The organism is Chitinophaga sp. ARDCPP14 (assembly GCF_051362515.1).
GTDB lineage: Bacteria > Bacteroidota > Bacteroidia > Chitinophagales > Chitinophagaceae > Chitinophaga.
In genome coordinates, this window is record NZ_JBKIXB010000006.1 from 57,672 (window position 1) to 115,342 (window position 57,671).

The window sequence follows — 57,671 nt, forward strand, 5'->3', positions numbered from 1 at the left end:
AGGTAGCGGCTTTCAGGCGCCCGTTTAATAATTTCTGTACGGCCAATGCCGCCGCGTTTTACTACTTTATAGCCCATCCCTTCCAGCGCCTGGATGGTGGTGTCGGGAAAATCGTTCTCCACGGCAATTTCATCCGGCAGCCATTGGTGATGGAATTTAGGTTTGTTGATAGCTTCTGATGGGGTAAGCCCGAATTCCAGTGTATTCATCAGCGTTTGAAAAACGGAGGTGATGATAGTCGCGCCGCCGGGTGTACCCAATGAATATAGCACTTCGTTCTTTTGTAAAACGAGGGTAGGCGTCATGGAGCTGAGCATGCGTTTGGCCGGTGCAATGGCGTTGGCTTCGGTGCCTACCAGTCCGTACATATTGGGCACGCCGGGTTTTACGCTGAAGTCGTCCATTTCATTGTTGAGTAGAAAGCCTGCTTTACCTACCACTGTTCTGCTGCCGAAGTGGCCGTTGAGCGTGGTGGTTACCGCTACTGCATTGCCATCGGCATCGATGATGCTGAGGTGCGTGGTTTCCTCGCTTTCCGGCAGCACGCCCGCTTTGGTTTGTTCACTGGAACCTGCTTTACCGGGTGTAAAGTCCTGCATGCGGGCGGCCAGGTATTTTTTATCAGTAAGTTGTGAGATGGGTACTTTCACAAAATCGGGGTCGCCGAGAAACTGGGCGCGGTCGGCATACGCGCGCCTTTCCGCTTCCACCATCAGTTGAACCGCCTGCGGCGACTGGAATCCCCATTGCGAGATGGGATAGTTTTCCACCATGCCCATCAGCTGTTGCAGGCAAATGCCGCCGCTGGAAGGCAGGGGCATGGTTACAATCGTATAGCCTTTATAGTTAAAAGCTACCGCTGTCCTTTCCTTTGCTTTATAGCTTTTAAGATCCTGCAGCGTCATGATACCATTGCCGCGTTTCATTTCTGCCACGATGCTGGCGGCGGTTTCTCCCTGGTAAAATCCTGCGGCTCCTTTATTTCGTATAAGCGTGAGCGTATGTGCCAGTTCTTTTTGTATCAATGTGTCGCCGGCCTTCCAGGGTTGTTCTTTTACAAAGGCGGTTTTGCTGGTATTCAGTCTTTCGAAATCAGCCCTGGCGTTGTTCAGGCCACTGGCTTCTGCTTCAGTGATCACAAACCCTTTCTCTGCCAGGCGGATAGCCGGATCTATGAGTTTTGCAAAAGGCAGCCTGGCGTACTTCATCGCGGCAAATAACCCGGCAACGGTGCCAGGCACGCCTGCGGCCAGCTGGCCATCAAGACTCAGCTGGGTAACCGGGTTGCCAAGAGAATCGAGGTACATATCCCGGTGCGCTTTTGCCGGGGCTGTTTCCCTGTAATCAATGGCGATATTCCGGCCACTTTTGAGGTGACCTACCAGGAACCCTCCTCCGCCAAGATTGCCGGCGCCCGGGTATACCACGGCCAGCGCCAGCTGCGTGGCTATGGCCGCATCCACCGCGTTGCCGCCCTGTTGCAGTACGATGGCGCCTACACGGCTGGCCAGCGGATGCGCAGATACTACTGCTCCATGCAGCACTTTGATATCTTTTTCTACACTATAATCGTAAGGATGTAGTTCATCTGTTGTTTGCTGGGCACAGGCGGTATGTAAAGTGCATACCGTCATCCCCAGCATGATAAGGAAACGCATGGGTATCTGTTTGGATCGAAATTAAGGATATGCGGGGAATTATAGGAAATTTAATAATTTAAGCAGTGTTAATAATTATCACCCGAAAACAATTCCTAACTTACAGTATCCAATAATAGCAGGCTTTCTATGCGCAGATTTATACTAATGACCGTTGTTATGCTGGGCGTTCTTTTTGCAAATGCCCAGGTGCCAACCCCTGATCAGTTTCTCGGTTATCCCCTGGGAACACAGTTTACGCCACATTATAAAGTGGTAGACTATTTCAAACAGGTAGCCGCTACAGCGAAGAATGTAAAGCTGGAACAGTATGGCACTACCTATGAAGGCAGGCCGCTGGTGCTGGCAATTGTTGCTTCTCCTGAAAATGCCGGCCGGCTTGAGGAGATCCGGCAGCACAGCCTGGACATGTCCAACGCGAAAGGCAACAGCGCCGGCAATCAGCCGGTGATTGTCTGGTTAAGCTATAACGTGCACGGTAATGAGGCGGTTTCCACGGAAGCATCGATGAAGGCCCTGTACGAACTGGTGAATAACGCGAATGCACAAACGCAGCAGTGGCTGAAGAATACCGTGGTGGTAATTGACCCCTGCCTGAACCCCGACGGACGCGAAAGATATGTGAACTTCTATAACAACACCCGCGGCGCTACACCCAATGTAAACCGTTGGTCGAGGGAGCACAATGAACCCTGGCCAGGCGGAAGGGCCAATCATTATTACTTTGATCTGAACCGCGACTGGGCCTGGCAAACACAAAAGGAATCGCAGCAGCGGGTGGCGAAGTACAACCAGTGGATGCCACAGCTGCACGTGGATTTTCATGAGCAGGAAATAGAAGCGCCTTATTATTTTGCGCCTGCAGCAGAACCTTTTCATGACGCTATAACGCCCTGGCAGCGCCAGTTGCAGGTGCTCATTGGTAAAAACAATGCGAAGTACTTTGATCAGCAGGGCTGGTTGTATTTCACAAAGGAACGTTTCGATCTGTTCTATCCCAGCTATGGCGATACCTATCCCATGTACAACGGCGCCATTGGCATGACGTACGAGCAGGGGGGCAGCGGAAGGGCAGGCGTGGCAGTACTGAAAAAAGACGGCGATACGCTTACACTGACCGACCGTATTGCACATCATTTCACCACCAGCATGTCTACCATAGAAGTGGCGTCCCAACAGGCAGACAAGATTATCCAGGAGTATACCCAATACTTTGAAGCGGCGCAGAAAGCGCCACAGGGCGGGTATAAATCATATGTGGTGAAGGCCGGCGGCAACACCGAAAAGCTTAATACGCTGGCAGAACTGCTGCGTAAAAATAATATCGCATTCGGCTTTGGCGCCAACACCGGCAGCGCCAGCGGCTTCAATTACTTTATCGGCAAAACAGAAACGTTTACCATCGATAAAGAAGACCTGGTGATCAATGCCTATCAGCCACATTCCAATATGCTGCGGGTATTGTTTGAACCGGTCTCTCATTTAACAGATTCCATTACCTACGATATTACTGCATGGGCGTTGCCGTATGCTTACGGGTTAACTTCCTATGCGGTGAAGCTGCCGTTAACACCAGCGGCAGACGCGCCGGCGGCACGTAACAACACGCCGTTGTCGATACAGCAACCCTATGCTTACCTGGCTAAATGGAACAGCGTGCGCGATGTGAAATTCCTGTCGGCGTTATTGCAAAACGATATTAAAGTACGGTTTACAGAAACACCGTTTACTGCCGGCGGTAAGGATTTCCCCGCAGGTACGCTTATTATTACCCGTTCGGGCAATACTGCCAAAGGAGATCAGTTCGACCGGTTCATCACCATGCAGGCCAATCATTTTAAGATTTCACTGGAAGCAGTGGCTACTGGGTTCGTAGATAAAGGAATGGACTTTGGCTCAGACAAGATCCGGTTTATCCGCAAGCCGGAAGTAACCCTGCTGGCAGGAAGAGGCATCTCTTCACTGGGCATGGGAGAGATATGGCATTTCTTTGAGCAGCAGCTGGATTTCCCTGTAACGGTAGTGGATGAACGAAATGTGGATGATATTAACTGGGACCGGACAGATGTGCTGATTTTAGCAGATGGGGATTATAAGATGTTTGAAGATAAAGCGGCTACCGACAAACTGAAAGAATGGGTGAATAACGGGGGAAAACTGATTGCACTGGAAAGTGCGGCGGTACAGGTAGCGGGCGCCGACTGGGGCATTAAACTGAAAAAGGAAGAAGAGAAAGATAAAGACGCCAAAGAAAAAGCCGCAGCAGCGCATCCGTATGATGCCGTGAAACCTTATGCCAACAGGGAGCGGGAAAGCATTAAACAGTTTATACCCGGCGCCATTTATAAAGTGCAGCTGGATACCACGCATCCGCTGGCCTTTGGCTACCCTGCTTTGTATTATACATTGAAGCAGGATGCGCATTTGTATGAGTTTATTGAAAGCAGCGGCTGGAATGTGGGCGTGTTAAAGAAAGACAGCTACCTCACCGGCTTTGTGGGCGCATCTACCCGGCAGCAGTTGAAAGACGGGCTGCTGTTTGGTGTGAAAGAAATAGGTAACGGATCAGTGATTATTCTTGCAGATAATCCCTTGTTCAGAAGTTTCTGGGAAAATGGCAAGCTGTTGTTTAGCAATGCAGTTTTCCTGGTAGGACAATAGTTTTACAGGTTCCTTTTTATATTACATCCCAGGGTATGGGAAGTGTTTACGCTGACAGGTTTGCCAGCCAGCATTTCGTTGATGGCATTTTGTAAGAGGCGTGTTTTTACAGCGTCTGCATTACCCGGACTGTCGTCAATTCCGCCCTTATAAGCGAGCAGGCTGTTTTTGTCAAACAGGAAGCATTCGGGTGTATGATTGGCGTCGAAGGCATTGGCCAGTATCGCATTTTTATCTATCACATAATACCAGGTGAAATGCTGCGAGGTGGCATACTGCTTCATGGCGGCAAAGGATTCATTGCCGGTACGCGCAGCTTCGTTGGAGTTCACCATAATGATGCCGATCCGGTTTTTTGAAGCATACACGCAGATGTTACGCAGCCGTTCCTGGTTGCGCAGCATGTACGGGCATTGATTACTTCCAAAGATGACCAGCAATCCGTTGGCGCCTTTTGCTGCGCCCAATGAAATCTCTTTTCCGGAAATATCGGTACAGGCAATTTCTGACTTTGGTAAAGGAGATCCCGGTTCCAGGGGAACTTCCCGGTTTGGTTGAAAGGAAGAAAGTAAAATAGTACAGCAGGATAAATAAAAGGTGGCCTTTATCATAGCGTATGGTTTTCAGGTCCTGATTAAATATAGTAAAATGCTACAGGATATTCCTGTCTTTTTTCAAAGACAAATAATCGTTTAAGATATAATAAAAAAGAATAAGATAAAAATATTTGTCAGGGAATAAAAGAAGAAGTTGACGAGGTTTGTTATGCGGGCAGGGAAGTTTTTTTTGTTTCTTTTCTTGCGTCGCTGATGGTTCTGATGCTGGCATTCAGTTCAAACCCCACGAGGAGGATAAAGGAGTTGAAGAACACCCACAGCATGAGTACGAGAATGGTGCCGATAGATCCGTAAATCTTATTATAGTTGCCAAAATTATTCACAAACCAGGAGAACCCTATGGTCACCAGGATCATGCATATAGTGGCTACGGCGGCGCCGGCGGTAATGAATTTCCAGCGGGTGGTGGTAGCGGCGCCAATGCGGTACAGCACCGCATTCACCGAATAAAAAAGCATAATGATCAGTACCCACCGGGCGATATCGATCACGTTCCGTAATAAGGTGCTGTGGATGCCGATGATGTTAAACAGCCAGCGGAGCGTAGCGCCTTGAGCAATGATGAGGGCAACGGTAATGAGCAGCAGGAAAACCAGTATGGCGGTGAGTTGCAGTGCTATCAGCCTGTTTTGCCACCATTTTCTTTTCCGGAAGCCGGCGCCCTGTATTTTACTGAAGGAACGAAGAATACCCATTACGCCGTTGGAGGAATAGAAGAATCCCATCAGGAAGGCGATAGAGAGCAATCCGTTGCGGTGTGTGTAGAGGAAGTCGTGGATCATTCCCCGCACAATCATATAGGTGTTGTAGTTGGGTGTCAGGTCTTCCGCCAGGTCGTAGAGGGTGGGCTCTATGTTTTGCACCGGGATGTATGGTACCAGTGTGAACAGGAAGATGAAAAATGGTGGAATGGCCAGGAGGAAGTTAAAGGAAATGGCCCTGGCGCGGTCCCCCAGTCCCCGGCTTTTGGTTTCCTGTCCGAAGTGTTTCAGTACGTCGTATAGTGGGATGCCTTCAAACCCGGGAAGGATCAGTGTTTTAGTCCTTGCCACCAGCCGGCGGTAGGGTTTTGAACGGAAGATGATGTTTTCGGGTCTGAAGGCCAAATTTGTTATTTATTTAGAATCCTCTTTTATTCAGTTCTGCCTGGTATTTTCTTGCGTTTATCAGGTGCTCGGCATAGGTGGCTGCGAAAGCATGATAGCCGGAGAAGTCGGCTCTGGCACAAAAATAAAGGTAATCTGTTTCAGGAGTATTCAATACGGCATTTAAAGTTTTTTCCGAGGGCGTGCAAATGGGTCCCGGGGGCAGGCCGGCATAACGGTAAGTGTTATACGGCGAATCGAAGAGGGTATGATTTTCCCGGATCCTTTTCAGCCCGAAGTCCTGCAGTGCGAACTTCACGGTAGGATCTGCCTGGAGGCGCATGCCTTTCCGGTAGCGGTTGAGGTATACGCTGGCAACCATTGGCTTTTCATCGTTTTTATTGGTTTCTTCTTCCACGATGGAACCAAGAATGGTTACTTCATTGGCGGTGAGGCCCAGTTTAGCGGCTTTTTCTTTTCTTTCCGCCGTCCAGAATTCTTCCCTTTCTTTTTCCAGTTTTTTAAATACGGCTTCTGCGCCGGTATTCCAGTAGAATTCGAATGTATTGGGGATGATGGCGCACATGACGGTGTTGGTATCCAGGCCAAACTGGCGGAGGTATACCGGGTCATTTATCAGGGAGCGCATTACATTGGAATCTGCTTCCAGGTTGTTGGAGATCTTCCTGACGAAATCGTTTTTGGTGCGTAGTTTATTGATCACGAGTACCACCGGTGTTTGTTTTCCGGAGCGGAGCATGCGGGCAATGTCGAAGTTGCTCATGCCGCGGGTAATTTTATAGCGTCCTGCTTTTACGCGGTTGGGATAGTCGAGTTTTTCCGCCACCCAGTTAAAACTGTTGCGGTTGCGGATAATGCCCTGTTCTTCCAGTCCGTCGAGTACCGCTGAGTAGGTGCTGTTGGTGCGCACATAAAAGTATTTGCTGTCGCCAAATGGTTTGGTATTGGGGCCAAATACGCGGTAGGAGGTATATACCAGTGCACCGGCCGCCAAACAGCCGGCAATGACCAGTATCCGTCTTATCCAGACTGATTTTGCGCTGGATTGTTTGCTTTTCTTCGCCATAGATCGTGTTGGAAGTTACAAGTGGGCAAAGGCGTGATCAGCCAGGTTTTTCAATATACGCCGCCGGTTGCCATTAAAAAAAACCTCGCTTTTAACGGCGAGGTTTCAAATATTATTATGCTGATAGTGTTAATTACTTGTTGGGAGCAGGAGCCGGTGCCGGAGCAGGGGTGCCTTGTAACGGAGTTGATGGTGCCGGAGGCGCAATTGGCTGGCCAGCGGATGCTTTTTCTACTGCACTTGGTGCAACCTGCTGCACTTTGCTGCCTTTACCAATAAAGAAAGGAGCAGTGAGGCACAAGATGGCAATCAGTGCCGCCAGTATCCAGGTACCTTTTTCCAATACGTCAGTTGTCTGACGCACCCCAATCACCTGATTACCAACACCACCGAGGCTGCCGGAGAGTCCGCCACCTTTTGGGTTCTGGATCAGCACGAAGAAGCCCAACAACACACAGGCTAATATGATCAGGATACCAAAAATTATCAACATAGAAATTACTGTTTATTTTTATCTGTTTTTGACTTTAAGTCTAATATCTTTTGCGCAAAATAAGCGTTTTTGTCGGGATTAAGCAAACTTAATTTTTGATATATCTTAATCGCGTTGCCATACTGCTGCTGGCGTACCCAGATTTCGGCCAGGGTTTCTGAAACGATATCATTGTTGAATACAATGGAGTCCATCGCCATTTTTTCCACGGTTTCAGAAACTTCCGGTTCTTCCTCTTCTTCGTACATCCGGTGTAACTGCTGGTGATACCAGTCTTTGCTGGTTTTCCCGGCAAAATTGTCTTTCATTTGCCGTAACCAGGAAGTAAAACTCTTCATTTCTGCCGCTCCTTGTTCGTTTAAATCATCTGCTTCATCGGGATTTTTAAGTCTCTTGTAAGCAAAATAATCATCTGTGTATAAAGGTTGAAAGATCAGTTCCGTTTCTTCTTCGGCCGCTGCCATCGGGAATATCTTAATAGGGCCGGAGGAAGTTGATTCTTCTTCATCCGCGGCCTCTGCATGATCCTGCCCGTTGGTAGCCGCCGGCATTACTACCGGTGGTGGGAGTATTTCCGCGGTGGCGGTATGACTGGCGTTACCCGGTTCAAAATCCGCGACGGCGATGGGCGCCTCCGGTTCTTCCATTACCTCCGGGAGTGCATCTTCCGGAATAATGGCAGCTACGCGGTTTTCTACAACCTGTAACACCTCTTCTGCTGTAATCAGCTGATAAGCATAGTGATGCTGATCTGAATACAGGAGCGCTTTTTTTAGGGCGGGGTGATGAAGGTTGCCGGTTTCCTGGTATACTTTTTTTGCCAGCAGGAGGCGGGCTGCGGAAAAATACGGGTGATCCGCTACCAGTTGCTCCATTGCCGCTTCATTCACCAACTCCAGGGAGGGTTGTAGAAACACATGTGCTATAATCCTGTTTGCCGTCATAGGTTGCTAATGTAATAAATTAATGATTACACACTACCAGTTTGCAAAAGCCCTGTTAAAGATATCATCTGTGATACCGGGAATAATATTGCTTTCCAGCAGATTGTTTTCCACGGAGCTGGGCAATTGCGTGGCCGGGAACTCTGCTGAACGGGAAAAGGATTGGGTGAAGCCTTTTTTATCGCCTATCCTTTTAATGAAAGTAACGTTTACAGTAACATTGAGCCTGGAAGTAGCCGCCTGGTCCACATTGGTTACCGCCGCATTGGAAAAGGAGTAGCCGGTAATAGTGGCTTTGAACTCGTAATCGGCGCGGGGTTCTGTTTCATTCACCTGTGTAAGACGGGTTTGTGAAGTAATCTTATCACGCAGTTTCATTGTCAGCTTCTGGCTCAGGGTCGGGTTATTGATGGGCGCCCTGTTTTCGATGAAGCGTACATTCACGGTGGTGGCTCCCTGTTCGATACTGGCGCCGGTGGTAGAGTACTTCACGCTACAACCTGCCAATATTGCCATTACGCCGATGGCTATAAATACTTTGATATTGCTGATCATTGTGGTGCTAGGATTAAGATTCGTTTATTCGGCGATATTATATTCTTTGAGTTTGCGGTAAAGCGTTCTTTCGGAAATACCGAGGTCCAGCGCGGCATCCTTACGTTTGCCTTTGTGTTTTTTCAGCGCTTTCACAATGAGTTCCTTCTCTTTGTCGGCAATAGATAGTGTTTCTTCTACTTCTTCGTGATGATCAATTTTATTATCCGACAGGATAATGGGCTGTTGCGCTGGTCCCAGGCCGGCGCCTGGAGGCGTATTCATTTCTGCAGCGCCGGGATAAGTGTGCAGCACATGATTATCAGGATGATATTCAGCTGCATGTGGCATATTCGGATTTTGCAGGATGTCGAAGAACATTTTCTTTACTTCTGTTACATCTTTCTTCATATCGAAGAAAAGTTTGTACAGGATATCCCTCTCACTGTTAAAATCGCTGTTCTGCTGTGGCGCCGCCAACATGGGCAGGCGGTTCACTTCCGGCTGATCGGGGAGGAATCTTTTCAGATCATTGGCAGTTACCAGTTTATCTGAAGACAGAACGGAAATTTGTTCTGCAATATTTTTCAGCTCGCGGATATTACCTCTCCACGGGTAGTTTACCAGGATATTACGGGCTTCTTCATCCAGTTGTATCGAAGGTGTTTTATATTTTTCGGAGAAGTCGACCGAGAATTTTCTGAACAGCAAAGGAATATCTTCTTTACGGTCGCGGAGCGCAGGCACCCGGATGGGGACTGTGTTGAGCCTGTAGTAAAGATCCTCGCGGAATTTGCCCTGTTGGGTACGTTCCAGCAAATCGCGGTTGGTAGCGGCTACTACCCGTACATCTGTTTTCTGTACTTTGGAGGAACCTACGCGGATATATTCACCGGTTTCCAGTACACGGAGCAGCCTTGCCTGTGTTCCCATGGGCATTTCGCCAATTTCATCGAGGAAAATAGTACCGCCGTTAACGGTTTCAAAGTAACCTTTACGGCTGTCGACCGCGCCGGTAAACGATCCTTTCTCGTGGCCGAAAAGCTCGGAGTCGATCGTACCTTCGGGGATAGCGCCGCAGTTAACGGCAATAAACGGATTATGTTTACGTGCGCTCAGGGCATGAATGATCTGTGAAAAAACCTCTTTACCAACACCACTTTCACCGTTAATGAGTACCGTGAGATCGGTATTGGCTACCTGAACAGCCACCTGCAATGCGTAATTGAGCGCAGGACTACTACCAATAATGCCAAACCTGTTTTTTATAGCCTGTATGTCCATAAGCGGTTATTCGTATGTTTGATGGTTTAAAATAGCTTCAGCTTCCGTTTTTAAAATGGGAAGATGATTATTGACGATATCCCACAGAATCCTGTAATTGATCCCATCATAGTCATGAACAATAATGTTCCTTGTTGCTTTTATTTTTTGCACCTCACTGATATTCAGATCGGGCTTTATTTTTAGCGCACAAATAACGGCTTCACCTATTATTTGTAATTCCCTTTCAATAGCGCTGGTCAATAGCCTGGAAGACACGAACGAGTCGAAATCTGTTGCATCTTTAGTAAATATCTGTATGGCATTGATAGAATCAATCACATCATACATATATTTTTCTATTGATTTATCCTTCATAAACCAGGGTCTTATCTTTATTAATTGCTTTAATGAAGTATGGGTTCCGAAGATAATCCTGCGCAACAAGATCCACCTTAATCTTCAGGATGCTTTCAAGTGAGCTTTTCAGGTCAAAAAAATTGTCAGCGTACTGATCGCCGGGAATTTCTTTTTCCTTGAAAGAGTATAATAAATCCACATCACTTCCAGAGTGCATGGTATTCCTGGCTGCAGAGCCTATCAGAAAGAGATATTTTACATGATGTTTATTACAAGTATCTTTTATCTCTTCCAGGTGACGGGAAATAATCGGATTTATCATACTATCAATTATTTATTGCTAAACTACAGCTTTCCCGATCAAAGTACCTGATGTGCAGCTTTCCACTTTAACCATCACGTAATCGCCTTTTTTAAAGTTTTCCTTTGGAAACACGATTACCTTGTTCTGATCGTTGCGGCCAAACAGCTGCTCATCGGAGCGTTTGGAAGTGCCTTCTACCAATACTTTGAACGTTTTGCCTACTTCTTTCAGCATGTTTTCCTGCGAAATATCGCGGTGCAGCGCCACCACTTCGGCCAGTCTCCTTTTCTTTACTTCTTCCGGAATATCATCTGTATACCGGCGTTCTGCCAGTGTACCCGGACGTTCGGAGTAGAAGTACATATAAGACAGGTCGTAGCGGGCATAGCGCATCAGGCTGAGCGTATCCTGGTGATCTTCTTCAGTTTCCGTGCAGAAGCCGGTGATCACGTCGGTAGACAGGCCGCAGTCGGGGATCAGTTCACGGATGCGGTCTACCTTTTTGATATACCATTCGCGGGTATACGTACGGTTCATGAGCTGTAAGATGCGTGAACTGCCGCTTTGTACGGGCAGGTGAATATAATTGCAGATGTTATCGTACTTCAGCATGGTGAATAGTACTTCATCTGTAATGTCTTTCGGATGGGAAGTGCTGAAACGTACGCGCAGCAAAGGATTGATGAGCGCTACTCTTTCCAGCAGCATGGCGAAGGTAATGGTTTCGCTGCCGTCGTTGCTGGTCCAGTAGTAGGAGTCAACATTCTGGCCCAGGAGCGTTACTTCGCGGTAGCCATTGGCGAAAAGCTCTTCAGCTTCCTTCACAATGGAATAGGCGTCGCGGCTGCGTTCACGGCCACGGGTAAACGGCACCACGCAGAAGGAACACATATTATTACAGCCCCGCATAATGGACACAAAAGAAGTAACCCCGTTGTTATCCAGTCGTACCGGGCTGATATCCCCATAGGTTTCCTCGCGGCTCAGCAACACATTCACCGACTTCTGACCGGTTCCTGCTTCTGCAATCAGCGCCGGGAGACTGCGGTAAGCATCCGGGCCTACTACCAGGTCTACCAGTTTCTCTTCTTCCAGCAGTTTACCTTTGATGCGTTCGGCCATGCAGCCTAAAACACCCACCAGCATGCCGGGAGTTTGCTGTTTTATTTTTTTGAATTCAGTAAGACGTTTACGTACGGTTTGTTCCGCTTTTTCACGGATAGAGCAGGTATTGAGCAATATGAGGCTGGCTTCTTCCGCGTTGCGGGTAGGGCCATAGCCTTCCTCGCCCAGGATGGAGGCAACAATTTCACTGTCGTTGAAATTCATTGCACAACCATAACTTTCAATGTAAAATTTTTTAGTATATGTTTGGGTGCCAGTCGTTGCAGGAGCAAAAGCTTCTCCCTGGCGACTTTCATCATGCACTTTGGTATCCAGATCAAGCATCCTGACAAAAATTTTGGAAGGCAAAAATAGGTAATAAAAATAACAAAATGACAGAATGGCAGAAAATAGTATTTCCGGATGATTAATGTGCTTTTGCAGATGTGTTTTCAGCTACACCTGGTATATAAAAGGACATTAATGATCCGGAAACAGATAATATGGTTTAGAAGCGCTAACGCCCTGCCGGCTTGAAGTTACGCGGTTTTTAACTTCAGCTTTGTGGCTATCCAGCTGTTTTTCAGCGGCTGCAGCCAGCTGGTATCCAGTTCCTGCCTGGTAAGTACGGTATTGTTCAGGTAGATGGTATTTTCATCGATATAACCTTTCTCCAGTGCATAGCCAACCTGGGCCATAGGCAATAACTCCACTTTATCTTTTACGATGAAGCCGAGCAGGAGGCGGTCGAACATATTAACGCTGTACTGTTGCTCTATACTTTTGATAATGCGAACGGAACTATCTGTGCTGCAGCCACTTACGGCGGTCTGCGATTCATCTGCCATCAATACGATCACCTGGTTCAGCACCACCTGTCCCCAGCCTTTTACGGGAGCGCCGTGGGCGTTCCACTGGGCGGTGAACTGATGCAGCTGCTCGTTAATTTCCAGTATCTCCTGTTCATTGAATGGTCTGTTGCTCTGGTATATCCAAACCCTGGAGGCGGGAGAAAAGCCTGAAGGGAAGATGTTGCTGGTATTCATAACACAAATTTAGGTAAATGGATTCATTTCATGCTCTCTGCGATCAGTTCTGCTATATCCAGCACCTTTACGGATTCTTCCTTGCCGGCGTCTTTTACGCCATCGGTAAGCATGGTCATACAAAAAGGACAATTGGAGGCGATCACGGCCGCCCCGGTAGCTACGGCCTCACGTCCGCGTTCAAAGTTAATGCGGGTGGCGCCTTTTTCCTCTTCCTTGAACATTTGTGCGCCGCCGGCGCCGCAGCAAAGGCCATTGCTTTTGCAGCGTTTCATTTCCACGAGTTCGGCGTCCAGGGTTTCCAATACCTTGCGGGGCGCTTCATATATATTATTGGCGCGGCCCAGGTAGCAGGAATCATGATAAGTTATTTTTTTGCCTTTGAAGGTGCCGCCTTCCTGCATCTTTATTTTTCCTACGTCGATCAGCGACTGGAGGAAGGTGGTATGATGTATTACTTCGTAGTTACCTCCCAGTGCGGGATATTCATTTTTCAGCGTATTAAAACAATGCGGGCAGGCAGTAACGATCTTCTTTACTTCATACATATTCAGCAACTGGATATTATTCTGCGCCATCATCTGGAAAATAAACTCGTTACCTGCTCTTCTTGCCGGATCCCCGGTGCAGCTTTCTTCTTTTCCCAAAATGGCAAAACGGACGCCCACTTTTTCAAGGATGGTAGCAAATGCCCGGGTTATTTTCTGGGCACGCTGATCAAAACTCCCTGCACATCCCACCCAGAACAGTACTTCCGGGGTTTCTCCGTTTGCGGCATATTCTGCCATTGTCTTAATATGCATTCTTGTTATTTTAAATTAATACCGAAAATGATTGCATGCAATCAAATGAAAAGCCGAAAAGTCATGCAACTGTCTAAAATTTGGGTGTATCCTTTAAATTCCGACACTTGCTTACTATTATTACTGTTTATATCTTTAAGACGAATTGAATATAAAGATAAAAAACAGAACCGCACAAATTTTAAATCTAACTGAATTGTACGCCAGCCTGAATGATAAGGAGCTATGGATCAAGGTAGTGGAAGGCGATAAGGATGCATTGTCTTTTATTTATACACAGCATTTCCCCGCACTGTTCAACTATGGAATGAAGATTCATCCCGATGAAACCATCGTGAAGGATTGTATACACGATCTTTTTGTGACACTCTGGTTCAGCCGGGAGCGTTTATCCATTACTGATACCATTCGTTTTTACCTGCTGGCCAGTCTTAAAAGGAATATCATCCGCAGCCTGAAGCCCCTGTATGTTCCCAGTATGTTTGATCATTCGATGGATAAAGCTGATTTCAGCACCAACCCGGAACAGATCATCATGGGGCGGGAGTCGGAGAGGGAGCAGCAGCAGAAACTGGTAAAAGTGATCAACCAGTTGCCACGCCGGCAGCAGGAGGTATTGCACCTGCGTTATTTCCAGGGCCTGGATACAAAGGAAGCCGCCGCGCTGATGTCGCTCAGCGTGAATGCCACGTATGTGCTGCTGTCGCAGGCATTGCGCTTTCTCAAAAAGCACAGCGACAAACTGGTTACCCTCTTTTTATTATGGCCATTTTAATGAGTGTTTAACAGACAATTGAAAGGCGGCAAAAAAAAATAAAAAAAAGTGGCGCCGGAACGCTAAGATTTTAACACCGGTTTACTTTACACTATAAGTATTGAAGATGAGATTCAGGGAATTCACTATTTCAGATTTTTTGCAGGAACCTTCTTTCCGGAGCTGGGTGCTGGATAACAATGCCACCGCCACCGCTTTCTGGGAGGAATGGATGGGCAATAATCCGGATAAGCGTGAAACCGTAATGCAGGCCAGGCAATGGCTGCAGGTAATAGGTTCCCCTTCCTGGGTACCTGATGCTGCCGCAGAAGCGGATACCTGGAACCGTATTGAACAAACCATCGACAAAACAGAAAAATCAGGCAAACCGGGCATTTTTGCCCTGCAGCCGGTAATGAATACCATTAAAAACAGGAGATGGCTGCCTTATGCAGCTGTATTGGCCGGTATTGCAGTTTTATATGCCGCTGCTTTTTTCCTGTTCTCCGGCGGGGAAGTACATCAGGCTACCCAAATGGGAGAACTGAAAACCATCCTGCTGCCCGACAGCTCCGAGATCCGGCTGAACGTGAATTCTTCCGTGAGATATGCGGAGAAATGGAATGCAAAGGATGCCCGCGAAGTATGGATTGAGGGAGAAGCATTTTTTACGGTAACGCATAAACACAATAACCAGCGTTTTGTAGTGCATACGCGCGACATGGACGTACAGGTAACAGGCACCGCTTTTAATGTTAACACCCGGCGGGTGCAAACACAGGTAGTACTGAACAACGGCGTGGTGAAACTGGCGCTGCGTCCCCGCGGAAGCGATACGGCAGCATCTATCATCATGAAGCCCGGCGACATGATCACTTACTCAGCCACCACCAATGAGCTGACCAATAAAAAAGTAGACCCGGAAGTATATTCTTCCTGGCAAAGTAAAAAGCTATTATTTACAGATACGCCCATTACAGAAGTCATTAAATCCCTGCAGGATAACCTGGGCATCACTATTGAGCTCCAGGAAGAAAGCCTCGGCAGGCAAACATTTACAGGAACAGTACCTACAGATAATGTAGAAGTATTTTTCAGAACATTATCCAGATCGTTACAGGTAACCGTTACAAAAACGGGCGCCCGGACATACAGGATCAACCAACAATAGTATTTGAACTGACATAATAAACAATGCCCTGCCCGCCGTATCCGGGAAGGGGAAACTTATGCACCGATGAAATTATAATCAGCCATAATAACGAGGTAACAATTATTCAACCAACCTAATCTATTGCTATGATAGAATTTTACGCCAGGCGTGTTGGCGGAAGCATGGCTATGGCCCTGCTGATACAGCTTTGTGTGTCGCCGGCTACAGCGGCGCCTTTGCACCGTCAACATGATGTATTGTATGCCACTGCCCGCCCGGTTACACAGCAGCAGCCACTTCCCCTGAAGGAAGTTATTGCGATACTGGAAGACCGGTATAAGATACGTATCAACTATACGGGCAACACCATCAAAGACCTGAAAGCAACGGTTCCTTCGCCAAAAACAGCATCGGTTAAAATGCAGGCTTACCTGCAACGCCTGATGCAGCCACTAAACCTGGAGGTAGAAGAAGCCGGCGCGGATAATTATATCATCTTCCGGAAAGATGCGCCTGCTCCGCCTGCTTCCGCACCGAAGCAACAGGCGCCGGTTGCGACCCCGGCAGCAGCTGTAGTAACCACCGCCCCTGCACCGGTGCAGGAGGTACCCGTGCATCCGCCGGTGAAAGGACAGGTAACGCAGGAAGACGGTGTGCCCATCCCCGGCGTCACTATCGTGGTGAAAGGTACCCGCAATGGCGTACAAACCAACGCAGATGGCCGCTTTGAACTGAGAGACGTTCCCGATAACGCTGTACTGGTTTTTAGCTACATCGGCTTTAAAACACAGGAAATAAAAGCAGGAAAACGTACTTCCATTTCCGTTACCCTGCTCACCGATATGCAGTCGCTGAAAGATGTGGTGGTAAACGGTTATCAGAATATCAAGAAAGATAATTTCACCGGATCGGCTATTACTATTACGGGAGAAGAGCTAAAACGATTCAACCCCCAGAATATCCTGGCCAGTATCCAATCTTTCGACCCTTCTTTTAAACTCGTAGAGAATAATTTCTCCGGTTCCAACCCCAATGCGCTGCCCAACATCAATGTAAGAGGCACTACCGCATTGCCTACCGGCAAAACCACGGAACTCACCCGCAACCAGATCAACAGCACACCCAACCTGCCGTTGTTTGTAATTGATGGTTACCCGGTTCCGGTGCAGTCGGTATACGACCTTGATCCCAACAGGATCGCGGCAGTAACCCTGCTGAAAGATGCAGCAGCCACCGCGGTTTACGGCTCCCGTGCCGCCAACGGCGTACTCGTGATCACTACCCGCCCTCCGAAAGAAGGCAAGTTGTCGCTCACCTATGGCTATGAACTGAATGTTACCACACCAGACCTCACGGCATATAACCTGCTCAACGGCGAACAGAAACTGGAATATGAGCGACTGTCGGGAGTATACGAAAATGCATTAGGACAAGGGCAGGACGAACTGCAGATGCAGTACTACGCCAAACGGAGGAATGTACTGGCGGGTGTAAATACCTACTGGCTGTCGCAGCCACTTGCCACCGATTTTGGTCATAAACATTCCGTGACGCTGGAAGGCGGATCACAGTCGCTCAAATATATTATCGACGGCCGTTACCAAACCAATGCAGGAGCGATGAAAGGCTCGGGACGCGACCGTTACAGTCTCGCTACCAACCTGCAATACAACCTGAAAGATAATAAGGTACTGTTCCGCAACCAGTTTACCATCTCGCAGGTAAACGGCCGTGAATCGCCTTACGGGGAGTTTTCCACCTATGCGCGCATGAATCCTTATTTCCCTAAAACCGATTCTACCGGCAAGCTGCTGCGGGAACTGGATAAATGGAATGTGCCGGATTACGCAACCAATGGCATGAAGCTCAACACCGTGCTGAACCCCATGTATGAAGCTACCCTTGCCAGCTTCAACAAATCAGAATACCTGGAGTTTACCGACGCCTTTTCTGCTGAATATAATATCACCAATACTTTAAGACTCCGCGGAGACTTCAGCTTAACCAAACGCCGCTCTACCGCCGATCAGTTCATTTCTCCCTATAGCAACGACTTTTTTGATAAAACCGGCGACGACCTGAAAGACCGTGGCAGCTATACTTTCGGCGTTCGTGATGAGATACAGTACAATGGTAACCTGGTATTGAATTACAACAAAGGAATAGGCGATCACTTCTTCAACACTTCGCTCGGGTTGAATATGCAGGACGCTAAAAGTTCCCTGAAAACCTTTAAGGCGCAAGGGTTTACCAACGACCAGTTTACCGATATCACCTTTGCCAGAACCTACGAAAAAGATAAAGCGCCTACCGGCGAAACTTATGAAGAGAGACTGGCCGGCGCTTTTGGAAGCATCAACTACTCTTATCAAAACCGCCTGCTGATGGATGCCACGCTGCGGGTTGACGGATCTTCCAAATTCGGGGTAGATGCACGCATGGCGCCGTTCTGGTCGTACGGCCTTGGATGGAACCTGCACAACGAAAAGTTTTTGCGTAACACGATTGTGTCGCAGCTGAAACTGAGAGCCACCACCGGTTTAACAGGTGAAGTATCTTTCCCTGCCTATTTGTCCAATACTACTTATGAGTATTATACCGGCGACTGGTACTCTACCGGCGTAGGAGCGCATTTTAAAGCGTATGGCAACTCCAACCTGAAATGGCAGCGCACACAAAACTACGACCTGGGTGCAGAACTCGGCCTGTTCCACGACCGGTTGTATGTAGCGCCCCGCTATTATTATAAACGCACCAAGGATCTGCTGGCAGATATCAATGTAGCGCCTTCCACCGGTTTTTACCAGTATAAAGAGAACCTGGGAGAAATGGTGAATAAAGGATATGAGTTTAACATCCGTGGGAATGTATACCGTAACCGCGATATGTCTGTAAATCTCTGGGCCAACATGGTGCATAATACCAACGTCATCACCAAAATATCCAATGCGCTCAAAGCCTATAACGATGATATCGACAAGCAACAGAATGAAAAAGATGAATTGAAATCTTTATCGCTGCTACGTTATAAAGAAGGCCAATCCATGAATACCATTTACGCGGTACGGTCGCTGGGTATTGATCCTGAAAACGGTAAGGAAATTTTCCTGAACCAGGATGGCTCCAAAACTTATATCTATGATGTGAAAAATACGGTGCCGGTAGGGGATCAAACACCCAAGCTGGAAGGCTTCTTTGGCGGCAACGTGGTGTATAAGAGCTGGATGCTGGAAGTGAGCTTCTATACCAAGTTTGGCGGCGACTACTACAACCAGACGTTGCTGGACCGTGTGGAAAATGCAGATCCCAGATTTAACGTAGACTCCCGCGTGCTAACTGACCGGTGGAAGCAACCGGGAGATGTTACTTTCTACAAAGACATTGCGGATCAGTCGCTGACCAGGGCTTCTTCCCGGTTTGTACAAAAAGAAAACAGGCTGGAATTTAAATCGCTGTATCTCTCTTACGAAGCGCCTGCAGCATTCTACAACCGTTTGAAGATGAGAAGCCTCCGGCTTTCCCTCAATATGAATGATATCGGCTACTGGTCTACCGTAGCGGCAGAAAGAGGTATTGACTACCCGTTTGCCAGGAGCTTCACTTTCTCACTTCAAACAAGGTTCTAAAATCATTATATATGAAGAAGTATTTAGTCCTCATTTTATTACTCTCCACTTCCTGCAGCAAATGGCTGGATATTAAACCGATTTCGGAAGTATCCGGTGATGAGCTGTTCAAAAGCGAAGATGGCTTTAAAGATGCTGTGAATGGCCTTTACAGCCTGTGTTTGAATGAAGATATTTATGGCAAGGAGCTGATGGGTGGTTTGCCGGATGTACTGGCGCAGAACTATGCGATCCCTGTTCTCGACGGGGCGGGTTACCGGCAGGCATCCCTGTATAACTATAAAGATAAAAGCCTGATCGACAGGAAAGGCAGGATCTGGCAAAGACTGTATGAAGTGATTGCCAACAGCAATTTAATTCTTGCTAAAGTAGATCAGCAAAAAAGTATCCTGTCGGGTGTTAACTACGGCCTGATAAAGGGAGAATCGCTGGCCATGCGGGCCTGGTGCCATTTTGATGCGCTCCGCCTTTTTGCTCCTTCCTTTGCCAGCATGCCGGCCGCCAGAGGCGTGCCTTATGCAACAGAGTTTTCCAAGAACGCTGCCGCGATGCAAACCGTAACTGCGCTGCTGGATTCTGTGATCAAAGATCTCACTGCAGCAAAAGAAATACTGCGTGGAGTAGACCCTATTTTAAATGCGGGTTATAAAGTAGGATATATGATCGCGGATTCCAGTACCGAAGCCAATGGGGAAATGTTTGCGCAGCAGCGCCGGCACCGTTTAAATTATTATGCGGTATGCGGCGAACTGGCCAGGGTATATCTCTATAAAAAAGACCCGGTACACGCATTACAGAATGCCCTGGAAATCATTAATGCCAATAAATTTCCGTGGACCCGGCAGGAAGATTTCATGAATGGCAATGATGCAAAGAAAGACAGGATCCTGTATAAGGAACTGATCTTCGGCTTTTATATGCCTAACCGGAAAGATGCCATGAATGACCTGTTCCGGAAAGGCACCGGGGAAGGATTATTTATTTCCAGTACAGAAGGTAAAAACATCTATGAAGTAGCAGGCGTAGGCGGGGAGGATTTCCGCTTTAAACAGTGGTTCAGCGAACAATCCGTTAACAGCACTACTTATCTGCAACTGGAAAAATACAAGCGCACAGATGACAATCTTCATTACCTGATGGGGCCTGCGTTACGGCTCAGTGAAATTTATTACATCGCCGCGGAATGCACTTTTGCTACTGATCCGGATAAGGCATGGGCATATTTCAATGAAGTACGGTTACACCGCGGTATCGGGCCATATAGCGGCCCGGCAGATACCAACAGTTTTTATGCCGAACTGCTGAAAGAAGCGCGCAAGGAATTGTATGGGGAAGGACAGCTATTCTACATGTACAAACGCCTGAACAGGTCGATAGTGGGATTAGGCGGTAAGCCGGTGCCACCCTCCGATGGCGTGTTTGTACTGCCGCTTCCTGATGATGAAATCGCATACGGTAACCGATAAAATATCACACATGAAAAAGATAATAGCGACAGGCATGTTCAGCTGGATACTGCTGATGGCATGCAAAAAGCAGGATGATCTGGTGTTCCGTGAGAACAATAATGTTTATTTTGATTTTACAGATTATATAAAGAATACCAGGATAGACAGCTTCTTTTATTCCTTTGCGCTTTTTCCTGAAAAATCGATAGATACGCTTTTACTGCCGGTAAGGATTTCGGGGGAACGGGCATCGTACGACAGGTGGTTCAAAGCACAGGTAATAGCTGAGGGTACTACTGCCCTCGTGGGATTACATTACAAAATGCTGGACTCGGCCTATAAGATCCCGGCAGATTCAGGCAGGACTTTTTTGCCGCTGATCATTTCCGGCAGCGATCCGCTGTTGCTCGATACCTCTGTGGTGATTAAACTGAAGCTTATGGCTTCCAGTGCATTTGGCAATGACTTCCCTTCCTACGACACGGCTAAGGTTACTTTTTCAAACCGGCTGGAACAGCCGCTGTGGTGGGTGGTATGGGAAAGCGACCTTGGTGTTTATTCCCGTGTGAAGCATGAACTGTTTATCCGTACATCCGGTACCACTGAATTACAGCTGGATAATTCCGACTGGCAGTCTACTCCCAAAACATTGTTTTACCTGCGGCAGTTCCGCGCGTTTATGATGGATCCTATTGCCCGTGCGGCCGACTATAAGGATAAGGGATATGCTATCGGGCAGGAACCGGACGGTACTTATTATTTCTACAATACCGGTAATCTTAATAAAAAATACCCGCTGGAACACAGTACTGCAGACGGCAGGTATTATTTCCATGATGAAAACGGGAACAGGATTGTACCACAATAACCAAAAATCTATACGCATGAAACATGTATTTCTATATATCATTGGCATCCTGGTATTATTTACCGCCTGCTATAAAGACAAAGGCAATTACGATTATCACCCAATCCCGGAGCCGGTGATCACAAAGCTGGATACCGCTTACATGGCGGTTGTAGGGGATAGCTTTATCATATCGCCGAAAGTGGTGCTGGCCTCCGGCAATACAAAGTACCAGGGATTGTGGAAGATATCCGTTCCGGGCCAGATGGGGACGCAGGATTATACCGGCCAGGAGCTGCGCATTGTATTTGGTTTGGGCGCATCGCGTTACCCCGCAGTATACATTGTGTACGATAGCATTACCGGCATGAAGTACTATTATAAATTTGTGATCAATGGTACCGCTACTTTTACACGTGGTACGGTGGTGTTGAGTGATGATGTAACGTCTTCCAAAATATCTTTTATTAAAGAAGATGGGACAGTACAAGCCGACGTATATACCAATATTAATCACGATACCCTTCCTGGCGGCGCATTGCAGCTAACCATGATGAAGAATGTTAATTATGGCAATCTCATTACCGGCTACTGGGCTACTTTTAAAACAGGCGGCGTTTATATTGATCCCAATAACCTTGGAAAGATAAGAACCCTGGCGAAGAATTTTTATTCTGATCCGGGTCCGCTGGAGGTATCTACTTTTATCCCTTCGAGTCTTGGTGTACCCGTGGGCATCATCAATAAACAATTATACCGCGGCGCTACAGAAACAGCTCCTTTTGCCACCTATTACGGCTTTATGGGCATCCCGCTTTCCGGTACCTATAGCCTGTCGCCGTCTATTATTGCCAGTGATCCTGATAACCGCGGGTATTTTGTGGGTTTTGAAGAAACGAAGCGGAAGATGGTGCGGATGGATTGGGGCAATTATCTTGATACCAATTACATTGTAAAAGATTCCGCTTTTACACCGAAGAACCTGAAGATGGATATGTTGCACCTGGGTCGTTTTTCAGATAACGTATGTTATGCGTTCTGCGACAGTGCGGGCCAGATCAGGGAACTGCGTTTTGGCGTGGAGTTCAGAACAGGCAGCGATCCTGTTTTTCATGCGCTGGAAAAAAGGAAGCCGGTGATTGCGGATAAGATCAGTGCGGCCACGCTTTGGGCAGAGTCGCCGGTGGGTGTATTTTATTTTACCCAGGCAGATAAGGTGTACCGGTATAACCCGTTGAATAAAGATGTAAAGGAAATGGCTTCTTCATTCGGCGGGCAAACGATCACTATGCTGAAGTTGCTGGAAAATGGCAACCAGCTGCTGGTGGGAGTAAGAGGCAGTATTTTTTACCTGAATGTAGGCACGGGGCATAATGGTGAAACCACAAAGAGGGTGGATGGTATTCCGGGAGCGCCGAAAGATGTGATTGTGAGAGCGAATTAATTTGCATAAAAAAAGGAAGGTTTAAAACCTTCCTTTTTTTATGCAAATTATTCCCCGGTCCATTTATCCCGGTCGTCCATACTGAATTTCCAAGGGGCCATATTATTTTCGATATTGCTGAACATGCCGGTCCATTCTGCCGGGGCGCTGGATTCTTCCATTACCAGGTGGCGGCGCAGCTGGAGGATAATATCCAGGGGGTTGATGCTCACGGGACATTCCTGTACGCAGGCGTTGCAGGTGGTGCAGGCGCGCAGTTCTTCTTCTAAAATATAATCGCGTAAGAGGGCTTTGTTATCATCTTTAAAGGTGCCGCCATTGGCTTTGATGTTGTGGCCTACTTCTTCCAGGCGGTCGCGGGTATCCATCATGATTTTGCGGGGCGACAGCAGTTTACCGGTGATATTGGCCGGGCAGGCAGCCGTGCAGCGGCCGCATTCTGTGCAACTATAGGCATCCAGCAAATTTTTCCAGGTAAGGTCCATTACATCTTTGGCGCCGAACTTAGGCATGGTATCGGAGGCGGGCGCGTTGGCAGCCAACTCCGGTTGCAGCATCAGCTGTACTTCATGCTGTACGGAGGGCATGTTTTCCATTTCACCTTTTGGTTCCAGGCTGGCGTAATATGCGTTGGGGAATGCCAGGATAATATGCAGGTGCTTGGAGTAAGGAAGATAGTTCAGGAAAGCGAGTACGCCGGCAATGTGCAGCCACCAGCAGCTGCGTTCCAGTACTTCCAGCGAGCCCTCAGACATGCCGCTGAGCAGGGGCGCAAACATCCCTGAAATCCAGAAGTTGCCGGTAGCCACATAATGTGAGGCGCCTTTGGCCTGTAAAGCCTGATCTGCAGCGTTCATAGTAAGGAACAGCAGCATCAGCACAATTTCCGTGATCAGGATATAGTTGGCATCTGAGCGCGGCCACCCTTTGAGTTCGCGGGCCATAAAGCGTTTCAGCTTCAATATATTCCTGCGTATGAGGAAGATGGCGCAGCCGGCAATCACCAGCACAGCCAGTATTTCAAATAAACCGATCAGCACCGGGTAAACCGGGCCTAATACGGGAACGAATAAACGATGTGTGCCCAGGATACCATCCAGGATGATTTCCAGGATTTCAATGTTGATGATCAGGAATCCGGCATATACGAAGAAGTGGAGTACAGCTACCAGCGGGTTACGGAACATTTTTTTCTGACCAAAAGCCAGCAACAGCAGGTTTTTCCAGCGTTGATCCGGATGGTCGCTCAGGTCTTTATCACGTCCCAGTAGTATGTTTTTCCTTATCCGGATTGCTTTTTGGGCAAAAAGATATACCGCTGTTCCGAACAGGATCACAAATAATAATTCTTGTACAATTCGCATTAGCTCAGATTTGACTCCCTAATTTATGTCTTTTTTAGCTATCAGCCGTTAGGGGTTAAGGTTTAGTGTATTTGATTTTTTTGCTAAGTGCTAACTGCTAATGGCTAATTGCTTATTTTTGCAACCATGGAAAGCAGGAACATCATTCTAACGCAGGATATCATTCAAAAGAAAATTGAGCGTATCGCATATGAAATCTATGAGCATAACAGCGATGGCACGGATATCATATTAGCGGGTATCTGGGACCGTGGCGTGATCATAGCCCATAAGCTGGCTGCTATCCTCGGACAGATATCCCCCCTGAACATCCATATTATTGAATTACGCCTGGATAAGCAGCATCCCGGTGAAGTAGTGGTATCTGAAGAAATTGACTTCAATAACAAAGTGATAGTGGTGGTGGATGATGTGGCCAACTCCGGCCGCACCATGCTGTACGCCCTGAAACCATTGCTGAAATATCTCCCCAAAAAGATCCAGACGGCCGTGCTGGTAGACCGTAAGCATAAGTCCTTTCCTTTATCCGTTGACTTCGTAGGATATTCACTGGCTACCACCCTGCAGGACATGGTGCTGGTGGAAATGAACGGCGAAGAGATCATCTCCGCTTATTTCGAATAAGGCGTTAAAAATAAACCGCGTGTAATTTCATATTCCCCTTTGAGTTGATTTCAAAGGTGGGGGCGGGAAACTTCAGCATATTCAATACCTGGAATATTACTTTAACACCCTTTTTTCGTGTGGGTATTTTCGTGAAATCCACATCAGGGGAAAGATAAAACTGCCGTACACGCTGTAGTTGACTGTAATCGTGACCGATGCCGCGTTCGTCTGTCCAGGTGTTATCGCGGCCACCCATCATACCCTGTGAGCCATATCCCACGGCAATATTCAGCCATTTGGGGAGCCGGCTTTCTTTCCGGAAGGAGTAGAGGTTTACTGACAGCCAGTAGGTTTGACCGTTATAATCTTTCAGGGTTCTTTCCCAGAAGGTGGTGCCAAAGAGTTGATCTGCCTTGTGCTGTAGTACCGGGTCATCGTAATGTTGCGGATGTGCTGAGAACTTCAGCTGGATGCGTTGTTCATTCCAGGCCAGTTCCTGGCTGATGAGCAGGGCGGAGCCGATGGCATTGGCGCCCATATCACCCCAGGAAAATCCCCATTCAGCCGAGTAGCCATCCAGTGCCTCCACAACGGACTGGTAAGCAAATCCGCTCAGGCCCCCGATCCAGATCTGTTTTTTTCGTGGAAGCCCCGACCAGCGCCACATTTCGCGGCTATATTTACCGATGAAGTAAGCGCTGAAAATATGCCCGGCTTTATCCACCTGGTTCCATTCTCCCATATCATTAAAAAAATGGAATCCCGACCTGGGGTAGCCTTTGTACCAGGCGGTATTGAGTGCTGCCAGCCCCGCGCCGTAAAGGGCTGCGGTGGTGCCGCTCAGGATCCATACGCGTGATGGGATGGTGGTATCAGGAATAGTGGAAAAAGGCACCTTTTTTTGTGCCATGCTGCTGAAAAACGGCAGTAACAGGATCAGGATAAGCAGTGGCTTTTTCATGCGGGTAGCTAAACAATACCGGGAATGCTGAAAGGGGGAAATTCCGGAGGAGTCCTTTCTTTCAACATTCCCGGCTTTTATCATCTTTTCAGATGACGGGCTTTATTTCAGTTTCAGATCCTGAATAATGCCATTTATTTTCTGATTCAGTTCAGCGGTCACTTTGTCGTAGTCTCCTGCACTGGCCAGTGGTGCGTTTACGCTGAAGTAGAACTTGATTTTTGGTTCGGTACCGGAGGGACGGGCAGATATTTTGCTGCCATCTTCCAATACAAACTGCAGTACATTGGATTTCGGGAGATCCAGCGCTTTGGTGTCGCCGGTTTTAATATCCCTGATCTGTTGCAGCTGGTAGTCGTACAGCGTTGCAACCGGTGATCCGTTGATGGTAACCGGTGGATTTTCGCGGTATCCGCGCATCATTTCGGCGATTTCTTCCGCGCCTCTCATTCCCTTTTTGGTAATAGAAATCAAACTTTCCATGTAATAGCCATAGCGTACATAGATGTCGATCAGCTGTTCAAACAGGGATTTGCCGTGACTGCGGGCATAGGCCGCCATTTCACAGATCATGGCTACAGAGGCGATGGCATCTTTATCGCGCACATTCTGACCAATCATATAGCCATAGGACTCTTCACCTCCGCAGATGAAGTTTTCCTCCGGCTCTTTACGGCGGATCAGGTCAGCGATCCATTTGAAGCCGGTGAGTACGTTATAGCAGGTAATATTGTTTTTGGCAGCGAATACATCGATCAGGTCGGATGTTACTACTGTTTTGGCAATATAGTCGTTTGCTTTGGCGAGTCCTTTGCTTTTGCGGCTTTCCACGATGTAGTTAAACAGCAGTACGCCGGTTTGGTTACCGTTAAGCAGGATCCATTCTCCTTTGAGGTCTTTCACGGCAATGCCTACACGATCGGCATCGGGGTCGGTACCCAGGAGAATATCGGCATCGAGTTCTTTGGCTTTTTTGAGGCCGAGGCTCATGGCTTCGGATTCTTCCGGGTTAGGGTACACTACGGTGGGGAAATTCCCATCCGGCGTGGCCTGTTCCTGTACAATGGTTACATTGGTAAAGCCGTATTGTTCCAGCAGCTGGGGCACCTGGGTGATGCCGGTACCGTGAATAGGTGTGTATACTATTTTAAGGTCGTGCTGTTGTTTGTTGATATCGGGATTGATGGACAGGCTGAGCAGTTCCTTGCGGTAAGCTTCGTCTATTTCCTGGCCGATGAGGGTGATATTGGCTTCACCACCGGTCCATTTTACCTCATCCGGGGAGGCGATGTTCTCTACTTCACGGATCACGTTGTTATCGTGGGGCGGCACCAGCTGTGCGCCGTCGTTCCAGTAGGCTTTGTAGCCGTTGTATTCCTTTGGGTTGTGGGAGGCGGTGAGTACCACACCACCCTGGCAACGCAGGTGACGGATGGTAAAAGACAGTTCCGGTGTGGGACGCAGGCTTTCAAAAAGAAATACCTTAATGTCGTTGGCGGCAAAAACGTTGGCAACGGTTTCTGCGAAAAAGCGGGCATTGTTGCGGCTGTCGTGTGCAATGGCTACCTTAATTTCGCCGGTGAAGGTTTTTTTGAGGTAATTGGCGAAGCCCTGGGTGGCCATTCCAAGAGTATATTTATTCATGCGGTTGGTGCCAACGCCCATGATGCCCCTGAGGCCACCGGTACCAAATTCGAGGTTACGGTAAAAGGCGTCGTTGAGGTCATCAGGGTTTCCTTCCTGCATTTTCTTCAGTGTGGCAACGGTTTCAGCGTCGTAATTACCGTTGAGCCATTGCGCTACTTTGTTTTGAATATTTATATCCATGGTCTTTTTTTTGTGAGCCGTAAATGCTAAAATGGATTGTAAAGTAAAAATAAAAAAATGAATGTTGGAAATTACGGATTTCAAAATACATTGAAAATCCCTTGTATTGGTTAATTTTGCGGCCATGAGGCGGTATGAAGATACTTATAAACAAAAAGGATTACGTAAACAGTTAGTCGATAGTATCCGTCAGAAAGGTATTACAGATGAAAACGTACTGGCAGCTATTGGCAATATTCCCAGGCATTTTTTCCTGGATACGGCTTTTGAGAGTATAGCCTACGACGACCGGGCCTTCCCTATCGGGGAGGGGCAAACCATTTCACAGCCGTATACGGTAGCCTATCAAACGCAGCTACTGGAGGTAAAACCTTATGAAAAAGTACTGGAGATAGGGACTGGCAGCGCCTACCAGGCCTGCGTACTGGCCGAGCTGAAAGCCAATGTATACACGATAGAACGGCAACGGAAGCTGTTTGACCAGGTGAAAAGTTTTCCTTTCAAAGCCCAATATCGCAATCTTCGTTTCTTTTACGGGGATGGTTATGAGGGATTATCGACCTATGCGCCCTTTGATAAGGTGCTGGTAACGGCAGCTGCTCCGCATATCCCTGAAAAATTACTGCAACAGATGAAGATCGGCGGCAAAATGGTGATTCCCGTAGGCGGACAGGATGTACAACGTATGCTGCGGATCACCAGGATCAGCGAAACGGAGACTGAACAGGAGCTGTTCGACAACTTCTCTTTTGTTCCCATGCTGGCCGGAAAAAAATAATGCAGGGGTGATGATACCCCTGCACTGATATGATCCTGCCTGATTTTATTAAAGCCGTCCGGCGCCCTCCCTGGGCTTTTCTTCTTCCTGTTTTTCTTCTTCTTCCTGTGGTTTCTTTTTCTTAAACAGGTTCGGGTCCATTTTGCCAAAGCGGTAACGCACATTCAGCCGGATGAAGCGGGTAGCCCTTTTACGGTCGTAGTCCTGGATGAAGGTATTTGTTTCGTAATGTGAGCTGAACTGCTGTGTATTCAACAGATCCGAGATATTGAGGGCCACTACCAGCGATTTGTTCAGCAATTCCTTGCGGATTCCCAAATCAATGCCATTCATGGCCTTGAAGGTTCCCTGGGGCTGAATGCGGGGAGAGCGGAAATGACCGCCGAGTTCCACACTAAACTTACCGGGTAAACGAAATTGTGTATTTCCATTTAACCCGTAGCTGAAGTTTTCGTTATTGACGGCGATGCTGGTAAGCTTGCTGTACTCCACATTCAGGTTGGCCCATACTTTCCACCATTTGGTAAGATTCAGGCTGTAAGAAACATTACCGCCCATATTCTGCTGGGTGGCCAGGTTCATGGGTTTGGTAGTGGTAACGCCGGAAATAGTGTCCAGTGTGCTGATACGGTCGATATTATCGTTTGTTTGCGCGAAATACGTACTGGTGCTCAGGTAATTATTGGACGACGGGTAGTATACCGAGTAGCTGACCTCAAACTTATGCGACAGTGCAGGCTGCAGCTCCGGGTTACCGGTACGGATATTCTGCGGGTCGGAGTTGTTGATATAGGGCAGCAACTGATCAAAGTTGGGCCGGTCTATCCGGGTGGAATAGTTGAATACCAGGCTTTGGTTCTGGTTCTTCGGCATATTATATTTCAGGAATACACTTGGAAACAGGTTAAAGAAGCGGTTATTCACCGTGGTATCTTTTGTAAACGAGTATCCTTTGAGCTGCGATTGTTCTGCGCGCACGCCTATCTGGTAACCGAGGTTGCCGATGGCATTGGCGAAGTTGAGATAGCCTGCATAAATGTCTTCTTCATAATCATATTTATTCGACAGGGTAGGGCTGATCACATAATCCTTGTCGTCCCAGTCGAACAGCGTAGCCACGTAATTATTGTCGATATGCCGCATAGTAGCTTTCACGCCTGCTTCCAGCTTACCTTTCTTTCCAAGTGGGGAAGTGTAGTCTGATTGCAGGTTCCAGAAGCGGTTACCATTTTTTCCTTTATTGCTTTGTTTGTCGGCGTTGGGAAGTGTATCTACTGAGGCAATGTGATATTGGGTATTGTAGTTACTGCCGCTGCTGCTGTTATTACCGCTGTAGCTGATGTAAGCCGTGAGTTCCTGGTTGGGCTTTTCAAAGGTGTGTTTATAACTGAGATTGGTATTTTTATTATTGCTGCGGTTGTAGCTGTTATTGGCGCGCTCTCCGTTACGCAGGGATTCCATTTTCTGGTCCATGTAGTTCAGGAGGATATTATCTTCATTTTGGCTGTGGCCAAAGTTAAGTCCCTGCGACAGTGTGAAGGTATTGTGATCATCCATGAAGTAATCGAATCCGAAGCGGCCGCCGTTATTGGTGTTCCTGTTTTCATTTTTACTGTTCTGGGAGAAGAACCAGGTATTGCTGCTGTCTGCTACCAGGTTTTGGCGGAAGCTTTTCCCGCTGCCGTTTACCTGTTCGTAGCGACCGTTGTAGTTGCCGAAGAAATTGAACCGTTTCATGCGCAGGCTTGCATTGGCGCTTCCGAAGCCTTCCCCGCGGGTGGCGCCGCCTACGTTGAACATAACGTTATAGCCGATTGCTTTATCTTTTTTCAGTACGATGTTGATAATACCGCCGCTGCCGTTGGCTTCAAATTTCGCAGAGGGATTGTTGATGACTTCCACGTGGTCGATGCTTTCCGCGGGAATCATTTGCAGGGCTGTTTTAGCATCCCCGAAAGGAGAGGGTTTACCATCCACATAAATAGTAACACTTTTACCACGGAGCGTAATGTTATCATCGATATCCACATCCACGCTGGGAATGTTTTTTAGTATATCCGTTCCCGTTCCTCCTTCTGCGTTAATCATGTTACCGGCATCAAATACCTGCCGGTCTATTTGCATGGAGAACGCTGGTTTTTCTGCTTTGATTTCCACCGCATTCAGCACTTTACCGGCCGATTGCAGGCGAAGTGTGCCGGCCAGTGTATTTTTTCCTGCTGTTACCCGCACTGCCTTTTCCAGTTTTTCGTATCCCATAAAGGTGATGCGGACAACATAGATGCCGGGTGTGACATTATTGAGTGAAAATGTGCCGGCGGGTGTGGTGTAAGCGCCGGTAACCATGGAAGAATCGGCTTGATTTAGCAGTACCACAGAAGCGTATTCAATGGGTTTCCCGGTAACAATATCTACTACCTTTCCTGTTACCTTCAGGCTGGCAGAAATGGGCGTTTGTGCGTTAGCGTTATACGACACAACAAACAGCACGACCATGAGTGAAAAAAGATTTCGCATGCGTGGACTTAGCAACTTTAATAATGATACAACAACAGCGTAAAAGTAATAGGCGTATGTGTAAACATTCACGAAATATGATGAGTGGTAGCTAAAAAAACATGGCCGGCAGAGTGCTGTAACACTACTAACCGGCCTGTGGTTTGCATTCACCTTCTTTAATATGTTTTTAGAAACTCTGCATGGGATCGCCCATCTGCGTATCGTTTCCGGAGTCTTTTCTTTTCTTTTTAAACAGCGATGCATCAAACTTACCGAAGCGGTAGCTGAAGTTGAGTTTCAGTATCCTGGATTCACGTTTGCGGATATAATCCTGTGCAAACTCCGGTGATGCCTGGTTCAGTTCATACTGACGGGTATTGAAAATATCGGATAAGCTGAGTGTTAAAGAAGCTGCTTTATTTTTCAGGAAATCTTTTTTCACTGCCAGGTCTACTGTGCTGAAGCCTTTGATGGTGCCTTGTGCGGAGCTGGGGATCTGGTTAAATCCGCCGCCTCCGCCACCACGGCCGCCTCCGCCACCACCGCCGGATGAGGGCAGCGCAATGGTGGGCGCCTGGTAAGTGGCATTTACCTGCACCGTGAAGTTGGCCGGTAATTTTGTTTCAGAGTTTATTTTGGCAAACCAGCTAAAGCCGTTATTATCATAGTTCTGGCCATTGGCGTTTACCTTCATATCTGTTTGATAGAAGTTCACGTTACTGGTGAGATCCCATCCTTTCAGGATTTGATTCTTCATGGTCAGCTCAGCACCATAGGAATTGCTCCTGTTGGCATTGATGTATTGTGTGAGCAGCGTATCCGCACCGATGGGCGTGCTGATGGTGGAAATCATGTCGTTGGTATTCCTGAAATACACGCTGCCGAGGAAGTTGCTGTTAGCCCAGTTTTTTACATATGAAAATTCAAAGCTGTTGGTATATTCCGGTTTCAGGTTGGGATTACCTTCCCGCTGATTCTGCGGATCGCTGTAATCGCGGTAAGGAATCAGCTGGAAGAAATTGGGCCTGTTTACACGGCGGGAATAATTCAGCTGCAGTTCCTGATCGTTCTTTAATTTTTCGGAGAGGAAGAGGCTGGGAAATAATCCTGGTACCGCTTTGGTGGGTTTATACTTAGTGCCTTCATTTTCGCCTGCGTACACATATTGTTCCACACGTAAGCCTACCTGGTAGCCGAAGTTGCCGATGGTGTTGGCGAAGTTGGCGTAACCGGCATAGATCTCTTCGTTGTATTTATAATTGTTGGAGAGCTGCGGATTGTTGATAAACTCGCCGGTAGTGGTATCCCTGTCGTATACGTTGTATAGACTGGTATAATCGCGTAAAGTAGCTTTGGCGCCTACTTCCAGCTTACCGTTCTTTCCGATGGGATTGGTGTAATCTGTTTGGAAAGTAACAAAAGTGGTTTTACCGTTGGTGGTGTTATTTTGCAGCAATGCCTGTCCGAGCGGTGATCCATCGGCGTTTTGCGCCTGTGTGAGATAGTCGCCGTTGCGGTTGTTTTTGCTGTTGTTATAATTGATATCAGCGGTCCATTCTTTATTCGGTTGTGCAAAGGTATGTTTGAAACTCAGTGCAGTGGTGTAGTTGCGGAAGCTGAAGTTATTATTGTTCAGGCGGTCGCTGATCCCGGTTACCACGTGATTCTTGTCGGAGAAGGTGCTTCGCAGGTCTTCGTTGTTTTTAAAATCGCCGGCTACAATATTTTGTGAGATAGAGATGGTGTTCCTGTTATCGAGCATATAGTCCAGTCCGAACCGTCCGAATTGAAAGGTTGGTTTGCTGGTGCTGTTGCTGTTCTGGAAGAGGAAGTTGGTGTCTGCCTTTTGACCGTTGCTGTAGTTGCTGCGGCTGGTAGTACCATCTGCCCAGTTCTGATTGGCATTGATATTATAGTTGGCGAACACATTGAATTTGCCTTGCCGGATATTAATATTGCCACCGCCGTTATATTTGTTACCGGTACCAATACCTGCGTTCACCGCGCCATTGAAGCCGGCTTTGCGGTTTTTCTTCAGTACAATATTCAGTATGCCGGACATACCTTCCGCATCATATTTTGCAGAGGGGTTGGTAACAAGTTCAATACTTTCTATAGCATCTGCGGGTATCTGATCGAGGGTAAGTGTAGAAGGTTTACCATCTACAAAGATGTTGGGAGAAGCATTACGCACGGTAACATTTCCATCGAGGTCTACATTCACGGAAGGTACGCTTTTGAGTACATCCTGTGCTGTTCCGCCAACGGAGGTGAGGTTCCTGTCTACATTAAATATTTTTTTATCGATACCCATGGCGAAGGCACTTTTTTGCCCGGTAACTTCCACGCTTTGCAGTGTTTTTACATTCTGTTGCATTTTGATATTGCCGAGATCCTGTTCTGTAGCCTGCGGGGTGATGATTACTTTTTTCTGCATGCTGGTGTAGCCCATGAAGTTGACGCGCAGTATCATGGGGCCGAATGGCAGGCTTTCGAGGCTGAAGTCGCCATTGGGTTTGGTGAGCATACCTGTCACCAGTGAGGAATCTTTCTGCCTTAATAAAGTAACAGAAGCATATTCTATTGGTTTCCCTGTTTTTGCATCCACCAGTTTGCCATAAAGATGGCCAATCTGGGGCATGTTAGGTCTTCCCTGTTGTCCCTGTCCTTGTCCTTGTCCCTGCCGCGGGGCTGTGGCTCCAGGCGCCTGTGCAAAGGTGTGCGCCTGCAACAAAAGTATACCAGCAAGAACTGCGTAGCATTTTTTCATCCTTATCGTTTTTTATCCGGACTTTCTTCTCAGATAAGGACAAATGTATCGGGGTACAGGTATGAATGGTTTAAGATTGTGATGAGTGGAATTATTATGCGCAGGAAATCGCAAATATAAGCGCTAAGAGGTCTTAACAGTAGTTAACAGAGCTGTGTTTCAGCGGATTACCAAAGGGTGATGACCATACAAATTAACCCGGTAATCAGTCCGCTGATAGCGCCGAGGAGTTTGAAACTTTTTAGTTCCCTGCTGAGGAGGTTATGTGTAATGGTTTCCAGTTGTGCTGCAGAGATACCTGCAATTTTCTGTGATATCATTTTTTCCAGGTTCAGGTCCTGTTCCACGTTATCGAGGTATTGGCGGATCAGCACGGGAAAGAGGGTGTCCAGTTCTGCTACCAGGTGGGTTTTTATCTGGTTAACAATACTATCGCCAATGAACATGGACAGTACGGGCATTGCTTTGGGGAGCCGTTCCCGCAGGAAGCTGTCCAGGTGCGCTTCTACCAGTGGAATAATTTTTTTGATCTTTTCCGGATCTGTCATTTTTGTTTTGATATCCTCAAAGGAAAACTGTTGCGCTACCAGTGTCCCGATGCTGTTGGCGAGGTGTGTTTGTCGTTTTGGAAACAATCCCTGCAGGGTGATAAAGCCGATTTTAACGGGTTTATACGGGCGGAAAAGCAGGGTAAGCGCCAGGCTATTGAGTAACCAACCGATGACAGCAGCGATGAGGGGAAGGAAAAAGATCATTGAATGAATTGATTTTCAGCTATTACAAATGTAAAAAATTGGGAGTCAATAAGTAAATGATTTTTTTGTGCAGATAAAAGAGAGGTGACGGAATGGATAGGAGAGGCGATATTTACAAATAAAAAAAGGCTTCTTTTTACAGAAGCCTTTTTCGTTTTTTGGGTGATTGAAGGGTTTCGAACCCTCGACCCTCAGAACCACAATCTGATGCTCTAACCAACTGAGCTACAACCACCGTTTTATCTTTAGTTTCGTATTATTTCGTTGTTGGGAGTGCAAAGATAAGTGAAACTATTTTTAAATTCCAAATACTTCAGAAAAAAAATTTTCAAGGGATTATATATTGATCATATTCTGCAGATGAAACCCAATATTACAATCGTTTTCATTTGTTAAAAAGGGGCGGTCTTAACATTAACAAGCGGCACTATTGGAACTTACAGAAAAGGTGTATCTTTGCGCACTTTCCCATTCCATTCCCATTTTTATAAGTGATTAATAATCAGTAGGATGTTATTTTACGGCATCAAAGAAATCCCTGATTTCAGGCGATTTAGTGCCCTTAGTCCGGATAAGTTAACCAAGACAGGAAATATTTAACAAAATCCCTTTTACTACTGACTAAAAACAAAACAAGTATTTAATATTTAACTGTATATACATATGGATCAGCTTAAACTGAAGTTGCAGGAGTACTATCAGCGTTACCAGCAAATGGACCAACGGGTGAAGCCTGGAAAGGAGGAGCCTGGTTTTGAGGACGTGCTGGACATGGAAAACGATATTCTTTCACAATTTGGATTGCCTACATCCCGGCGTTTTGTGCAGATACTGCATGATTTCGTGCATCATGGTCATGTGAGTGACCAGTTACTGGATTATGTGAGTAAAAAACTACGTACGGCCGCACGTAAGTATCTGTTGGCGCCTGTTATGTCGGACATTGATTTACTGGAAAGCGCCCGCGAACAAAAACGCAGCGCATATGATGTGTTGCCCGAACTGGGCTACCCGGCACACGAATACGCCTTATTCCTCATCGGAGAGCTTTTTTACCGCCGCAATATGGCTGCCGGTGATATCCTCGATGAATTGAAAAAGATGCAGCATTTTGATAGCTGGAACGACCTGATGCTGCTGAGTAAAATACATAATCATACTACCCACGAACTGTACACCAAACTGAAGAAACATGAACTGCGCTTTATTGATGAGTTCATTCAGTTTACCCGCCGCCAGGAACCGTCCAGGCTGGTGAATAAACGTGCTACGCCGTTGGAAGATGGTTATACGCCCAACTATAAAACCATTACCAAAGTACAGGTAGAAGATATCATCTTTGATGAACAAACTACGCCAAGCCTGTTTGGTAAAATAAAGAGTGGCAGGGGATACGCCCGCATCACTATCAGCCTGGAATTTTCAGAGCTGAACCAGATCCTTATGAGCAGTGATGAACTGGGTGTTGAAATCAGCAATCATATTAAAAAGCGCCTGGCCAATCCGGCTGCAGAGAAACCAACGGTAATAGATATACGTGCCGAATTCGGCGATGTGCTGAAACTGGATAACTGCTACCTGGAAGTGTATAAACCCCAGCACAGGGAAGGCAATAAATGGGTAGAAGATAAAGACCACTTCTACTTCGTGGATAAAATTCTTACTAAAAAAGAATTTGAAAAGAGAACCAAAGAAGCAGAAGTAAAACGTAAAATACAGGAATGCCTGGAACTGATCGGCGGCTCTTATGTATATTACCAGCGCCTTCGCCGTTTAGGCATCACCGACGAGGAAGCCAAACTGCGCGCAGGTTTACAGGACGAGCTGTTGTTCAAGTTATCGTACTTCCTTAACAAGGTAAAAGAATAACGCGTAAGCGGAGGTTGTCTTTCTCAGGATTACACTGATTATATTGATTTAGTGGATTTGACCACTTTGGATTTTAAATGATTTGGGGAGATATAAGCGGATATTTTTGCTTATGTCTCCCCAAATCTTATTTAATCCTTTATAAAATCCAAAAGGTAAAATCAAAGTAATCCATGTAATCAGTGTAATCCTGAGAAAGACAAACTCCGCGAAAGACAAACTCCGCGGAATTATTTATGTTTACGTAAAAAAGAGATGGAAGAACTTACTCTCGGCGTTGGCTCCCGGGTACAGCACGCACATTTTGGTCCCGGTGTTATTGTTGCTGTTAAATATGCCCAGTACCGTGTTACGTTTATGGATCATGGTATTAAGATGATTGATAAAACGGATCCATTGTTTGAAGTGCTGGTGGCGGAAAATGCGACCGCGGAAGTGGAAACCACTTCAGATGTGGAAACATCGCTGCTGAAGATCCTACGCCTCTGGGGCGGTATTGCGGAAGTGGTGCCACTGGGCGACCGCTGGAAGGGCGGCAACCTCATTCTTCAGCCTGGTGATACTACCCTGAAAGCAAAGGAGTTGCCCATCGATACCTTCTTCCATAAAATAGTGATGCTGCGCGACCGCCTCCGTGTACTGGAGCAAAACATTAACAGCCACAAAGTACTCACCGACGAAGAGAAGGTGAACATGCAGCAATATATTACCCGTATCTATGGGTCGCTTACCACTTTTAATGTTTTGTTCAGGGATAAGGAACATTGGTTTACCGGCGAAAAAAGCGGCAACGATTAGTGGGAGTCTATATGATAGATCTGCTCCAGTTCCCAGCGGTAAGCCTCTGGGAGATGATTGATAAAGATATTTTTTCCATCAAACGGGAACTTCTCATCGTAACCTTTTACGGGATATAAGATCACCGGTGTACCTGCCGGGGTATAGTTGTGACTGGCCACAAAATCCGGTTGCTGATACTCCGGCAGTATTTTTTTTACCCGCTTGTACGCCAGGTTTCCCAATACCCGCTGCATGCGCCTGGAAGCCCTTTTGGAGGGCCGGTTCAGCCGGCCGTACATATAATTCAATGCACCCCGCACCGGCCATTTCTGCTCCTTTAATGCGCCTTTAATATCGGTAAAGGGATTCACGGTATTGAAGTCGTGGGTTGTTTGCAAAGAGAAGGGCGTTTCCGGCACCCAGTCGCGGGCATTCACTACCCGCAATCCCCACCCATCGCGGCAAATAAAATCGAAGTCGTATGCGTAATACAGGTTGCCTGGTTTGGGCGCTGCACTGGCATATGTTTTAAAAACAATATCCTTCGGCAGGCCGATAGTATATTGAAAATAAGAACGCATTAAAAAAGAAATGGCGCCTCCCTGGCTATGTCCGAAGATGATAAATTCGTGTATGCCTTGCTGGTAGTATTCGTTGATCTTCTGTTTTATTTCCGGTCCCATAGCAGCTACTGCCAGCATCCACCCGGCATGTACATATGCTTTGGGATCTTCCGCCACTTTATAGGGGACGGCCGTGCTGTCGTTTAATTGCACAGTGCCCTGTGCCGGTATCATGCCGGCATAGAAATTTTCCAGCCAGGAAGGCGCTGTGCCATTGGTGCCACGGATTACGATGATGCCAACATTGTCTTTTCTTTTCCACAGATCCCAGCGGTTTACCAATCCTGATTCGGGAGCACGGTATACCAGCTCACAATCAGCAGGCGGGGTACTTTTTATTTTGGTCCACGGCGTATCCCTGGTGCGTTCCGCCAGCTTCAGCAACTCACTGTATTCAGCGGCATTGAAATTGGGCAACAGGCGCTGGGCAAAACAATTACTTCTTACGGAAAATAAAATTAGAAAAGAGAACAGCGAAATACGAAACCCCATAGAAAATAACAAATTATAAATGACCAATGACAGACGAACAGTAACAAAAGTGCTGCACTTTAAGATAAAATAAAACAATTGAAATGCTTTCATTGTTCTAAATCCGTTTAACTTTCCGACCTAAATTACTTTAAATATGGCAAAGAGAATTGAGCACGATTTCCTGGGAGAAAAAGAAATACCGCAGGATGTGTACTATGGTATTCAAACCCTTCGTGCAATAGAAAACTTTCATATTACCGGTATTCCCCTCAAAGTGGAACCCATGTTTGTACAGGCGCTGGGTTATGTGAAGAAAGGCGCTGCCATGGCCAACCGCGACCTCGGCGTACTTGATAAAAACATTGCTGAATACATCATCAAAGCATCCGACCGCGTAATTGCCGGTGAATTTAACGACCAGTTCCTCAGCGATCTGATACAAGGCGGTGCAGGTACTTCGGTAAACATGAATGCCAACGAGGTAATTGCCAATGTAGCGCTTGAAATGATGGGCAAAGAAAAAGGACAGTATGAATTCTGTCATCCCAATAATCATGTGAACTGCTCACAGTCTACCAACGACGCCTATCCTACTGCATTCCGTATTGCGCTGATCAACAAGCTTACCGGCTATAAATTAACCCTGGGTGAACTGGGCGATGCTTTCCAGGCGAAAGGAGAGGAGTTTAAGAACGTGCTGAAAATGGGACGCACCCAGTTGCAGGATGCGGTGCCCATGAGTATGGGCGATGAGTTCAAAGCTTTTGCCACGAATATCAACGAGGAGTTGTCGAGGGTGGAAGACAGCAAGCGTCTCATCTCTGAAATCAATATGGGCGCCACTGCCATTGGCACCGGTGTAAATGCTCCCAAGGGATATTCGGAGCTGGTGACCAAACACCTGGCCGCTATCACCGGCCTGGACCTGGTGCTGGCCGCCGACCTCATTGAAGCCACCGTGGACACCGGCGCCTATGTACAGTTATCCGGTGTGCTGAAACGTACCGCGGTAAAGATCTCCAAAATATGTAACGACCTCCGGCTGCTTTCTTCCGGCCCACGGACAGGGCTGAACGAAATTAACCTGCCACCCATGCAGCCGGGCTCGTCTATCATGCCGGGAAAAGTAAACCCCGTAATACCGGAAGTGGTGAACCAAACTGCTTTCTATGTAATTGGCGCCGATCTCATGGTAACAATGGCCGCAGAAGCAGGGCAGCTGCAGCTGAACGTAATGGAACCTACCATCGCTTTCGCGCTGTTCACCGCCATTACTTATATGAACAACGCCTGCAGGGCGCTGAAAGACAAATGCGTGGTGGGCATCACCGCGAATGCAGACCGCACCAGAGATATGGTCATGCAAAGCATTGGGATTGTCACCCAACTCAACCCCATCATCGGGTACGAAAAATGCTCAGCGATCGCAAGGGAAGCACTGGAAACGGGCAAGTCGGTGCACGACCTCGCCGTAAAAGAAAAGAAGTGGGTGACCCAGGAGAAGTGGGACGAAATTTTCACTTTCGATAACCTTATCAGGCCGCGGTTTATAAACGCGTAGGTTGTCTTTCCCACTGATTACGCTGATTATACTGATTTAGGGATTTGAACACTTTGGATTTTAAATGATTTGGGGAGATATAAACGGATATAGGTTTTAAATGATTTGGGGAGATATGAGCGAATGTATCCGCTTATATCTCCCCAAATCATTTAAAATCCAAAGTGTTCAAATCCCTAAATCAGTATAATCAGCGTAATCAGTGGGAAAGACAACCTACGCGCTAGAACTCCTGTTCAAGACGGCCAACGCTGCCGTCTTCGCCTATACCTTCCACGACTAAACGAAAACGTTTGGTGTAGTCATTGTTGTAGAATTCGACCCTGGCGGTGTGCGTTAGGGTGTCTATTGCTACGTTCGGGTTCCAGTAAAGGGTGAGGCGTTTATCCGGTAAGGCGTGTACTTCTTTTTTCACGGAGTAATCCGGTGAATAGAATTGTTTCACGATCTGGTAACCGGCTTTTTTATACAGTTTAAAGCCACGGATGCTGGGGTCATTTTTCGGTGAATTGTCGCCGCCTTTTTTGGTGTATACCGCGATAGCGCCATTGGCGCCGCCGAAGCCACCCATAAATGGAGGACGGAATACTTTAATGAGCGCGATATCCTGGATAGAGAGGGTGCTCAGCATGCTCACATCCGACTGCATTTCATTAAGGTATAATCCCGGTGCACCGCCGCGCCAGGAAAGGGTGGGATTATTATAATCGCCTGTAATCTGCAAGCCTGCTACTTTGGATTGCAGGTACTGGAATACGTTGAGTGCAATCGGTGTTTCTTTGGTTAAGTCGAAGGAGTAACCGTCGCCACCGGAGAACATACCAGATGCATAACGTTTTTCAGTAGTTTCTTCCGGCTTCACTTTTTTCGCATTTACGTTTACTTCCTGCAGGTATACCGTTTTATTATTGATAGAGCGGTTTACTTTGTTGCCTTCTGCTGCATTGGCGAGGAATTGTTTCAGTGCGTTATTATCCACCGCCGGTGGTACGCGCAGCGGGTAAGGAATTTTAATTTGTGTAGGACGTTCAAAGAAGTGGTTATCGAATTTCACATTTACATCCACGCCTTTTTTTACGAGGTCGTTGCCCTGGTAGTAAATGTAAGCGGTATCGGGGAATACCATGTTGGCCATTTCAAACTGTCCTTTATCGTTGATGGGAGTAGAAGCAAACATGGAGGAGCTGTCTATCGGCAGGCGGATGATCATATCCAGCTTACCGGTAGGCATGGGGCGGCCGTTGAGCATGGTGGCAACGCCTTTCATGAGCAAGCCCTGTTCGTAAGGGAATCTTACTTCAGGGAATTCGTTATTGACGATCTTTTCCCAGCTGAAACGTCTCCATCCGTTGGTCATCATTACCAGGTCCAGGCCTTTCAGGGTGGAGTCGGCGTCATTGCGGAAATACCACGATGGGTTGTAGATATAACCTTTGATGTCGGAGGTGAGCAGGAAAGTAGAGATGATGTTATTGGAATTTTTATCTACCGGTACCGCGTCTGCATCTGTGATAGCTACAGAGATATTTGTTTGCATGGTATCGGGTAGTCTCAGTTCAATGGCATTTTTTGTTCTTGGTTCCTTGTGGGTATCTGCATCCAGTACATCTATCTGCATCAGGTCATTTTTGCGGACGAAGGCAAGCCGTTCTGCGAGCGGCATGCCTGATTTGGCAAAAAGGGTAATTTGAATAATGCCTGACGGCAGATGATCGGCGGGGATAAATCCGCTGATGCGGCCTTCTCCTATGTCCAGGTTGGCTTTGTACACCAGTTGGCTGCCCATCTGGGCGATGATCACAAGGTCATTCACGGAGGTATCGGCTACGTTGCCGGGTACGGCCTGGTAAAAGATGCGGCTGCCTTTATTGAATACTTTCAGGGAGGCGCCGGCCGCTACTGCTGCGGGCAGGGCCACTGTTTTGGTTTGGCCTTTATTGTTTTTTACGGTTGCCTGGAAGATGTCCTGTGCATTGGCGGGGGTGATCTCGAAAGATCCCATGCCATCGTGCAGGGTTTTGATCACTGCGCTGTTGGCGCCTTTAGCGTCTTTTACAGCGCCGGATACTTCTACCGGGTAACCATTGTTATCGATGGCTTTAAACGCTACTACGTTCGGCTGGCCTGCGATGAGGTTTCCGCCTTCGGGGAAAAACTGTACGGCAAAGTCGGGTGTGGTGGCGCTATCTGCTTCCGGTGATGTTTTCTTTGAAGGATCAAAGATTTCTATGGTCCGGGTATAACTGAATGCAGGATCGAAGTTGAGCATCCAGGCGGTATAAGCCCTTAGCTGGTATACGCCTGCTTTTTGTGTTTCGGGCAGGTCGAAGTTACCGGGTGCGCCGGCGTTACCCACGGCGAACAGTTTCTTTTGCACGATGTTATTGTTTTTATCCAGCAGCTCCACATACAGGTTGGTGGCGGTGGTGGCGGGCATGCCCTGCAGGGTGAGATAGGCTTTGAACCAGATGGTTTCACCGGCTGCGTAGTAGTCCTTATCAAGATGCAGATATACTTTTTCGGCCGGGTAACGGCTGCCGAAGGTTTGTAATGCCTTTATAATGCGGTCGGACCAGTCAGTTGGGCGCGTTTGTATAGCCAGTGCACTCATTACGCCGCTTAACATTACGGCTGGTATTATCCATTTCAGATGTTGTCGCTTTTTCTTCAGGTTCGATTGCATGCAATATAGTTTGAGCGGGTATAATATATGTCAAAAATATAAACTTTGGAAGATTAATCAGTAAGATTACGGCAGGTTTGTTATTATTGCGTGTTCAACCTACGGTTTTAACAAGATTTTAATGAGTTCAGGAAAGAAACGTTTAGTGATAGCTGGTGGCGGTGCTGCCGGTTTTTTTTGTGCGGTGAATGCGGCCCGCCTATGTCCGCAGCTGGAAGTGGTGTTGCTGGAAAAAACAGGCAAGCTGTTGTCGAAGGTAAAAGTGAGTGGCGGCGGACGGTGTAATGTTACCCACAATGCCCCTGATATTACGTATATGGCTAAACGCTATCCCCGTGGCCAGAACTTTGTAAAAAAGTCGTTTTCCCGGTTCTTTGTTCCCGATACCATCTCCTGGTTTGGGGAAAGAGGCGTACTGCTGAAGGCGGAAGACGATGGCAGGATGTTCCCGGTAACAGATAACTCCCAAACGATCATCGACTGCCTCCTGCGCGAGGCCGACAAATACCATCTTAACATCCGTACCAATACAGAAGTTACCTCTTTTAAAAAAGGCAGCAACGGGCGCTGGCAGCTGGAACTGCAGCAAGGTCCTGCGCTCACCGCCGATTATTTATGCATCGCTGCGGGAGGCTATGCGCAGGCAGGTAAGTTTGCCTGGCTGGAACAAACAGGTCACAGCATTGTGCCACCGGCGCCGTCCCTGTTTACCTTTAACATGCCCGGTAATCCTATCACCGGCCTGATGGGAGTAGCTACCCATGCACAGGTGAAAGTGGCCGGTACCAAACTGCTGGAGCAGGGTCCCTTGCTGATCACTCATTGGGGAATGAGCGGCCCGGCCATATTGCGGTTGTCGGCCTGGGGCGCCCGGGAACTGCAGCAGCTGCAATATACTTTTACCGCCATCGTTAACTGGATTCCGGATTACAACGAAAATACCCTGCGGGAACACTGGCAGGACCTGCGTTTTGAATCAGGGAAGCAAAAAATATATAATAAAAATCCTTTTGGTTTACCACAGCGTTTATGGCAGTTCCTGCTGCAACAGACAGGAATTACGGAAGAGATGAGATGGGCGGACATCCCCGCGAAAGACCAGAACCGTTTAATGAAATTGCTGGTAGGCATGGAGTTCCCGGTGAAAGGTAAAACCACTTTTAAAGAAGAATTTGTTACCTGCGGCGGTATTACGCTCAGTGAAATAGAGCCGGCTACCATGGAAAGCCGGCTGGTACCCAACCTGTTCTTCGCCGGCGAAGTAATGGACGTGGATGGCATCACCGGCGGCTTCAACTTCCAACATGCCTGGACGAGCGGCTTTGTGGCCGCTAGTGCGATAGCCCAGCGCGAAGGTTGTCTTTCTCACTGATTACGCTGATTATACTGATTACCTTGATTTTATTTTTGGATTTTATAAAGGATTTAAAAGATTTTATTTTTTGGGGAGATATAAAGCGAATATATCCGCTTATATCTCCCCAAATCATTTAAAATCCAAAGTGATCAAATCCCCAAATCAGTATAATCAGCGTAATCAGTGAGAAAGACAACCTTCGCATTATAATTTGAGGTAGTGCACCCCCGGTTCGTACTCTTTTTCCAGCGCCAGCAGCAGGTGGTCGAAGTCTTCCGGTTGCCGCAGGAAATCTACTTTGGTGGTGTCTACCACCAGTGTGCGTACGGGATGTTGCTTGATGTATTGCATGTACATGTCGTGTACATTCAGCAGGTATTCGTCGGGGATTTGCTGCTCGTAGGAGCGGTTGCGGTGACGGATATTTTCCTGCAGTTTGGTAACCGGTGCGTTCAGGAAAATAAGCAGTTCGGGCTGTACCAGCTGGGGGTTGATGATGTCAAAAAGTTTCTGGTAAAGGGAGTATTCTTCTTCCGGTAAATTGATCTTGGCAAACAGCAGGCTTTTGATGAAGAGGTAATCAGAAATGATCACATCGCTGAAAAGGTCCTGCGACTGCAACATTTCCTTGAGTTGTTTATACCGTTCCGCCATAAAGAATAACTCCAGCGGGAAGGCGTATTGTTGCGGGCGTTCATAAAAAAGAGGGAGAAAAGGATTGTCTGCAAACTCTTCCAATATCAGTTTTGCAGAGAAATGGGTAGCGAGCATGTTGGCCAGCGTAGTTTTGCCGGCGCCAATATTTCCTTCTACCGTAATAAATCTATAGTGCATGAAAACGGGTTTAAAATTAATCCTGGTAACGGTTTGCAGCTAATGTATCCGGACAGCTGGCTGCCAGCTCCCGTACGGTTTTATGCAACACAGGGTGCATATAATCCGGAATGATTTCCATCAAAGGCGCCAGCACAAACCGCCGGAGATGCATCCGCGGATGCGGTACCTTCAGATCCGGCAGCGAATGAATGCTGTCGTTGTAAAAGATCAGGTCGATATCAATAACCCTCGACCCCCATTTCTCCTGGCGGATACGGCCGATCTTTCTTTCTATTTCTAACAGTGTATGCAATAACGTTAGTGCATCCAATGATGTGCGGATCTCCACTCCCTGGTTCAGGTAGTCGGGTTGATCCACGGCTCCCCAGGGAGCGGTTTGGTATAAGGCCGAGGTTTGTACCACCTCTCCGGCTGTTTCAGCAATCAATTGTACCGCCTTTTGCAGGTTCCCGGTACGATCACCTAAATTGCCACCTATAAGTAATATTGCTGTATTCATGTATATTTCAGGACTCAAAAGTAGCCATATTCCTTATTTTTGAAAAAATGTATCTTTCCATCTCAGTTTCATCTTAACAAAAAAGTATGCGTTTCTTTAAAGTTTTCCTGGCCGCATTCCTTGCATTCGTAGCATTCACGGCAATATGCTTCTTTATATTGCTGATCATGATAGGAAGGGCCGTTACCCCTGAAAAGGTAACAATTTCCCCCAATGGCGTACTGGTACTCGAAACAGGGCAGTCGTACAACGAACAGAATATAATTAACCCACTCGGCAGACTGATGAACGACGACGCCGCAGTTACCCCCGGATTGTATCAGACCGTAAGACTGATAGAACACGCTGCTGACGATGACAACATCAAAGGCATTTACCTGAAAGTAAACGGTAACCCTAATGGCTTTGCCAGCACAGAGGAATTCCGCAATGCGCTCCTCCGTTTCCGGAAGTCAAAGAAATTTGTGTACGCCTACGGAGAGGTAATGGACCAGAACGCCTACTACCTGGCCAGTGCTGCCGATAAAGTATACCTGAACCCTAAAGGTGGAGTTGATTTTACCGGCTTTGCCAGCCAGGTGATGTTCCTGAAAGGAACCCTGGATAGACTGGAAATCAAACCGGAAATTTTTTACTGCGGCAAATTTAAAAGCGCTACCGAGCCACTGCGCGAAACACAGATGACAGATGCCAACCGCATACAAACCACCCAGTTCCTGGGAGAACTGTATGGCACCTTCCTGAAAGGAATAGGCTCTGCGCGCAACATCGACACGGCCACTTTACATGGCTATGCAAATGAAAACCTCATCCAGCAACCCGCAGATGCGCTGAAGTATAAGCTGGTAGATGGTTTGAAGTATGACGATGAAGTAGTAGCGGAACTGAAAAGCAAAACAGGCGTTAAACAGGGCGACGAGGTAAACCTGGTGACGCTAAAAAAATATAACAGTGGCACCGACCTTTCTTCCGGTGGCGGAGATGGACAGTTGGCGCTGATCTACGCAGAGGGCGATATCATAGGCGGGGAATCAGACCGCGATAAAACCATTGCAAGCGACGACTATATCCGTGAAATCCGTAAAGCCCGCGAAGATAAAGATGTAAAGGCAATCGTGTTCCGGGTGAACTCCGGTGGCGGCAGTGCGCTGGCATCTGAAGTAATCTGGCGGGAACTGTCGCTGGCAAAGAAAGTGAAACCGGTGGTGGTATCCATGGGCGACTATGCAGCATCCGGTGGTTACTATATTTCCTGCATGGCTGACAGCATTTTTGCAGAACCCAATACTTTAACCGGTTCTATCGGCGTATTCGGCGTGATGTTTAATATGCAGGACTTCTTCAAAAATAAAGTGGGCGTTACCTTCGATGGCGTTAAAACCGCACCTTATGCGGATCTTGGTTCCGTTGGCCGTCCGCTCACCGAAGCGGAGAGACGCTTTATACAGAACGGCGTTGACAGCACCTATGCCTCTTTCAAATCACGCGTGGTAGCCGGCAGGAAGCTGAGCCCCGCTATCGTGGACAGCATCGCCCAGGGGCATGTATGGAGTGGTTTACAGGCAAAGGAACTCGGACTGGTAGACCGCATCGGTGGTATCAACGAAGCGCTGGCCTGTGCCGCGCGGCTGGCCAAACTGCCGGACTACCGCCTGAGAGAGTTCCCGGAAGAGAAAAACCCGTTGAACAAATTCTTCAAAACCTTCGCCGGCAACGTGCGCATGCAGCTGGTGAAGCAGGAACTCGGCGCCAACTACGACATTTACCAGCAGGTGAAGGACGTACAACAGTTGCATGGCGATGTTCAGGCGAGAATGCCGTTTAAGTACAGTTTCTAGCGAATTTTGTCTTAGCTCAGGATTACGCTGATTTTGCTGATTAGCTGGATTTTACTTTGGGATTTTATAAAGGATTAAGGGAGATAGAAGCGGATATTCGCTCTTATCTCCCTTAATTATTATTTAAGAAAATCTAAAAAATCAAAAAAAAATCCAAAAGTAAAAATCCAGCTAATCAGCAAAATCAGCGTAATCCTGAGCCAAGACAAAATCCCCGCCCCTGCATTTTTTACTAAAAGCTGGAAAAACGTCGTAGTTTTACCGCCGGTTTTTAAATAGCAGAATCAGATGAATGGAGCGAAGTACAGTCAGTTGAGGGCCATGCTGGCCATTACAAAAGGAAGTTTAAGAGGTATTTTCCGTAGTCCTTCCGCCGTAGTGTTCAGTTTGGGGTTCCCGCTGGTATTTATCCTGGTGTTTGGGTTTATTGGTAAAAGTACTGTTTCCGTTAAAGTGGGGGTGGACCGCCGGACTGATATTACCAGCAGGTATTACCAGGAATTGTCGCATGCCGGGACGCTGAAACTGGTTACCGATCAGCCTGAAGCGGAAATGGAGGATGATCTGAAGAAAGGCCGTTTGGTGGCTATTCTGAACATTGTGCCCAAAGCGGGAGTTAACCATGTAACTGCTTACGATATTAATATCCGGACCTCTACGGCTTCCGATGCCGCGAAGAAAGTAACCCTGTTATCGGTGCTGAAAAGCATCGCCGGCAAACTGGATGATGAAACCTATAAACGCCCTACGGTAGCCACTTTTACACAAACAGAGGTGCCGGGTCGTGAATTTAAGACCATCGACTTTATTTTACCGGGACAGCTGGGCTTTGCCCTGATGAGTGCCGCCGTTTTTGGTACGGCCTTCCTGTTTTATAATATGCGTCAAACGCTGGTACTCAAGCGTTTTTTCGCCACGCCCATCAAACGCACCTATATTGTACTGGCAGAAGCGCTGAGCCGGATGATCTTCCAGCTCATCAGCTCTGTGGTGATCATTGCGCTTGGGCATTTCGCCTTTGGCTTTACGCTGGTACATGGTTTTGCCACCTTCCTGGAAATGCTTGTATTGTCGGTATTCGGGCTACTGGTATTCATGGGTTTTGGTTTTGTGGTGAGCAGCCTGGCAAAAAATGAGAGCACTATTCCGCCCCTGGCCAATATCGTTACCCTGCCACAGTTCCTGCTGGCGGGTACCTTTTTCCCGATAGATTCCTTTCCTGGCTGGCTGCAGCCAATCTGTAAGATCATGCCGCTGACCTACCTGATAGACGCGCTGAGAAAAGTGGCCTTTGAAGGGCTGCATCTCTGGCATGTGGGCTGGGATATCGCGATCCTTACTTTATGGGGTGTTGTCGTATATGCGGTAGCCGTGAAAGTATTCAAGTGGGAATAAGGCGATTTCGTTAGCTTTGTGGGACCTAAATCCAGTCACATGCAAGCCTTTTTCATTATCCTGGGTGCGTTCATTGTCCTTGTGCTGGGGCTTTTCATTTTCAGTTTATTCCTCTCATCTGCCATTAAGGTGGAGCGTTCGCTGGTAATACCGGCTGCGCCGGGAGCTATTTTCCCGCTGATGAACGTAGTGCGTAACTGGGAGCTATGGTCGCCCTGGAAAGAACAGGATCCCAACGTTAAAATTACTTACGGGGAAAAGGAAAGTGGTGTGGGCGCCGGTTACAGCTGGGAAAGCCGCAACCGGAATGTAGGTAAAGGACATATGACGATCACGGAGTCCAAACCTGATCAGCAGGTGGCCACCCACATCGATTTTATGGGCATGGGCGCTACCAAAGGCTATTTCCGGCTGGACCCGGTAAATGGCGGCACCCTGGTTACCTGGGGAATGGTGTGCGATATGGGGCAACATCCTATCCGGAAAGTGATGGGGCTGATGATGGACAAATGGGTAGGAAAGGATTTTGAGAAAGGACTGGAGAACATGAAACGGCTCCTTAAAGGATAATATATTTTTTCTATGCGGTTTATTAAGTTGTTACTGATCAGCGTGATCATTTTAGGCATGGTGATTTTCGGGTTGTCGCTGGCATTTCCTTCTACGGCAGTGGTGGAGCGTACAGGTGTTATCCGGGCGCCTATTGATACTGTTTATGCACATATCAGTAACCTGAAAGCCTGGGATGCCTGGAATCCCTGGACCCGCCCCGATACTACCGCTACCCTGGTATACTCCGATCCGCCTTCCGGCCCCGGCGCCTGGTACAGCTGGGACGGACAACTCAACAGCGGTAAGCTAACGGTGCTGGACAGTGATCCGGCCAAAGGAATACATTACCTGCTGGATATTAAAAGTGTGCGTCCTGTAAAAGGAGGCATAGAACTGAAGCCTACGGCAGATGGCAAAGCCACTGCGATCTTCTGGCATATGGAAATTAAGCTGGGCATGCTGCCGTGGTGGAAGCTGAGGGGATTTGTGGCCGACAGGGTATACGGCCCTGCTATGAACGATGGGTTGACAAAGCTGAGCCGGATCTGTGAAGGAAAATAGTATGGAGTTATTTTACCATTGATCCAATAGTTTTGTTTACGATGGTTTTTATGATTTAAATTGTTATCGTATCTCAACAACTTCTTACAGAAAAAACTAAAAAAAATGAAACATTTCTTTTTGGCAACCTTATTTCTGGCCTTTACCAGCCTCGTTTTTGCTCAGGAGAAGGCACGTAAAAGCCCCCACGTTACAGTAGAAGCCAACGGTATTAAAGTAGTGTACGGCCAGCCTTCCAAGAAAGGCCGTGAAATTTTTGGCAAACTGGAACCATTTGGTAAAGTATGGCGTACAGGCGCTGATGAAGCCACCCAGATCACTTTCAGCAAAGACGTATCTTTTGGCGGCAAACCGGTAAAAGCAGGTACTTACACTTTGTTCTCTATTCCTGATCCTAACACCTGGACCGTTATCCTGAATGGTAAACTGGGCCAATGGGGTGCTTATGATTACGACAAGAATAAAGGCGAAGACGTAGTATCCGTGAAAGTACCACGCGAAAAACTGTCTACACCAGCAGAAAAACTCACGTTCACTTTACCCGGTAACGCCGTGGTATTTGAGTGGGATGACACTAAAGTATCCGTACCGGTTAAATAACACGACCGGGAAAAATATCAGGGGCACAGACACCGCGTCTGTGCCCTTTTTTTATGATAAGGTGGCTACCAGTTCCCGGATACTGCCATACACTTCATCCAGCTGTTCGTTGGTGATGCAGTAAGGCGGCAGTATATAAAGAGTATTCCCCAGCGGGCGCAGCATCACTCTTTTTGCCCGGAAGAAGCGGTGCAGTTCATCGGCCAACGCATTCGTGTAACCATCGGCGTTAGCGGTTACTATTTCAAACGCCAGGATAGTGCCCAGCAATCTTGGATTTTTTATGACCGTGTAAGTAAACAATTCTTTCAGAAAGACAGTATGCTTTTCGTGTATGCGTTCCCGGTTAGCCGCGCAGGCTGGGTCGGTGAAGAGGTCGAGACTGGCCAGTGCAGCTGTACAGGCCAGCGGGTTGGCCGTGAAAGAATGCCCGTGGAATAATGTTTTTAGCTTATCATTGGAAAGAAAGGCTTCATACACCGCCGCAGTGCTGGTAGTTACACCGAGCGCCATGGTGCCGCCGGTGAGTCCTTTAGAAAGACAAACAATATCCGGTGGTGTTTGCAGGTATTCCATAGCAAAATTTTTCCCGGTTCTGCCGAAGCCGGTCATCACTTCATCTGCAATCAGCAGGATATTTTGGGAGGAGCAAAACTGCAGGAGCTGTTCAAAGGCGGCAGCGTCATACATCACCATGCCACCGGAGCCCTGGAGCAGCGGTTCAAACACAAAGGCAGCAATATCTTCCGGTTGCAGTGCAATAATGTTGTTTATAATTTGGGAGATGTTTTCCGCAGTGGGCACTTCTATGAACTGAACATCAAACAGGCGGTCATCAAAAACGCGGGTGAACACACTTCTGCCGCTCACGCTCATGGCGCCGAAGGTATCGCCGTGATAGGCGTTGTGGAAGGCCAGTATTTTATGTTTCGGCGTGCCTTTGTTATCCCAGTACTGGATGGCCATTTTCAGGGCTACTTCTATGGCCGTAGAGCCATTGTCGGAATAAAAAACGCGGCGTTGGTTGGCGGGAAGAAGCGGTAATAACCGTTCCGCAAGATGAACGGCCGGGGGATGGGTGTACCCGGCGAAAATACAGTGTTCCAGTTGCAGCGCCTGTGCTGCCAGTTGCTGCGCAATGTGCGGGTGTGCGTGACCGTGAATATTCACCCACCAGCTGGAGGTAGCGTCTATATAGCTGTTATTATTTTCGTCGAAAAGTAAAGCGCCTTCGCCGCGTACAATGCCTATGGGCGCAGGTGCAGTTTGCATTTGGGTGTAAGGATGCCAGATCACGTCCAGATCACGGGCCGACAAAGAAGATGTTTGCATAATTGCTGGCTGTTGGTGCAGGCGCGAAGGTACTATAAAAGCGGGTTATGTTTTCCTGTGCCGTTCCAGTATCTCCAGCAGATCCGCTGCTGCATAGGGTTTGGGCAGCATATGTTTTACATGCAGGCGGGCCAGCCGTTCGGTTACTTCCGGCATTATGTCTGCCGTTAACACAATGATAAAAGCATCCGGCTGCAGGTGCCGGATGTGCGGAATGGTTTCATAACCATTCATCTCCGGCATATGCAGGTCAAGGATAATACCATCGAAAGATTGTTCCTGTATTTTCTGTAGTGCCAGTCTGCCATTGCTGGCTGTTTCAATCTGCGCACCGGAGTTTTTCAGCTGTAATTGCAGGATGCGGATATTAATGGCATTGTCTTCTACTACCAGCAGCTTCATATTTTCCAGATGGCCTTCCTGTTGTTTATTTTTCTGGGGCACAGGACCGGGTGCAGTTTCAGGTATTGTAAAACTGATATCAAAACGGAAGGTAGTGCCTTCATTTTTTTTGCTTTCCAGTATGATGCTGCTGTTGTGGAGCGCCACCAGTTTTTGAGTGATGGCGAGTCCAAGCCCTGTACCGCCGTGATGGCGGTTGGTAGCCGAATCTTCCTGTACAAAAGTATCAAATACTTTTGCCTGCATTTCCGGAACAATGCCCACACCGGTATCCTTTACGGCAAAGGAAAGCGTACAGTCGCCGGCGGAAGTGTTTGCCCGGCGTACTTCCAGGGTAACCGATCCTGCACTGGTAAATTTGATGGCGTTGTGCAACAGGTTATTGAGTACCTGGGATAATCTTACGGGATCTCCTTTCAGTGTTCCCGGTAAATGATCAAACCGGGAAATGAGTTCAATACCCTTGCTGGTAGCCAGTGGCTGGCAGTTACGTACGATACCCGTTAGCAGCGCCTCCGGATCAAATGGAATATTTTCCAGTTCAATTTTTCCAGCCTCCATTTTGCTGAAGTCGAGGATATCATTGATCAGTCCGAGCAAATGATGGGCGGAGAACTCCAGGTTATGCATCAGTTCCGCCTGTTCGGGTGCGGGATTTTCCCCCAGGATACCGGCGATGCCGATGATGGCATTGAGGGGCGTACGGATTTCGTGGCTCATTACAGACAGGAAATCACTTCTCGACTGGGCGGCTTTCTGTGCATTATCCCGGGCAGCAGTAAGCGCCAGTTCTGTATCTTTCTTATCAGTAATATCCATGATAATGCCCCTGAAATGCGTGAGCTGGCCCTGGCTGTTAAATACCGCCCTGCCGATGGTGCGCATCCAGGTATGTTTCCCTTTAGCGGAAATGTGCCGTAATTCCAGGTCGAACGGGGTTTTATGGGTAATCAGCGCTTCCCTGGCAGCAACGAAAACAGGCTGGTCGTCCGGGTGATAAAATGCAACGGACGAATGAAAAGTAAGCGGGAAGTCGTGCGGCACCTCCCTCAATTCATACACTTCGCGGGTCCAGTAGGTTTCGCCGGTGGCTACATTGAATTCCCATCCACCCATTTTGCCCATCTGCTGGCAGATGCCCAGCAGCTGGTTACTGCGGCGTAGTTCAGACTGTGCCTGGAGGTAGCTGTTGTTCTTTTTTTCTATTTCAGAGATATTACGGATCATCAGCAGGATGCGCCGGGGTGCGGGCAACTTATCTTTAATCAGCCGTACTTTCAGCTGGTACCAGTTTTGAGGACCCTGCCTGATATCAGGATACACGTATTCCTGGTTTTCTCCGGTTTCCAGCAGTTTGTCGACCAGCCGGTTAAAAGTGCCGGCATGCTCGCCAAGGGCTTCTGAGATGGTTTTGCCGATGACCTCTTCCCGGGGCCGGAATAACAGGTTGTCGTTGCTGCACCATACCCCGGTAAAGACCTTCTGCTCGTTCATCTCAAATAAAATATCATCCAGGGTAAGCATCAGCGAATCCCACTCGTATTTTAACCGGGTAAAAGCGGATTGCAGCTGCCTGGTTTCCTTTTCCCTGGTACCGTGAAAATGCAGATGCCCCAATATTTGCAGTAGTGGTTGGAGGAAAGTTACTGCATCTGCCGAATAGCCGTCCATGCAGCCTGCGAGCCCTATTACGGCCAGCACCTGCTGCTGGTATGTTACCGGCAGCCCGATAAATGCAGTGGTAGCATCCCCTGCCGGCAGGATCAGCGGTTGCCCGTTGCCGGCCACTTCCTGCAGGGCAGGCGTGAAGTTCCAGCCGTGTTCCGGCGCATGATTGATGATAGTAATGGTATGCAGTTGGGAAGGTGCATCGCTTTTCTTCAATTCCCCCACAAAACCGTAAGAGCTGCCTGTCAGGTCCATTAGTTGTCCTAACAGTTGCTGGACGGCATTAACCGGGTGTTCCTGCAAACTGTAGTCTGCGGGAATACTGCCAATGATATCCAGTAATTTTTGTTGACGCAGCGCTGCAGTAGCCAGCATGAGCGATGTTGGTTTTAATATTCGGTGTTAAAAAGAGGCCAGATTATGAAACCGGTGTAGTTATATTGTTATCGTCAGGATTATACCGGGGGAATAAATTTAGGGAATTAACCGGAGAAACGAACAAGGAATTATTATTATAAGCTGAGGGAACGGTTTTCGACGATTCCCTCAGCTCGGAGAGGATTGTTATTTTGCCATGCCGCCGTTTTTAAACAGGGCATAAGCAGTTTGATAGTTGGCAATACTGTTTTTGAGAAGTGCGCTGTCCATTGCCGTGGCCCGTTGTTCATTGCGCTCTTTGTTCCAGCTGAAGCATTGCGCTTTTTGCTGCGGGCTGAGGATCAGCAGTTTACCCGGCTCCAGGTAACCCAGTTTTTGATAGGTACTTACCATGGCACGGGGCTGGTATCCCGGTTCCAGTACGTTTTCGCCGTAAAACTTACTGTTATAAGACCAGTGCAGCATGCCCAGGAGGGTAGGGTAAATATCTATCTGGGAGCACATGGCACTGATTTCCTGTGGCGCTACGCCCGGAACATTGTACAGGATACAGGGAATATGATATTTACTGATCTCTATTTCATTTTTACCGGCGCTGCTGGCGCAGTGGTCAGCCACAAAAATGATCACGGTATTTTTAAACCAGGGCTTGGTGCGGATCTTTTTCAGGAACTGCCCGATGGCGTAGTCGGTATACTTTACCGCGCCTTCACGGCTGCTGCCGGAAGGGATGTCTATTTTGCCGGAAGGATAGGTGAAAGGCCGGTGGTTGGAGGTGGTCATCACGAAATCGTAGAACGGCTTGCCGGCCGCATATTTCTGATCGGCGCTTTTAATCGCTGCGGCATAAATGTCCTCGTCGCATACGCCCCAGGCATTTTCGAACTGTACGGCGCTGTCGGGAATATTTGTGCGGGTGGTGGTGATATGATCATCCACCAGTTTATGACGGAGCCGGTCGGTAATATCATAGCCGTTGTTCCCAAAGTACTTGTTCATGTTATCGAAGTAGCCGTCGCCGCCATAAAAGAAGGTGCTTTCATAACCCTGCTGCTCAAATAACTGGCCTACGGAAAAGAGTTGTTCATTCTTTTTCCGGCGAACAATACTTTGCCCGGGAGTGGGTGGCACGGCGAGTGTAAGCGCTTCCATCCCTCTTACCGTACGGGTGCCGGTCGCATACATATTGGTAAAGAGAATACCTTCTTTGGCAATACTGTCCAGCACAGGCGTAATATGACCGGTGTTACCAAAGCGGTCCATGAAATCGGCGCTGAAGCTTTCAATGGTGACCATGATCACATTAGGTGCAACACGTGTACCCGTATCCGTTATACTCCTGTAAATATTGTTACCGGCAGTCAGGTAATGGCTGTCGGGCGATTGCAGCAAGGTGCGCATCCGGCTGAAGGCGGTGTTATCATCTTCCAGCAAATAATATTTATCGTAAGCCAGTTCATTATTCAGGTAGGCGGAAATAAATGAATACACACCTGCTTTGGATAACTCCTGTGCATACCGGTTTTTGCTTTTTTCGGCCCAGGTGTTATTGATGAAGAAAATGTGCAGGAGCATTAGCCCCGCCAGCCCGGCAAAGATGAGCAGCCGTTTCCCGAAAGGTGTGTGCGATTGGAAACTGTTGCGGAAAATACCCCTGCGGGCCAGCACCCAGGTGATGAGGGCGGTGAATAATAATACGCCGCCAATCAGCAATGGTAAAGGGTACGACTGGTTAATATTACTGATTACTTCATAGGTATAAATGAGGTAGTCTACTGCAATAAAATCAAAGCGCCCGGAGTATTCGCCCCAGAAGGTTAATTCTGCAAAAAAGGAAAATACAAGGATTACCAACGCCAGGAAAAAGCCGGTGTAAGTGAATATCCGGTTAAACAGCGTGTTATTGAGCCGTTGCGGCAGCAGCAGCAGGTAAAGGGCATAACCAATGGTAAAAAACAAAGCTACCCCGGTATCATATATCAGCCCTTTGCCATAAATGGCTGGTAAATGGGATAAGCGCAGCCCGGATTGAGGGAAAGCCCATACCAGCAATACAGTTCTAACGAGGAACGACAGGATCAGGAGTACGGCGCCAAAGCCCAGGAGCACCGCGTACCTGTTTTTGATGAATTTCATAGTGTACAGAAAATTAAAGACCGCGAAGTTACACTCTTCCTCATAAATTTAACTATAAATTAACTTTCAATGACATATTGATGATTCTTCCATCTACAGGCCCCCATAGTTGGGCAAATTCCGGATGCGTAATGGTGCCGGTATATAAGGGTGTGTTCTTGCCTTGCCTTGCGTCAAAAATGTTCTCCCCGTTGAGTACCAGGGTAACGTGTTCCCCCAACTGCCGGGAAACCATCGCAGCCCAGAACCAGTAGTCGGGTGTTTTTTGATTGCGATCGTCGAACTGATGGCCTATCCGGCTGTTTTCAATGCCGAAGCGCCATTTGCCTTCGATGCTGTAGGCCAGTGTACCGGCAAATTTGTCCTGTGGCGCAAACGCGACATTGGTATGGGCAGCATCGTTGTAACGGGACACCGTGTGGTTGTATCCCAGGTACAGTTCCAGGTGATCCAGTTCAAAGCGGAGGTAGGTATCTGTACCAACACTGTTTACAGCGTAAGGCATATTCTGCAGCAGGTACATTCCCTGGCTGCCGGGTTGCAGCACCGGCAGGATAGGATCTTTGATATGTGTGTAATAGAGCGCCTGGTTCAGGGTCATGTCTACCTTACCTAAACTGGTATGGTAGTTCCCGTCAAAGTTAATACCCTGGCTGCTTTCCGACTTTATACCCGCGCTGAGCGGCAGCAGGTAGCGGTAGCCAATGGTTTGGGTCTGCGTGGTGAAAACAGCCGGTGATTTATAACCCGTGCCTGCACTCAGGCGGATGAACAGGTCATCTAGTGGTTTGTATACAAACGCCAGCCTCGGTAAAATGTACCATCCGAATTCATTGTGATGGTCTGCGCGCAGCCCGGCTTCTGCCATCAACTGGTCCGTGATCCGGAAACCATCCTGTATAAAGGCGCCTGCCGTGTTATACTGGTAGTTGCCGAGTAATGTGCTATCGCCTTTGGCGCGGTGGTATATTTCGCCGGTATTATTGATGCCGGCTACCCAGTTGTGCCGGCCGCTTGTTTTATGGTAGGCCGCTTCTGCATAAGTGCTGGTTTGATTTCCGAGCAGCGTAAAAGTTTCCACGTTGTTTTGCAGGTGGAAGAAGCTGCCTGCTCCTTTTATTGTTAAAGTGCCGCCGCCGAGGTTTTTCCGGGTGAATTGCAGCTCTGCGCTGTGTCTTTCGCTGTTATTGGTTTCTGTATACTGGTGGATGCCGGCCGGGGCATGATCCAGTACCTGCATATCGCCGCCTTCGCGTTTTTCGATGGTACCGGTATAGCCGGCCACCAATGTGGTTTGCGGATTGAGGTACCAGAAGAAGCGGGGGTGGAGTAGGT

45 protein-coding genes and 1 tRNA gene (2 of these 46 cut by a window edge) are annotated in these 57,671 nt (G+C 47.7%); 18 read left to right on the top strand and 28 right to left on the bottom strand.

Features of this window, described 5'->3' with window-relative positions:
- Positions 1–1,658 carry the 5' portion of a gamma-glutamyltransferase gene (ggt, locus tag ACLHR0_RS17605; RefSeq protein WP_429060957.1) on the bottom strand. Its footprint begins 49 nt before the window's first position, so the window shows 1,658 of its 1,707 coding nt (coding positions 1–1,658); its start codon is at positions 1,656–1,658; its stop codon lies off the left edge, out of view.
- Between the two features lie 129 nt (positions 1,659–1,787).
- Between ggt and ACLHR0_RS17610 the strand changes: the two genes are divergently transcribed.
- Positions 1,788–4,319, top strand: a complete 2,532-nt coding sequence (locus ACLHR0_RS17610; RefSeq protein ID WP_436488296.1) for a M14 family metallopeptidase — start codon at positions 1,788–1,790, stop codon at positions 4,317–4,319.
- 2 nt (positions 4,320–4,321) lie between these two features.
- Here ACLHR0_RS17610 and ACLHR0_RS17615 read toward each other — a convergent pair whose 3' ends face one another.
- The 12 genes from ACLHR0_RS17615 to ACLHR0_RS17670 form a co-directional block, all read right to left on the bottom strand.
- A complete protein-coding gene (locus tag ACLHR0_RS17615) occupies positions 4,322–4,930 on the bottom strand; it encodes a redoxin family protein (protein WP_436488298.1) in 609 nt (202 codons plus the stop codon).
- A gap of 152 nt (positions 4,931–5,082) precedes the next feature.
- Positions 5,083–6,042, bottom strand: a complete 960-nt coding sequence (locus ACLHR0_RS17620) for a YihY/virulence factor BrkB family protein (protein ID WP_436488300.1) — start codon at positions 6,040–6,042, stop codon at positions 5,083–5,085.
- 13 nt (positions 6,043–6,055) lie between these two features.
- The gene (gene mltG, locus ACLHR0_RS17625) at positions 6,056–7,108 is read right to left on the bottom strand and encodes an endolytic transglycosylase MltG (protein WP_436488302.1); all 1,053 of its coding nucleotides are present in this window, start codon (positions 7,106–7,108) and stop codon (positions 6,056–6,058) included.
- Between the two features lie 133 nt (positions 7,109–7,241).
- Positions 7,242–7,601, bottom strand: a complete 360-nt coding sequence (secG, locus tag ACLHR0_RS17630; RefSeq protein WP_436488304.1) for a preprotein translocase subunit SecG — start codon at positions 7,599–7,601, stop codon at positions 7,242–7,244.
- Positions 7,602–7,606: 5 nt separating this feature from the next.
- The gene (locus ACLHR0_RS17635; RefSeq protein ID WP_436488306.1) at positions 7,607–8,545 is read right to left on the bottom strand and encodes a hypothetical protein; all 939 of its coding nucleotides are present in this window, start codon (positions 8,543–8,545) and stop codon (positions 7,607–7,609) included.
- 33 nt (positions 8,546–8,578) lie between these two features.
- On the bottom strand, positions 8,579–9,100 hold the full coding sequence (lptE, locus tag ACLHR0_RS17640) for an LPS assembly lipoprotein LptE (RefSeq protein ID WP_370912673.1): 522 nt from the start codon (positions 9,098–9,100) through the stop codon (positions 8,579–8,581).
- Positions 9,101–9,124: 24 nt separating this feature from the next.
- A complete protein-coding gene (locus ACLHR0_RS17645; RefSeq protein ID WP_370912672.1) occupies positions 9,125–10,363 on the bottom strand; it encodes a sigma-54 interaction domain-containing protein in 1,239 nt (412 codons plus the stop codon).
- Between the two features lie 6 nt (positions 10,364–10,369).
- Entirely contained in the window at positions 10,370–10,720 is a 351-nt protein-coding gene (locus tag ACLHR0_RS17650; protein ID WP_436488308.1) for a HepT-like ribonuclease domain-containing protein, read from the bottom strand.
- Entirely contained in the window at positions 10,710–11,024 is a 315-nt protein-coding gene (locus ACLHR0_RS17655; RefSeq protein ID WP_436488310.1) for a nucleotidyltransferase family protein, read from the bottom strand. Before ACLHR0_RS17655 ends, ACLHR0_RS17650 begins: the two co-directional genes overlap by 11 nt.
- An 18-nt stretch (positions 11,025–11,042) precedes the next feature.
- Entirely contained in the window at positions 11,043–12,455 is a 1,413-nt protein-coding gene (gene miaB, locus ACLHR0_RS17660; protein ID WP_436488312.1) for a tRNA (N6-isopentenyl adenosine(37)-C2)-methylthiotransferase MiaB, read from the bottom strand.
- A gap of 194 nt (positions 12,456–12,649) precedes the next feature.
- Positions 12,650–13,156 carry a hypothetical protein gene (locus ACLHR0_RS17665; RefSeq protein ID WP_436488314.1) on the bottom strand — a complete coding sequence of 169 codons (507 nt, stop codon included), beginning with the start codon at positions 13,154–13,156 and terminating at the stop codon, positions 12,650–12,652.
- A gap of 23 nt (positions 13,157–13,179) precedes the next feature.
- Entirely contained in the window at positions 13,180–13,959 is a 780-nt protein-coding gene (locus ACLHR0_RS17670) for a (Fe-S)-binding protein (RefSeq protein ID WP_436488316.1), read from the bottom strand.
- Between the two features lie 196 nt (positions 13,960–14,155).
- Here ACLHR0_RS17670 and ACLHR0_RS17675 point away from each other — a divergent pair, with 196 nt between their 5' ends.
- The 6 genes from ACLHR0_RS17675 to ACLHR0_RS17700 all read left to right on the top strand — a co-directional run bounded on the left by ACLHR0_RS17675 (position 14,156) and on the right by ACLHR0_RS17700 (position 23,231).
- Positions 14,156–14,734, top strand: a complete 579-nt coding sequence (locus ACLHR0_RS17675; RefSeq protein WP_370912668.1) for an RNA polymerase sigma factor — start codon at positions 14,156–14,158, stop codon at positions 14,732–14,734.
- A 106-nt stretch (positions 14,735–14,840) separates the two neighbouring features.
- Entirely contained in the window at positions 14,841–15,884 is a 1,044-nt protein-coding gene (locus tag ACLHR0_RS17680) for a FecR family protein (protein ID WP_429046111.1), read from the top strand.
- A 128-nt stretch (positions 15,885–16,012) separates the two neighbouring features.
- Positions 16,013–19,492 carry a SusC/RagA family TonB-linked outer membrane protein gene (locus ACLHR0_RS17685; protein ID WP_436488318.1) on the top strand — a complete coding sequence of 1,160 codons (3,480 nt, stop codon included), beginning with the start codon at positions 16,013–16,015 and terminating at the stop codon, positions 19,490–19,492.
- A gap of 11 nt (positions 19,493–19,503) precedes the next feature.
- Positions 19,504–20,958, top strand: coding sequence for a RagB/SusD family nutrient uptake outer membrane protein (locus ACLHR0_RS17690; RefSeq protein ID WP_436488320.1), 1,455 nt, complete (start codon positions 19,504–19,506; stop codon positions 20,956–20,958).
- A gap of 10 nt (positions 20,959–20,968) precedes the next feature.
- Entirely contained in the window at positions 20,969–21,808 is an 840-nt protein-coding gene (locus ACLHR0_RS17695) for a DUF4843 domain-containing protein (RefSeq protein WP_436488322.1), read from the top strand.
- Between the two features lie 16 nt (positions 21,809–21,824).
- Positions 21,825–23,231 carry a PKD-like family lipoprotein gene (locus tag ACLHR0_RS17700; protein ID WP_436488324.1) on the top strand — a complete coding sequence of 469 codons (1,407 nt, stop codon included), beginning with the start codon at positions 21,825–21,827 and terminating at the stop codon, positions 23,229–23,231.
- A gap of 47 nt (positions 23,232–23,278) precedes the next feature.
- On the opposite strand, the gene ACLHR0_RS17705 is transcribed toward ACLHR0_RS17700, so the two are convergent.
- Entirely contained in the window at positions 23,279–24,595 is a 1,317-nt protein-coding gene (locus ACLHR0_RS17705) for a 4Fe-4S dicluster domain-containing protein (protein WP_429046119.1), read from the bottom strand.
- Between the two features lie 126 nt (positions 24,596–24,721).
- Between ACLHR0_RS17705 and ACLHR0_RS17710 the strand changes: the two genes are divergently transcribed.
- Positions 24,722–25,219, top strand: coding sequence for a phosphoribosyltransferase family protein (locus ACLHR0_RS17710; RefSeq protein WP_370912661.1), 498 nt, complete (start codon positions 24,722–24,724; stop codon positions 25,217–25,219).
- Between the two features lie 4 nt (positions 25,220–25,223).
- Here the strand turns inward: ACLHR0_RS17710 and ACLHR0_RS17715 are convergent, their stop codons facing one another.
- Both ACLHR0_RS17715 and ACLHR0_RS17720 read right to left on the bottom strand, forming a co-directional pair.
- Positions 25,224–26,162, bottom strand: coding sequence for a DUF2279 domain-containing protein (locus ACLHR0_RS17715; RefSeq protein ID WP_429046121.1), 939 nt, complete (start codon positions 26,160–26,162; stop codon positions 25,224–25,226).
- Positions 26,163–26,264: 102 nt separating this feature from the next.
- Entirely contained in the window at positions 26,265–27,989 is a 1,725-nt protein-coding gene (locus ACLHR0_RS17720) for a phospho-sugar mutase (RefSeq protein WP_436488327.1), read from the bottom strand.
- 124 nt (positions 27,990–28,113) lie between these two features.
- On the opposite strand from ACLHR0_RS17720, the gene ACLHR0_RS17725 reads away from it, so the two are divergent.
- Positions 28,114–28,767: a protein-L-isoaspartate(D-aspartate) O-methyltransferase gene (locus ACLHR0_RS17725; protein ID WP_429046124.1), complete on the top strand. Its 654-nt coding sequence runs from the start codon at positions 28,114–28,116 to the stop codon at positions 28,765–28,767.
- Positions 28,768–28,815: 48 nt separating this feature from the next.
- Here ACLHR0_RS17725 and ACLHR0_RS17730 read toward each other — a convergent pair whose 3' ends face one another.
- From ACLHR0_RS17730 to ACLHR0_RS17745, 4 genes are all read right to left on the bottom strand, one after another.
- Positions 28,816–31,284 (bottom strand): outer membrane beta-barrel protein, encoded by a 2,469-nt coding sequence (locus ACLHR0_RS17730; protein WP_436488329.1) that lies wholly within the window; start codon positions 31,282–31,284, stop codon positions 28,816–28,818.
- A 169-nt stretch (positions 31,285–31,453) separates the two neighbouring features.
- Positions 31,454–34,036: a TonB-dependent receptor domain-containing protein gene (locus ACLHR0_RS17735; RefSeq protein WP_436488331.1), complete on the bottom strand. Its 2,583-nt coding sequence runs from the start codon at positions 34,034–34,036 to the stop codon at positions 31,454–31,456.
- A gap of 167 nt (positions 34,037–34,203) precedes the next feature.
- Positions 34,204–34,791, bottom strand: a complete 588-nt coding sequence (locus tag ACLHR0_RS17740; RefSeq protein ID WP_429046129.1) for a DUF445 domain-containing protein — start codon at positions 34,789–34,791, stop codon at positions 34,204–34,206.
- Between the two features lie 161 nt (positions 34,792–34,952).
- Positions 34,953–35,026, bottom strand: a tRNA-His gene (locus ACLHR0_RS17745).
- 428 nt (positions 35,027–35,454) lie between these two features.
- Between ACLHR0_RS17745 and ACLHR0_RS17750 the strand changes: the two genes are divergently transcribed.
- Both ACLHR0_RS17750 and ACLHR0_RS17755 read left to right on the top strand, forming a co-directional pair.
- Entirely contained in the window at positions 35,455–36,660 is a 1,206-nt protein-coding gene (locus ACLHR0_RS17750) for a hypothetical protein (RefSeq protein ID WP_370912652.1), read from the top strand.
- 255 nt (positions 36,661–36,915) lie between these two features.
- Positions 36,916–37,458: a hypothetical protein gene (locus ACLHR0_RS17755; protein WP_436488333.1), complete on the top strand. Its 543-nt coding sequence runs from the start codon at positions 36,916–36,918 to the stop codon at positions 37,456–37,458.
- On the opposite strand, the gene ACLHR0_RS17760 is transcribed toward ACLHR0_RS17755, so the two are convergent.
- Positions 37,455–38,555 carry a lipase family protein gene (locus ACLHR0_RS17760; protein ID WP_436488335.1) on the bottom strand — a complete coding sequence of 367 codons (1,101 nt, stop codon included), beginning with the start codon at positions 38,553–38,555 and terminating at the stop codon, positions 37,455–37,457. The genes ACLHR0_RS17755 and ACLHR0_RS17760 overlap by 4 nt on opposite strands.
- 136 nt (positions 38,556–38,691) lie before the next feature.
- On the opposite strand from ACLHR0_RS17760, the gene aspA reads away from it, so the two are divergent.
- Positions 38,692–40,098 (top strand): aspartate ammonia-lyase, encoded by a 1,407-nt coding sequence (gene aspA, locus ACLHR0_RS17765; protein WP_370912649.1) that lies wholly within the window; start codon positions 38,692–38,694, stop codon positions 40,096–40,098.
- Positions 40,099–40,321: 223 nt separating this feature from the next.
- On the opposite strand, the gene ACLHR0_RS17770 is transcribed toward aspA, so the two are convergent.
- Positions 40,322–42,781, bottom strand: a complete 2,460-nt coding sequence (locus ACLHR0_RS17770) for an MG2 domain-containing protein (protein WP_429046137.1) — start codon at positions 42,779–42,781, stop codon at positions 40,322–40,324.
- 121 nt (positions 42,782–42,902) lie between these two features.
- Between ACLHR0_RS17770 and ACLHR0_RS17775 the strand changes: the two genes are divergently transcribed.
- On the top strand, positions 42,903–44,153 hold the full coding sequence (locus ACLHR0_RS17775) for an NAD(P)/FAD-dependent oxidoreductase (protein ID WP_436488337.1): 1,251 nt from the start codon (positions 42,903–42,905) through the stop codon (positions 44,151–44,153).
- Positions 44,154–44,342: 189 nt separating this feature from the next.
- Here the strand turns inward: ACLHR0_RS17775 and ACLHR0_RS17780 are convergent, their stop codons facing one another.
- Both ACLHR0_RS17780 and folK read right to left on the bottom strand, forming a co-directional pair.
- The gene (locus ACLHR0_RS17780; protein WP_370911558.1) at positions 44,343–44,972 is read right to left on the bottom strand and encodes a deoxynucleoside kinase; all 630 of its coding nucleotides are present in this window, start codon (positions 44,970–44,972) and stop codon (positions 44,343–44,345) included.
- A gap of 16 nt (positions 44,973–44,988) precedes the next feature.
- A complete protein-coding gene (folK, locus tag ACLHR0_RS17785; protein ID WP_429046141.1) occupies positions 44,989–45,474 on the bottom strand; it encodes a 2-amino-4-hydroxy-6-hydroxymethyldihydropteridine diphosphokinase in 486 nt (161 codons plus the stop codon).
- 86 nt (positions 45,475–45,560) lie between these two features.
- Here folK and sppA point away from each other — a divergent pair, with 86 nt between their 5' ends.
- The 5 genes from sppA to ACLHR0_RS17810 all read left to right on the top strand — a co-directional run bounded on the left by sppA (position 45,561) and on the right by ACLHR0_RS17810 (position 50,420).
- Positions 45,561–47,312, top strand: coding sequence for a signal peptide peptidase SppA (sppA, locus tag ACLHR0_RS17790; RefSeq protein WP_436488338.1), 1,752 nt, complete (start codon positions 45,561–45,563; stop codon positions 47,310–47,312).
- A 288-nt stretch (positions 47,313–47,600) separates the two neighbouring features.
- The gene (locus tag ACLHR0_RS17795) at positions 47,601–48,707 is read left to right on the top strand and encodes an ABC transporter permease (RefSeq protein WP_429046144.1); all 1,107 of its coding nucleotides are present in this window, start codon (positions 47,601–47,603) and stop codon (positions 48,705–48,707) included.
- Between the two features lie 39 nt (positions 48,708–48,746).
- Positions 48,747–49,277 carry an SRPBCC family protein gene (locus ACLHR0_RS17800; RefSeq protein WP_370911562.1) on the top strand — a complete coding sequence of 177 codons (531 nt, stop codon included), beginning with the start codon at positions 48,747–48,749 and terminating at the stop codon, positions 49,275–49,277.
- Positions 49,278–49,289: 12 nt separating this feature from the next.
- The gene (locus ACLHR0_RS17805; RefSeq protein ID WP_436488341.1) at positions 49,290–49,820 is read left to right on the top strand and encodes an SRPBCC family protein; all 531 of its coding nucleotides are present in this window, start codon (positions 49,290–49,292) and stop codon (positions 49,818–49,820) included.
- 105 nt (positions 49,821–49,925) lie between these two features.
- Entirely contained in the window at positions 49,926–50,420 is a 495-nt protein-coding gene (locus tag ACLHR0_RS17810) for a DUF2911 domain-containing protein (RefSeq protein WP_370911564.1), read from the top strand.
- A gap of 51 nt (positions 50,421–50,471) precedes the next feature.
- On the opposite strand, the gene bioA is transcribed toward ACLHR0_RS17810, so the two are convergent.
- From bioA to ACLHR0_RS17830, 4 genes are all read right to left on the bottom strand, one after another.
- Positions 50,472–51,752 (bottom strand): adenosylmethionine--8-amino-7-oxononanoate transaminase, encoded by a 1,281-nt coding sequence (bioA, locus tag ACLHR0_RS17815; RefSeq protein WP_436488343.1) that lies wholly within the window; start codon positions 51,750–51,752, stop codon positions 50,472–50,474.
- 45 nt (positions 51,753–51,797) lie between these two features.
- Positions 51,798–54,197 carry an ATP-binding protein gene (locus ACLHR0_RS17820; protein WP_436488346.1) on the bottom strand — a complete coding sequence of 800 codons (2,400 nt, stop codon included), beginning with the start codon at positions 54,195–54,197 and terminating at the stop codon, positions 51,798–51,800.
- 189 nt (positions 54,198–54,386) lie between these two features.
- Positions 54,387–56,336 carry an LTA synthase family protein gene (locus ACLHR0_RS17825; protein WP_436488348.1) on the bottom strand — a complete coding sequence of 650 codons (1,950 nt, stop codon included), beginning with the start codon at positions 56,334–56,336 and terminating at the stop codon, positions 54,387–54,389.
- Between the two features lie 52 nt (positions 56,337–56,388).
- Positions 56,389–57,671 carry the 3' portion of a TonB-dependent receptor plug domain-containing protein gene (locus ACLHR0_RS17830; RefSeq protein WP_436488350.1) on the bottom strand. It continues 712 nt past the right edge of the window, so the window shows 1,283 of its 1,995 coding nt (coding positions 713–1,995); the start codon falls outside the window, past its right edge — the gene reads right to left on this strand; the stop codon is at positions 56,389–56,391.

Excerpts from the sequence above, each read along its gene's own strand:
- ACLHR0_RS17720 (WP_436488327.1), bottom strand. The coding sequence starts at position 27,989 with ATGGATATAAATATTCAAAACAAAGTAGCGCAATGGCTCAACGGTAAT.
- ACLHR0_RS17610 (WP_436488296.1), top strand. The coding sequence starts at position 1,788 with ATGCGCAGATTTATACTAATGACCGTTGTTATGCTGGGCGTTCTTTTT.
- ACLHR0_RS17775 (WP_436488337.1), top strand. The coding sequence starts at position 42,903 with ATGAGTTCAGGAAAGAAACGTTTAGTGATAGCTGGTGGCGGTGCTGCC.
- ACLHR0_RS17700 (WP_436488324.1), top strand. The coding sequence starts at position 21,825 with ATGAAACATGTATTTCTATATATCATTGGCATCCTGGTATTATTTACC.
- ACLHR0_RS17635 (WP_436488306.1), bottom strand. The coding sequence starts at position 8,545 with ATGACGGCAAACAGGATTATAGCACATGTGTTTCTACAACCCTCCCTG.
- ACLHR0_RS17780 (WP_370911558.1), bottom strand. The coding sequence starts at position 44,972 with ATGCACTATAGATTTATTACGGTAGAAGGAAATATTGGCGCCGGCAAA.
- ACLHR0_RS17655 (WP_436488310.1), bottom strand. The coding sequence starts at position 11,024 with ATGATAAATCCGATTATTTCCCGTCACCTGGAAGAGATAAAAGATACT.
- ACLHR0_RS17795 (WP_429046144.1), top strand. The coding sequence starts at position 47,601 with ATGAATGGAGCGAAGTACAGTCAGTTGAGGGCCATGCTGGCCATTACA.
- ACLHR0_RS17735 (WP_436488331.1), bottom strand. The coding sequence starts at position 34,036 with ATGAAAAAATGCTACGCAGTTCTTGCTGGTATACTTTTGTTGCAGGCG.
- folK (WP_429046141.1), bottom strand. The coding sequence starts at position 45,474 with ATGAATACAGCAATATTACTTATAGGTGGCAATTTAGGTGATCGTACC.
- ACLHR0_RS17690 (WP_436488320.1), top strand. The coding sequence starts at position 19,504 with ATGAAGAAGTATTTAGTCCTCATTTTATTACTCTCCACTTCCTGCAGC.
- ACLHR0_RS17695 (WP_436488322.1), top strand. The coding sequence starts at position 20,969 with ATGAAAAAGATAATAGCGACAGGCATGTTCAGCTGGATACTGCTGATG.
- aspA (WP_370912649.1), top strand. The coding sequence starts at position 38,692 with ATGGCAAAGAGAATTGAGCACGATTTCCTGGGAGAAAAAGAAATACCG.
- ACLHR0_RS17685 (WP_436488318.1), top strand. The coding sequence starts at position 16,013 with ATGATAGAATTTTACGCCAGGCGTGTTGGCGGAAGCATGGCTATGGCC.
- ACLHR0_RS17650 (WP_436488308.1), bottom strand. The coding sequence starts at position 10,720 with ATGAAGGATAAATCAATAGAAAAATATATGTATGATGTGATTGATTCT.
- sppA (WP_436488338.1), top strand. The coding sequence starts at position 45,561 with ATGCGTTTCTTTAAAGTTTTCCTGGCCGCATTCCTTGCATTCGTAGCA.
- ACLHR0_RS17725 (WP_429046124.1), top strand. The coding sequence starts at position 28,114 with ATGAGGCGGTATGAAGATACTTATAAACAAAAAGGATTACGTAAACAG.
- lptE (WP_370912673.1), bottom strand. The coding sequence starts at position 9,100 with ATGATCAGCAATATCAAAGTATTTATAGCCATCGGCGTAATGGCAATA.
- ACLHR0_RS17750 (WP_370912652.1), top strand. The coding sequence starts at position 35,455 with ATGGATCAGCTTAAACTGAAGTTGCAGGAGTACTATCAGCGTTACCAG.
- ACLHR0_RS17665 (WP_436488314.1), bottom strand. The coding sequence starts at position 13,156 with ATGAATACCAGCAACATCTTCCCTTCAGGCTTTTCTCCCGCCTCCAGG.
- mltG (WP_436488302.1), bottom strand. The coding sequence starts at position 7,108 with ATGGCGAAGAAAAGCAAACAATCCAGCGCAAAATCAGTCTGGATAAGA.
- ACLHR0_RS17805 (WP_436488341.1), top strand. The coding sequence starts at position 49,290 with ATGCGGTTTATTAAGTTGTTACTGATCAGCGTGATCATTTTAGGCATG.
- ACLHR0_RS17755 (WP_436488333.1), top strand. The coding sequence starts at position 36,916 with ATGGAAGAACTTACTCTCGGCGTTGGCTCCCGGGTACAGCACGCACAT.
- bioA (WP_436488343.1), bottom strand. The coding sequence starts at position 51,752 with ATGCAAACATCTTCTTTGTCGGCCCGTGATCTGGACGTGATCTGGCAT.
- ACLHR0_RS17810 (WP_370911564.1), top strand. The coding sequence starts at position 49,926 with ATGAAACATTTCTTTTTGGCAACCTTATTTCTGGCCTTTACCAGCCTC.
- ACLHR0_RS17645 (WP_370912672.1), bottom strand. The coding sequence starts at position 10,363 with ATGGACATACAGGCTATAAAAAACAGGTTTGGCATTATTGGTAGTAGT.
- ACLHR0_RS17820 (WP_436488346.1), bottom strand. The coding sequence starts at position 54,197 with ATGCTGGCTACTGCAGCGCTGCGTCAACAAAAATTACTGGATATCATT.
- ACLHR0_RS17680 (WP_429046111.1), top strand. The coding sequence starts at position 14,841 with ATGAGATTCAGGGAATTCACTATTTCAGATTTTTTGCAGGAACCTTCT.
- ACLHR0_RS17760 (WP_436488335.1), bottom strand. The coding sequence starts at position 38,555 with ATGGGGTTTCGTATTTCGCTGTTCTCTTTTCTAATTTTATTTTCCGTA.
- ACLHR0_RS17705 (WP_429046119.1), bottom strand. The coding sequence starts at position 24,595 with ATGCGAATTGTACAAGAATTATTATTTGTGATCCTGTTCGGAACAGCG.
- ACLHR0_RS17730 (WP_436488329.1), bottom strand. The coding sequence starts at position 31,284 with ATGCGAAATCTTTTTTCACTCATGGTCGTGCTGTTTGTTGTGTCGTAT.
- ACLHR0_RS17670 (WP_436488316.1), bottom strand. The coding sequence starts at position 13,959 with ATGCATATTAAGACAATGGCAGAATATGCCGCAAACGGAGAAACCCCG.
- ACLHR0_RS17800 (WP_370911562.1), top strand. The coding sequence starts at position 48,747 with ATGCAAGCCTTTTTCATTATCCTGGGTGCGTTCATTGTCCTTGTGCTG.
- ACLHR0_RS17715 (WP_429046121.1), bottom strand. The coding sequence starts at position 26,162 with ATGAAAAAGCCACTGCTTATCCTGATCCTGTTACTGCCGTTTTTCAGC.
- miaB (WP_436488312.1), bottom strand. The coding sequence starts at position 12,455 with ATGCTTGATCTGGATACCAAAGTGCATGATGAAAGTCGCCAGGGAGAA.
- ACLHR0_RS17710 (WP_370912661.1), top strand. The coding sequence starts at position 24,722 with ATGGAAAGCAGGAACATCATTCTAACGCAGGATATCATTCAAAAGAAA.
- secG (WP_436488304.1), bottom strand. The coding sequence starts at position 7,601 with ATGTTGATAATTTTTGGTATCCTGATCATATTAGCCTGTGTGTTGTTG.
- ACLHR0_RS17740 (WP_429046129.1), bottom strand. The coding sequence starts at position 34,791 with ATGATCTTTTTCCTTCCCCTCATCGCTGCTGTCATCGGTTGGTTACTC.
- ACLHR0_RS17825 (WP_436488348.1), bottom strand. The coding sequence starts at position 56,336 with ATGAAATTCATCAAAAACAGGTACGCGGTGCTCCTGGGCTTTGGCGCC.
- ACLHR0_RS17615 (WP_436488298.1), bottom strand. The coding sequence starts at position 4,930 with ATGATAAAGGCCACCTTTTATTTATCCTGCTGTACTATTTTACTTTCT.
- ACLHR0_RS17770 (WP_429046137.1), bottom strand. The coding sequence starts at position 42,781 with ATGCAATCGAACCTGAAGAAAAAGCGACAACATCTGAAATGGATAATA.